This is a genomic window from Cupriavidus sp. BIS7, from assembly GCF_000292345.1.
In the GTDB taxonomy this organism is placed as follows: Bacteria; Pseudomonadota; Gammaproteobacteria; order Burkholderiales; family Burkholderiaceae; genus Cupriavidus.
Genome location: NZ_ALOU01000010.1, coordinates 172,351 through 213,797 on the forward strand (window position 1 = coordinate 172,351; position 41,447 = coordinate 213,797).

32 protein-coding genes and 3 pseudogenes are annotated in these 41,447 nt (G+C 61.0%); 11 read left to right on the forward strand and 24 right to left on the reverse strand.

Annotated features, from left to right (window positions below; all coding sequences use genetic code 11):
- Positions 1-784 precede the first annotated feature (784 nt).
- Both B552_RS0104710 and B552_RS0104715 read left to right on the forward strand, forming a co-directional pair.
- On the forward strand, positions 785-1,771 hold the full coding sequence (locus B552_RS0104710) for a DNA-binding protein (protein WP_019447859.1): 987 nt from the start codon (positions 785-787) through the stop codon (positions 1,769-1,771).
- Positions 1,768-3,267 (forward strand): tyrosine-type recombinase/integrase, encoded by a 1,500-nt coding sequence (locus B552_RS0104715; protein WP_019447860.1) that lies wholly within the window; start codon positions 1,768-1,770, stop codon positions 3,265-3,267. Before B552_RS0104710 ends, B552_RS0104715 begins: the two co-directional genes overlap by 4 nt.
- A gap of 188 nt (positions 3,268-3,455) precedes the next feature.
- Here B552_RS0104715 and katG read toward each other — a convergent pair whose 3' ends face one another.
- From katG to B552_RS0104750, 7 genes are all read right to left on the reverse strand, one after another.
- The gene (gene katG, locus B552_RS0104720) at positions 3,456-5,636 is read right to left on the reverse strand and encodes a catalase/peroxidase HPI (RefSeq protein WP_026035335.1); all 2,181 of its coding nucleotides are present in this window, start codon (positions 5,634-5,636) and stop codon (positions 3,456-3,458) included.
- 178 nt (positions 5,637-5,814) lie between these two features.
- The gene (gene grpE, locus B552_RS0104725) at positions 5,815-6,363 is read right to left on the reverse strand and encodes a nucleotide exchange factor GrpE (protein WP_019447862.1); all 549 of its coding nucleotides are present in this window, start codon (positions 6,361-6,363) and stop codon (positions 5,815-5,817) included.
- 103 nt (positions 6,364-6,466) lie between these two features.
- Positions 6,467-6,700, reverse strand: coding sequence for a BON domain-containing protein (locus B552_RS0104730; protein WP_019447863.1), 234 nt, complete (start codon positions 6,698-6,700; stop codon positions 6,467-6,469).
- A gap of 204 nt (positions 6,701-6,904) precedes the next feature.
- Positions 6,905-7,033, reverse strand: coding sequence for a hypothetical protein (locus B552_RS29345; RefSeq protein WP_019447864.1), 129 nt, complete (start codon positions 7,031-7,033; stop codon positions 6,905-6,907).
- 227 nt (positions 7,034-7,260) lie between these two features.
- Positions 7,261-7,866: a BON domain-containing protein gene (locus tag B552_RS0104740; RefSeq protein WP_019447865.1), complete on the reverse strand. Its 606-nt coding sequence runs from the start codon at positions 7,864-7,866 to the stop codon at positions 7,261-7,263.
- A 442-nt stretch (positions 7,867-8,308) separates the two neighbouring features.
- The gene (locus tag B552_RS0104745) at positions 8,309-8,830 is read right to left on the reverse strand and encodes a hypothetical protein (protein WP_026035336.1); all 522 of its coding nucleotides are present in this window, start codon (positions 8,828-8,830) and stop codon (positions 8,309-8,311) included.
- A 569-nt stretch (positions 8,831-9,399) separates the two neighbouring features.
- Entirely contained in the window at positions 9,400-9,642 is a 243-nt protein-coding gene (locus B552_RS0104750) for a DUF2188 domain-containing protein (protein WP_348599297.1), read from the reverse strand.
- 1,196 nt (positions 9,643-10,838) lie between these two features.
- Here B552_RS0104750 and B552_RS0104755 point away from each other — a divergent pair.
- Complete coding sequence (locus tag B552_RS0104755; protein WP_157160181.1) at positions 10,839-11,150, forward strand: hypothetical protein; 312 nt, start codon at positions 10,839-10,841, stop codon at positions 11,148-11,150.
- Here B552_RS0104755 and B552_RS28660 read toward each other — a convergent pair.
- The 8 genes from B552_RS28660 to B552_RS0104790 all read right to left on the reverse strand — a co-directional run bounded on the left by B552_RS28660 (position 11,101) and on the right by B552_RS0104790 (position 17,812).
- On the reverse strand, positions 11,101-11,364 hold the full coding sequence (locus B552_RS28660; protein ID WP_085958756.1) for a hypothetical protein: 264 nt from the start codon (positions 11,362-11,364) through the stop codon (positions 11,101-11,103). The genes B552_RS0104755 and B552_RS28660 overlap by 50 nt on opposite strands.
- A 97-nt stretch (positions 11,365-11,461) precedes the next feature.
- A complete protein-coding gene (gene dnaK, locus B552_RS0104760) occupies positions 11,462-13,396 on the reverse strand; it encodes a molecular chaperone DnaK (protein ID WP_019447869.1) in 1,935 nt (644 codons plus the stop codon).
- An 88-nt stretch (positions 13,397-13,484) separates the two neighbouring features.
- Positions 13,485-15,107, reverse strand: coding sequence for a chaperonin GroEL (gene groL / locus B552_RS0104765; RefSeq protein ID WP_019447870.1), 1,623 nt, complete (start codon positions 15,105-15,107; stop codon positions 13,485-13,487).
- A 41-nt stretch (positions 15,108-15,148) separates the two neighbouring features.
- Positions 15,149-15,436, reverse strand: a complete 288-nt coding sequence (locus B552_RS0104770) for a co-chaperone GroES (RefSeq protein WP_019447871.1) — start codon at positions 15,434-15,436, stop codon at positions 15,149-15,151.
- Positions 15,437-15,567: 131 nt separating this feature from the next.
- Positions 15,568-15,948, reverse strand: coding sequence for a hypothetical protein (locus B552_RS0104775; RefSeq protein ID WP_026035337.1), 381 nt, complete (start codon positions 15,946-15,948; stop codon positions 15,568-15,570).
- Between the two features lie 241 nt (positions 15,949-16,189).
- Complete coding sequence (locus B552_RS0104780) at positions 16,190-16,756, reverse strand: Hsp20/alpha crystallin family protein (protein WP_019447873.1); 567 nt, start codon at positions 16,754-16,756, stop codon at positions 16,190-16,192.
- Positions 16,757-16,948: 192 nt separating this feature from the next.
- A complete protein-coding gene (locus tag B552_RS0104785; RefSeq protein WP_026035338.1) occupies positions 16,949-17,356 on the reverse strand; it encodes an Hsp20/alpha crystallin family protein in 408 nt (135 codons plus the stop codon).
- A gap of 15 nt (positions 17,357-17,371) precedes the next feature.
- On the reverse strand, positions 17,372-17,812 hold the full coding sequence (locus B552_RS0104790; RefSeq protein ID WP_019447875.1) for an Hsp20/alpha crystallin family protein: 441 nt from the start codon (positions 17,810-17,812) through the stop codon (positions 17,372-17,374).
- 596 nt (positions 17,813-18,408) lie between these two features.
- Here B552_RS0104790 and B552_RS0104795 point away from each other — a divergent pair.
- Positions 18,409-19,179 (forward strand): DUF3626 domain-containing protein, encoded by a 771-nt coding sequence (locus tag B552_RS0104795; RefSeq protein ID WP_237718167.1) that lies wholly within the window; start codon positions 18,409-18,411, stop codon positions 19,177-19,179.
- A 1,225-nt stretch (positions 19,180-20,404) separates the two neighbouring features.
- Here B552_RS0104795 and B552_RS27160 read toward each other — a convergent pair.
- Positions 20,405-23,344 carry a Tn3 family transposase gene (locus tag B552_RS27160; protein WP_051003529.1) on the reverse strand — a complete coding sequence of 980 codons (2,940 nt, stop codon included), beginning with the start codon at positions 23,342-23,344 and terminating at the stop codon, positions 20,405-20,407.
- A gap of 211 nt (positions 23,345-23,555) precedes the next feature.
- A complete protein-coding gene (locus tag B552_RS0104810) occupies positions 23,556-23,936 on the reverse strand; it encodes an FG-GAP repeat protein (RefSeq protein WP_157160182.1) in 381 nt (126 codons plus the stop codon).
- A 586-nt stretch (positions 23,937-24,522) separates the two neighbouring features.
- Here B552_RS0104810 and B552_RS28070 point away from each other — a divergent pair.
- The gene (locus tag B552_RS28070; protein ID WP_162137611.1) at positions 24,523-24,906 is read left to right on the forward strand and encodes a hypothetical protein; all 384 of its coding nucleotides are present in this window, start codon (positions 24,523-24,525) and stop codon (positions 24,904-24,906) included.
- A gap of 518 nt (positions 24,907-25,424) precedes the next feature.
- On the opposite strand, the gene B552_RS0104820 is transcribed toward B552_RS28070, so the two are convergent.
- From B552_RS0104820 to B552_RS27170, 3 genes and pseudogenes are all read right to left on the reverse strand, one after another.
- On the reverse strand, positions 25,425-26,972 hold the full coding sequence (locus B552_RS0104820; RefSeq protein WP_019447881.1) for a PAS domain-containing methyl-accepting chemotaxis protein: 1,548 nt from the start codon (positions 26,970-26,972) through the stop codon (positions 25,425-25,427).
- A gap of 201 nt (positions 26,973-27,173) precedes the next feature.
- A pseudogene (locus B552_RS28755) lies at positions 27,174-27,344 on the reverse strand (pirin family protein); the annotation flags it as partial.
- Between the two features lie 2,359 nt (positions 27,345-29,703).
- Positions 29,704-30,377 (reverse strand): annotated as a pseudogene (locus tag B552_RS27170) (paraquat-inducible protein A).
- A 224-nt stretch (positions 30,378-30,601) separates the two neighbouring features.
- On the opposite strand from B552_RS27170, the gene B552_RS0104835 reads away from it, so the two are divergent.
- From B552_RS0104835 to B552_RS0104855, 5 genes are all read left to right on the forward strand, one after another.
- A complete protein-coding gene (locus B552_RS0104835; RefSeq protein WP_019447884.1) occupies positions 30,602-32,878 on the forward strand; it encodes a DUF3141 domain-containing protein in 2,277 nt (758 codons plus the stop codon).
- Positions 32,879-32,956: 78 nt separating this feature from the next.
- A complete protein-coding gene (locus B552_RS0104840; RefSeq protein ID WP_019447885.1) occupies positions 32,957-33,898 on the forward strand; it encodes a phosphate acetyltransferase in 942 nt (313 codons plus the stop codon).
- 11 nt (positions 33,899-33,909) lie between these two features.
- Positions 33,910-35,088 (forward strand): acetate/propionate family kinase, encoded by a 1,179-nt coding sequence (locus B552_RS0104845; RefSeq protein WP_019447886.1) that lies wholly within the window; start codon positions 33,910-33,912, stop codon positions 35,086-35,088.
- Between the two features lie 2 nt (positions 35,089-35,090).
- Positions 35,091-35,873 (forward strand): enoyl-ACP reductase FabI, encoded by a 783-nt coding sequence (gene fabI, locus B552_RS0104850; RefSeq protein WP_019447887.1) that lies wholly within the window; start codon positions 35,091-35,093, stop codon positions 35,871-35,873.
- Between the two features lie 24 nt (positions 35,874-35,897).
- Positions 35,898-36,203: a hypothetical protein gene (locus B552_RS0104855; RefSeq protein ID WP_019447888.1), complete on the forward strand. Its 306-nt coding sequence runs from the start codon at positions 35,898-35,900 to the stop codon at positions 36,201-36,203.
- A 134-nt stretch (positions 36,204-36,337) separates the two neighbouring features.
- On the opposite strand, the pseudogene B552_RS28255 reads toward B552_RS0104855, so the two are convergent.
- Positions 36,338-36,555, reverse strand: a pseudogene (locus tag B552_RS28255) (IS5/IS1182 family transposase); the annotation flags it as partial.
- A 739-nt stretch (positions 36,556-37,294) separates the two neighbouring features.
- Here B552_RS28255 and B552_RS28760 point away from each other — a divergent pair.
- Complete coding sequence (locus B552_RS28760; RefSeq protein WP_157160183.1) at positions 37,295-37,507, forward strand: hypothetical protein; 213 nt, start codon at positions 37,295-37,297, stop codon at positions 37,505-37,507.
- A gap of 733 nt (positions 37,508-38,240) precedes the next feature.
- Here B552_RS28760 and B552_RS0104860 read toward each other — a convergent pair.
- The 3 genes from B552_RS0104860 to B552_RS0104870 form a co-directional block, all read right to left on the reverse strand.
- The gene (locus tag B552_RS0104860) at positions 38,241-39,254 is read right to left on the reverse strand and encodes an IS110 family transposase (RefSeq protein ID WP_019447889.1); all 1,014 of its coding nucleotides are present in this window, start codon (positions 39,252-39,254) and stop codon (positions 38,241-38,243) included.
- A 140-nt stretch (positions 39,255-39,394) separates the two neighbouring features.
- Entirely contained in the window at positions 39,395-40,468 is a 1,074-nt protein-coding gene (locus tag B552_RS0104865; protein WP_026035341.1) for an AI-2E family transporter, read from the reverse strand.
- A 61-nt stretch (positions 40,469-40,529) separates the two neighbouring features.
- Entirely contained in the window at positions 40,530-41,264 is a 735-nt protein-coding gene (locus tag B552_RS0104870) for an MgtC/SapB family protein (RefSeq protein ID WP_019447891.1), read from the reverse strand.
- Between the last annotated feature and the right edge of the window lie 183 nt (positions 41,265-41,447).

Below are 41,447 nucleotides of genomic sequence, written 5' to 3' on the forward strand. Positions count from 1 at the left end.
GGCTGCACTCTTTAGCCGGGCGCGCTAATGCACGATGGGCTCAACTTCGGTCACTTGATGAACAAAGCGCGAACGGCGGAGAAGGCGAGCGACGTCAGACGTTTGCAGTCATTTTCGGTCGCTCGTCGGCGCCAGCCCCTGTAACCGCTGTAGACGCAAGGCATATCTAGGCTGGCGCCACATCTCGCCGGGCCACGCCTAGAAATTCTCGCCCCAGTCCTGGAATTTCACGAGATCATCTACTGGCTCCTTTCGTCGAGACGACGTTGCCTTTCTATCCTTTTCAATCTGGCTAATAGTCTCGCCTGTGAGGAAATTGGTGCTGCTAATTTCCGAGTACCTCGGCCCTAGTTCATCATCATGAATCGGCGATTGATGTGTTTCCTTGAGCCCAATACACACCAATTCGCCCTTGCGAAACGAAATTGTGCCTCGTAATTGTTCACCGCAGTTGACGACGCGTAGTATTTGTCAATGAAGGGGTCCCCTTGATTTCGCTGCAATTTACCGGGGTAGCCACCCCTAGCATCCAGGCGGGTTTCCGGGTGATGCTCCGCTGAAATTCCCGTCAAATCAGTCACTTGCTGACTGGTCCTTTTTCCTCTGTTTCCAGCGTTTCTGAGTGCCGGCGAGGTCCCGGCCGCCGGTCTGCGAGGCCTTGCGCCCCGTTTTGGTCTGATAATGCGATTTATCGTGTTTAACCTTGCGTTTTCCTCATTTTATAGATGATTCTAACGTTAGCTATGTATGGTAGAGTGAAGGTGTTTTTACCCCGGAGCCCGCCATGTCCCGCCTGGCCGCCACCCCCGAACAGATCCGCGCCACCGTGCTGGCCATGCTGGCCGAGGCCGGCGACGCCGCGCCCCCCACCGCCGCGCGCTTTCGCCGCGCGGTGTCGGTGCGCAAGCTGCGCGCGCGCCTGGGCGGGGGCGATCCGGCGACGCTCTCGCGGGCCCTGAATGCGATCGAGGCCGAGGTGGTACGCGCGGGTCTCGCGGAGCTGGCGCTGCCGGACCTCCCCGAGGAGATCGCCGAGGCGATGCGCGCGCTCTGGCAGGCCGCGGTGGCGGTGCAGCTCGACGACGTGGTGCGTCTGAAGCGCGAGGCCCGGGCGAGCGTCGAGACGGCCAACGCCGCGCACACCGACGCCGAACTGCGGGTCGAACTGCTGCGGCAGGAATTGACCGAGACCCGTGCACAGCTGGCCGCGCGCGACACCGCGCTGGCAGAGGCGCGCGCGGGCGCCGCCGCCGAGGCGGCCCGCGCGGAAGCGCTCGCCGTGCGCACCGGCGAACTCGAGACGGCGCTGGCCACCGCGCACGAGCAGGTCCGGACGAGCGAGCGGGCCCAGGCCGAGGCCATCGCCAGTGCGCAGGCGCGCTACGAGGGCCTGTCCAGACAGCTGTTGCAGGAAACCGCGCACCAGCGCGAGGCACTGGCGGCCGAGCGTAACCAGCTCGCGTCGCAGCTGAAGTTCGCCGAGCGGCGCATCGCGGGGCTGGAGCAGGAGCGCAGCCGGCTCGAGACAGAACTCGCCGGCGAGCGCGCCGCGCGCCAGACCGCCGCCGGCGAGGCGAGCGCCCTGAAGGCCGTGAATGCCAGCCAGCGCGCCCAGCTTGACGAGCTGCTGCGCGCGACGCTCGCCGCCGCGGCGCCCCCCATGCAGCCCGGACCGGCAAAATCGTCGACGAACGCGCCGGCCAAAGAGGCAGCCAAAGCGGCCAGCAAGCCCGCCACCAGGACTGCGCCCAAGCGCGGGAGCCGCGCATGAATCCGGCCGCGTGGGTCGACACGGCCACCGTGCCGCCGCGCCAGCTGCCGCCCACCGTCGAGGGGGCGCTGGCCTACCTGGCCACAGCGCTCGGCCATCCGGTCTACGCGCACTGGACGCTCGCAGGCCTCAAACGTCGCCATGGGTCGCTGGCCGACGCCAAGGCCGCGCAACCCGCGGTGATGAAGCTCCTGCTGGCGCACGACGCGGCGGTCGAGGTCTGGGAGCGCGGGCGGGTGCGTACCGTTGCCGCCGCGCAGGCGCCAAGCCCGGAAACGGTCCTGGCCCGGCTGCTGCATACGCACCGGCGCCGCTTTCAACAGTCCCCCACTCTACCTCCTGCGAGCCCGGTGTCGACGCCTGCAGTCCTGGGCCCGTGGCTCGCGACCCAGGATGCGCGCACGTTGGCGTGGCTGGCGCGCGCCGGACGCTTCGCGCAGCCCGATGCGGTCACCAACACGCTCGGCGCCCGCGGCGACGCGCAGGCGCTGGCGCTCTTCCTGCGCGACCGCGGCGGGCGCTCCACGCATACGCTGCGCGCCTACGGCACCGAACTGCGCCGCCTGATCGCCTGGTGCGACGCGCACGGGCTCGGGCCATTGTCCGACCTGACGCGCCAGCACCTGCTCGCCTACCGCCAGGCCTTGCAGCAGGGCGTGGGCAGCCCCGACGGCCGCAGTGAGGGCCCGACACCCCAGAGTCGGCCGCTGGCCGAGGCGACGCGCACCCGCGCGCTCGCGGTGGTAGCCAGCCTGTACCGCTATTGGTACGACACCGGCTATCTGCAGGCGAACCCGGCCGCGGGCCTGTCCGCCGGCAGCCGGGCCCGCGCCGGCTTCACGCCCACCCGGCTGCTGCCGCCGGCGTTGCTGGCCGCGTGCGACGCGTGGTGCGCCACGCCGATAGCCGATGAGGACGACGCGCTGGCGATCCTGCGCCGACGCGCGATCTGGGCGCTGTTCCGCTACGCCGGCGTGCGCCTCGCGGAGCTGGCGTGGTCAGCCGAGACGGGCCTGCCGCGCCTGGAGGCCGAGGCGCCGCAGCGCTGGACCCTGTACGTGCACGGCAAGGGCGACAAGCGCCGCGCCATTCCGTTGCCGTCGGCCTGTGTGATCGTGGTGCGCGCCTACCGGCTCGCGCGTGGGCTGCCCGCCGAGCCGCCCACGCACGAAGCGCTGCCGCTGATCCACGGCAACAAGGGCGAGGCGCTGCAGGCCGCCGGGTTGTATCGCGAGGTCAAAGCCATCCTGGATGCTGTGGCGAACGGCTTGCCGGACAACCACGCCACGCAGGCCTTGCTGCGCAAGGCCTCGCCGCACTGGTTGCGTCATGCCTATGCGCGCACGCTGGTGGTCGACCACCAGGTGCCGCTGCCGGCCGCACAGGCCCTGCTCGGGCACGCCTCGGTGCAGACCACGGCGGCGTATGCCCGAACCGACCTGAGTCAGTTGCGGGAGTTTGTCGAGCAGACCTTTGCCGATCCCATCCAAGCCTGAACCGTAGGCCGAACGGCAAAAAGAGCCAGGCTCGTCGGATAGCCAGCCTGTACATAATTGGAGTAAAGGCTGCGGCAAAGCGGTGTCCGTCATCATTTTCTTCAAATGACGTTTGGACGAAACGCAGCGAGCTTGAAAGCGCCGGTCTCGCGACGTGCCCCATAGTCACCGTGCCCTTGCTTCGCATGTCACCTAAGGTCGTAGCGGTCAAGGTTCATCACCTTGTTCCACGCTGCCACGAAGTCCTGGACGAATTTCTCCTGGCCATCTGTAGCGCCGTAGACCTCGGCGACTGCCCGAAGCTCGGAGTTCGAGCCAAAGACGAGGTCAACACGCGTGCCGGTCCATCTTGGCGCGCCGGTCTCGCGGTCGCGTCCTTCGAATACATCCTTTTCGTCCGACACGGGTTTCCACTCCGTGCGCATGTCGAGCAGATTCACGAAGAAATCGTTAGTCAGTGCTCCAGGACGATTCGTGAAGACACCATGCTGCGACTTGCCAAAGTTGGCGTCCAGCACGCGCATGCCGCCTACCAGCACTGTCATCTCGGGAACAGTCAGCGTCAGCAATTGGGCCTTGTCCACCAGCAATGCCTCGGCCCGGATCGGGAGCTTCCCCTTCATGTAGTTGCGGAAACCGTCGGCGATCGGTTCGAGCACCACCATGGCGTCCAGGTCCGTTTTCTCCTGCGAAGCATCCATGCGGCCGGGCGAAAACGGCACCGTCACGTTGTGGCCGCCATTCTTGGCCGCCTGCTCGACGCCAGCGCATCCGGCCAGCACGATCATGTCGGCCATCGAGACCTTCTTGCCGCCGCTCTGCGCCTTGTTGAATTCGCCCTGGATGCCTTCCAGCGTGGCCAGCACCTTCGCCAGTTCGGGCGGCTGGTTGGCGTCCCAGTCCTTCATTGGCGCCAGGCGGATGCGCGCTCCGTTGGCGCCGCCGCGCTTGTCCGATCCGCGGAAGGTCGAGGCCGATGCCCACGCGGTCGACACCAGTTGCGGGATGGTCAGCCCCGACGCCAGCACCTTGGCCTTGAGCGCGGCCACGTCCTGCGCGTCGATCAGCGGGTGGTCAACCGCCGGGATCGGGTCTTGCCAGAGCAGTTCTTCCTTCGGGACTTCAGGGCCGAGGTAGCGTACGCGCGGCCCCATGTCGCGGTGGGTCAGCTTGAACCAGGCGCGGGCAAATGCGTCGGCCAACTGCTCCGGATTCTCGTAGAAGCGGCGCGAGATCGGCTCGTAGATGGGGTCGAAGCGCAGCGAGAGGTCGGTCGTCAGCATGGAGGGTGAACGACGCTTCGACGGATCGGCCGGGTCGGGCACGGTACCGGCTCCCGCATCGCCCTTCGGCTTCCATTGATTCGCACCGGCGGGGCTCTTCGTCAGCTCCCACTCATACTCGAACAGGTGCTTGAAGTAGTCGTTGCTCCACTTGGTCGGCGTGGTGGTCCAGATCACTTCCAGCCCGCTGCCGATGGCGTCGCCACCCTTGCCGGTGCCAAAGCTGCTGCGCCAGCCGAGCCCCTGTTCCTCAAGGCCGGCAGCCTCGGGTTCCGGCCCCACATGGGACACAGGACCCGCGCCATGCGTCTTGCCGAATGCGTGGCCGCCCGCGATCAGCGCAACCGTTTCTTCGTCGTTCATCGCCATGCGGCGGAACGTCTCGCGGATGTCGATCGCCGCGGCAAGCGGGTCCGGATTGCCATTCGGGCCTTCCGGATTCACATAGATCAGGCCCATCTGGACTGCCGCCAGCGGATTCTCCAGGTCACGCTTGCCGCTGTAGCGCTTGTCCTCCAGCCACACGGATTCGTTGCCCCAATAGACGGACTCGTCCGACTCGTAGACGTCTTCTCGCCCGCCGCCAAAGCCGAATGTCTTGAATCCCATCGACTCCAGCGCCACGTTGCCGGTCAGCACGATCAGGTCGGCCCATGAAATCTTGCGGCCGTATTTCTGCTTGATCGGCCAGATCAGCCTGCGCGCCTTGTCCAGGCCAACGTTGTCCGGCCAACTGCTGGTCGGTGCGAAACGCTGCTGGCCAGCACCGGCGCCGCCACGCCCATCGCCGATGCGATAGGTGCCTGCGGCATGCCATGCCATGCGGATGAACAACGGACCGTAGTGTCCAAAGTCTGCCGGCCACCACGGCTGAGAATCAGTCATCAACGCCTGCAGATCTTTCTTCACGGCGGCCAGGTCAAGGCTGTTGAACTCCTTCGCGTAGTCGAAGGCCTCGCCCATCGGATCGGACAATGAGGAGTTCTGGCGCAGAATATGTAGGTTAAGCCGCTCTGGCCACCACTCCTGGAGCGCCCGGCCGGCGCCTGCAGGATGAAGAAACGGGCATTTTGCTTCAGTTGTCATACGTGTCTCCTTGGATCGCCAGCACCCCGCTGCCAGCCTTGGAAGGGCCGTATCCGGACGCCGGAACTGAATCTGACCCCACGTTATCCCTATCGTCCAGGCTTTTCGATCCGACCAAGGGTGGAACGCAGCTCTTGGGTATAGCCATGTCATGTCGGTCGGCTGACTGCAGACGGTCTCACTTCGGTGCCGACACGGTCACGAGTGCGGGGCGCAGCACACGATCGGCAATCAGGTAGCCGCGCTGCAACACGGCTAACACCGTATTGGCCTCCTGCTCGGAGGGCACCATGGAGATCGCCTGGTGGCGATGAGGGTCAAACCTCTCGCCCACCGGATTCAGCTCGAGGATCTCGCCCTTCTCGAAGGCGCTGCTGAGCTGGCGGGCCGTCAGTTCGACGCCTTCGCGCAGCTTGGCGATGTCGCCGGAATCATCTGCCAGCGCCGCCTGCAGGCTGTCCATCACGGGCAGCAGGTGGTCCGCAAAGGTCTCGATCGCGAACATGTGGGCCTTGACCACCTCCTCCTGGGCGCGACGGCGAATGTTCTCGCACTCGGCTGCGGCGCGCAGGAACATGTCATAGTGATCGCGTGCCTTGGCTTCGAGTGCGGCGATCTGGGCCGCCACATCGTCCACGGCGGCCGGTTCGGCTTGGGCCGGTTCCGCCTTGCTCGTATCCTCGCTGGCTGACGTCAACGGGGATGGCGTTTGCTCCTGTTCTTCCATGTCGATTCGTTTAAACAAAATCACAGCCCGCGCAAGTCGCGGCCGTTGGGAGTCAGCCGGCGAGCCAGTGCTACACGATATCAATGCCAAACGGGGCTGCCGCCTACCCGCCAACCTGGATCTCATCTTCCACGGTATTAACTCCCGTCACCGATATGGCCGCCTTGAGTGCCGCCAGGTGATCGTTATCATCCTTCACTTTGCCTCCGAGATGCACCACCCCATTGTTGGTGCTGACCTTGATGCCAGTGGAATTGAGGCCCTTCGCCGCAAACATTTCAACTCTTACCTTCATGGTAATTGCGCTGTCACTTAGCAGTCTTTTGACTGGTTCCATCACGGTCTCCAGTTCTATTGACTAACGAATTGTTGGTTGATATCGGGCCACGTGTTCGCGGCATCCCGCCCGGCAAATCGAGCGGTATACGCCCTTGGGATGTGCCCCCGAGGTAATGTACGTGGCGTACTGTCGCGTCCGGATGGCTGCACATGAACATACTAGGCGATAACAGACACTCTCTTCGCTTCGCGCGTCCAGCTTCTACTCGCCGCAGGCCCCGATGCGATTGGTGCAATGGCTGGACAGGAAGCCGCCAAACAAACTCGCCATCTGCCGTCGCATGCGTTCGAGTTCGCTGAAGAGGTCGGTTCCAAAGAAGAGATCACTCATGGTCGTTATCCTCCGTCGATGCAGCAAGGAGGCGAAGGGGCATACGCGCTCCCATCCACCTGCCGAGCCGCTGGCAAACAAACAGAAACACGCAGAGCGCAACATCGCGACTGCCTGAGCGAAAAATAAAATACTAAACGGATAGCCAAATTTCAAGGCGACAGGCAGTCTTGTCGTTGCCGTGTATCAGGACGGTCAGGAGGGAAGTGCTACGCTACCCAACTGCGCTAGGCCTGATCTTTCAACCCGGTTCGTGTTGACAACTCGCTGTGAACGGCCTTGATGCCGGGACAGGCGCGAGCTTCTGTTTCCAGAACCTCGCGAGTTGCGGCGTCATGTACTGTGCCTCGCAATGTCACGACGCCTTCATGTGCCTCGACACTCACGGTACCAGGATCAACGGTCTGTGCGAAGCGCTCTTCGATCACAGCAACAAGCTGTGTGTCGGACCGCGGTGACACCGCGCTGCTGAATGCGTCCCCAGCATGCTGCCCCAGGGCCGCCGGTCCAGGCGCGGGCAGTCCCTCATATTCCGGCGCCCGATCTCTGCGGCTTGGGCCCATGCCGTACATGCTGTAACGTTCCACCCCGTCGGGCTGTTTGCCGCCGAACCGCACGTGATAGGGGTGCGATAAAGTGTTCGCGCTCGACAGCCCGGTCTGAAGATAATCCGCCACGTCCGCGCCTCGTTCCACACCGCAATGGCTACCATACCGAAAATCCGTCAGCGGCGCACGCTCATGGATGAGGCTGGCCTCACACTGCTTTCCCGAATTTCCCTGCTCACGGCGCTGGACCTCGGTGGACGACGACAGCAATGGATTTCGGAACATGGTGTCCTCTCCTTAGAGCGATGAGCAGCTGCAAACCACCCACTGTGTACGAAGCAGGAAGCTCGCCAGTACTCGATTCCTAGCGCGCTCCGTTGCAGAGGAGGATCATTTTCAACTGAGTGACGAGACGTATTCTTCCTTCGCCATGTGAGTAGACCAAGCATGGACGCGGGAACGGCATCCAAGCGCAAACGCGCGGTCGCCGCTCGTTGCGACCTGCCCGACGGAGCCACCCTGCGGCGTGCTCACCCGACGCGACCCCTCAGGCTGAACTGGAATCGATAGCGGGGTCGAACGGCCGTCCATCGCCGAAGTGCGAAACTTCGACCTCCGGCACCGAGATTCCAGGCCTGCGCTCGGTTTGATGGGACGGCTGACCAGCAATCCGCAGCTTTGGCAGCAGTTGCCGCGATATCAGTCGCCCATATCGCAGCGCCCCACGTCATCCCTTGATCTCCTTCCGGCTAACGCCAGCGTCCTTTCTCTCGATCTGCCGGTAGGCATCGGCGGCCACCAGGCCAAATACGATATGCGCTAGAAAGCTCAGACTTCCGCGAGCCTCGGCAAACCATGGGAAGAACCGTGTCATGCCATAGAAGTCGATCAAGTACACGACGGCGCCGAACACGGCACCGGCCAGCGATGCCATGCCGAAGCTCGAATCGAAGCTGAATGGCGCAATGATCACTGCCATGATCAGCCCAAACACAATGGCCAGCACGAAGTGAACTACCAGTGCCGTCAAAATGACACCAACGCCAGGCACGGACTGCGACAGGACGTCGCGACCCATGACAATAGCGGCGACCATCCGGGTGGGTTCCCATGGGTTTTCACCCATCAGCCACAGCGCGACCAGTTCGACGACCAGAAAGACCACTCCGGCTGCGAATCCCGCGATTGCCGCGGCACGCCAGTCCGGCATTCGCCGGGCGAAGTGGTGAGAATGCATATGGAGTTCCATAGCGCCCTCCTTTCCTTCAGATGCAGCCTAACTGGCTGCTTCCATTCAACATTTTAGGAAATGGGCCAACCGACGCAAATTGGTTCGACCATGTTCACGGTGCGAAAGAAGTTTGCGAAAGGATCTACCTTGCTCCGCAGAGGCGCGGCGACTGCGCAGGCACTTACGCGAAAACGGTCGGGGTCGCTGCAACTACATGCCCATGCCGGACAAGTCGAACGGTCTCATTCTGAACGCGCATTTCTCGTGCCGGTCGCGTGCGATCCCAGAGTGATCTAGTTGATGCAACAGCCAAATGATTGCTGTCGATCCCTTTTTCTCGGGGGCAATCAAGGGGGGCTTTTTCGCATGCGCCAGATATGATCTTTGTTTGTGAAGGTAATCAGTTCTAGACTGCAGGTGAATCGATTCCGACTCCCCGGGATTGATTCCACGTGAACGCCGCCGGGGCACACTGATCCTCGGCGGCTTTTTTTGGGTACTCGGGGCGAGCATGTCGAGAGTAAAAAGATGCCGCGGCGTCATGGTCGCGGCGAATGGGGGAACGCGAAAGCCTTCGGTACTTTCGTTTATCCCCTCTGCCTTATGGGTGCCCTCTGCTCACTTATCTGACCGTCGGGCTCATGAACCAGAAGTTGCACCATCGTTTGCTGTGCTAACTGGGTGGCGATGGCAATAGCTGCCTCGCGTGATTCATATAAGGTACGGGCCCCTGTACCTTCGATCGCAATGGCCCACTCACCGCCGTGAGGGACAACGTGGATATCACCGGACATCGCGGTTCTCCATTGGTGCAATCGGCTATTCCTCATGTGGCAGCCCCACGTCGGGAAGATCTATCGGAGCGCTTGCATCCGCTTCGCGCTCGCAGATCCTCAGGGAGGCGCTCTCTTCAATTACCTTGTGGACGCCTGCAGAGATCGCGGCTCCACGAGATTCATAAACAACTCGTTCGCCATCTGATTCGACGGCCCAATGATTGTCGTTGGTGAATAGCACAAGCTGTCGACATGCACATTCCTTCTTGGTGGCATGTCTCAGTTGTATGTGGGATTTGCCGGGGGCGATGTAGGACGCCCTCCCATTCTGTGGGGCTTATGCGAATCTCGGACTGCTTCGTGTGAGCCAGCCCGGGGTATGGGCGCGTTGGCACTACGCTCCCTCTATGCTGTTCCGCGGCCGCAGATCAGCCGTGTATTTACTTTGCCACCCTGATGCGAGCTCTACAAGTCCAACGCAGGCGGCCTTGAGAAGACGCATGGCCTTCTTTGGTCGTGACTCGTGTTGTCGTCATTTGCTGCCTTCTCTCAAATCGGCTACGTGGGCCACTAGCTGAAGTACGCTGGCTTGTCCTACGATTGAACTCGACCACACTGCTGACGAGTGCCCATCACCGTATGGATGAGTCTACAGACCTATCGTGGGACACCCTCGTCAATGGGGCATTGATCCTCAGGTGGAGCGTACTTCGCGCAAAACGTGGTGGCGCGTTCCTCCATGTAGCCCACTATGGCGAGACGTAGGTGCCGGAGGAGACAGACAATGAGCTGTACGCCGATCTACTGTGCGTGCAACTCCAAAGATGTGACCAATCCGCAGGTACTGAGGCTGCGTCGCGAAGCTGCCGACGTAATGGCGAATACCTCAAAGGCGATTCAGGAAAGCCGCCAGGTCCTCGACCGCGTTTATGGCCGGCGTGGGAAGAGTACTAGGTCGGATCCCTCCGTCCGTTGCTGACACCTCGCCCAAGGACCGAGTCAATCGGCGGCGCCAAGATTGAAGCGAAAGGGGACGCACTTCGGATTACTTTACTTCTGCGATTGCCGAGGGCGGGCGCGCTGGCTGTTCTCGCAACACGCGAATACGCGGACGCAAAGCACATTCACCAACGCGATGCATCTGCAGTGACCGTATGGTGCTGAATAGGCGCGTCTGCGACGCGCCAACGCGCATCGGCCTCCTCGATACGCCATGCATGCTGAACCAGGGCGAAGAGGATCATAGAGCCATGAACACGCTAACCTACACGCTGATCACCTACCGCCCCGATAGCGCGCATCAGAGCGCACACGACATCCTCGTCAGCCGGGACTGGCAAGAGGTCGTGCGCTACACCGCCACTCTGCTCGATCAGAACGCCAAGCGCGAGACTGAACCGCCTTCGAGTTTTTATCTGCTGGTGGACGGTCAGTTTGCCGGCGTATCTACGCAGGAAAGGCTGATAAAGGCCGCGACCAACTGCCCACAACCAACGGGGTATGACAATCCCGCTATCGAGGAGGATGGCCTGACGAATCGAAATCAGGAAGCTCGTCGTTAAGTACTTCGAATACCTCTTCCGCCTTTCCTTCCAAGATGGATTCAAAGCTGCGAGAGGGATCGTCCGGCCGCAACCCACGGTAGGCACGTTGCACGTCCTCGATGGTCGGTTCGATCTCGAGAATACGTGCGATCACCTCGTCGTCAGTTGGGCCGAGAATCTCGCGAATCTGGCTGGCGCTCGCACACCGCGAAACGGTCTTGAAAGTGCGCATGACATTGCCTCCAATTATGTGCGCCTGGGGCAAGGCAGGGTCAATCCTGGCCTATGGCACCCAGAGGTTCTGTACGAGTGAGGCGTCGGCTGGTTGATCACTTGGAGTTTGCATCTTTGAACTCGACATCCGTCACATCGTCTTGTTTCTTCTCGCTACCAGTATCCTGTGCACTCGTCGAGTGCTCCGAACCGGTGCCACCTTCGGCTTGCACGTTCGCGTAGATTCTTTCGCCGAGTGCTAGCGAGGCCGCGTTCAGGGCCTGCGCCTTGGCATCCATTTCTGCCTTGTCCGAGGTCTTCAGCGCGGCCTCGAGATCCTTGATAGCCGACTCGATCTTCGCCTTCTCGCCGGCATCCAGCTTCTCGCCGTATTCGGCCAGCGCCTTACGCGTGCTATGCACCAAGGCGTCACCGCTATTGCGCGCATCGACCAACTCTCTTTGCCGCCGGTCTTCGTCAGCGTGGGCCTCGGCGTCCTGCACCATGCGCTGGATCTCGCCTTCAGAGAGTCCGGAGTTGGCCTTGATGGTGATCCGGTTCTCTTTGCCGGTGGCCTTGTCCTTTGCCGAGACGTGCAGAATGCCGTTGGCGTCGATATCAAACGTCACCTCGATCTGCGGCACGCCTCGCGGCGCCGGTGCAATGCCCTCCAGGCTGAACTCACCCAGCATCTTGTTGCCCGAAACAATCTCGCGCTCGCCCTGGTAGACCTTGATGGTCACCGCCGGCTGATTGTCGTCGGCCGTGGAGAAGATCTGGGAGAACTTGGTGGGGATGGTGGTGTTCTTGGTGATCATCTTGCTCATTACGCCGCCCAGGGTTTCGATGCCCAGCGACAGCGGGGTAACGTCAAGCAGCAAGACGTCCTTGCGCTCACCGGCGAGCACCGCACCCTGGATCGCCGCACCCACCGCCACCGCCTCGTCGGGGTTGACGTCCTTGCGCGGCTCATGGCCGAAGAATGCTTTGACCCTGTCCTGCACCCTGGGCATGCGGGTCATGCCACCCACCAGTATCACGTCGTCGATCTTTTCTACTGACACACCGGCGTCCTTGATGGCGACGCGGCACGGCTCCATCGTGCGCTCGATCAGGTCTTCGACCAGGGCTTCGAGCTTGGCACGGGTGAGTTTCAGGTTCAAGTGTCGCGGTCCGCTGGCGTCGGCGGTGATATACGGCAGGCTGATTTCGGTCTGCAGGCTCGACGAGAGCTCGATCTTGGCCTTCTCCGCGGCTTCCTTGAGACGTTGCAACGCCAGCACGTCGCGCGACAAGTCGACCCCCTGGTCCTTCTTGAACTCGGTGATGATGTAGTCGATGACGCGCTGGTCGAAGTCTTCCCCGCCAAGGAAGGTATCGCCGTTCGTCGACAGCACTTCGAACTGCTTCTCGCCTTGCAGGTCGGCGATCTCGATGATGGAGATGTCAAAGGTGCCACCGCCGAGGTCGAACACGGCAATCTTTCGGTCGCGGCTTTCCTTCTTGTCCAGGCCGAACGCGAGCGCCGCCGCAGTCGGCTCGTTGATGATCCGCTTGACATCCAGCCCGGCGATACGCCCGGCGTCCTTCGTCGCCTGGCGCTGGCTGTCGTTGAAGTAGGCGGGCACCGTGATGACAGCTTCGGTGACAGCTTCGCCAAGATAGTCTTCGGCGGTCTTCTTCATCTTGCGTAGCACCTCAGCCGAGACTTGTGGCGGAGCGAGCTTTTGGCCTTGTGCTTCGACCCATGCATCGCCGTTACCGGCCTTCAAGATCGTGAAGGGCATCAGGCCAATGTCCTTCTGCACTTCCTTTTCCTCGTAGCGGCGGCCAATCAGCCGCTTGACGGCAAACAGTGTGTTCTTGGGATTCGTGACGGCCTGCCGCTTGGCGGGCGCACCGACGAGGATTTCGCCGTCGTTCACATAGGCGACGATCGACGGGGTCGTGCGCGAGCCTTCGGAGTTCTCGATCACTTTGACCTGGTTGCCTTCCATCAGCGCCACACACGAGTTCGTGGTGCCGAGGTCAATCCCGATGATCTTGCTCATGATGTCAAAGCGCCTGGCGCTGTCCTGGTTGGAAACTCCCTGAAACGCGAAAACCGTCTGCGACTGGCTGCTCGCCTTGTGTGCCCCGTCAATACTCCAGCTCCGGTGACACCGCAGCGGCTTTGCCGTGGTCTTTCGGCATCTCTGCCACGGTCGCGTCCGTGGTCAGAATCAGCCCGGCGACCGATGCCGCATTCTGCAGTGCGGTGCGGGTCACCTTGGTCGGGTCAATCACACCCATCTCAAACAAGTCGCCGTATTCGCCGCTGGCCGCATTCCAGCCGAAGTTGCCATCATGTTCGAGCACCCGACTCAGCACTACCGACGCTTCCTCGCCGGCGTTGGCGGCGATCTGCCGCAGCGGCTCCTCCAGGGCACGCAGCACGATTCGGATGCCGGCTTCCTGGTCGGCGTTGGCGCCGTAAAGCGGCGCAAGCTGGGCGCGGGCGCGCAGCAACGCGACGCCGCCGCCCGCCACGATGCCTTCCTCCACGGCAGCCCGCGTGGCGTGGAGGGCGTCCTCGACGCGCGCCTTCCTCTCCTTCATCTCGACCTCGGTGGCGGCGCCAACCCGGATCACCGCCACGCCACCGGCCAGCTTGGCGACCCGCTCCTGCAACTTCTCCTTGTCGTAGTCGCTGGTGGTCTCGTTGATCTGCCGCCGGATGGCCTTGATGCGGGCGTCGACTGCCGCGTGATCGCCCGCGCCGCCGACGAGGGTCGTGTTCTCCTTCTCAATTTCGACGCGCCTGGCTTGCCCCAGATCCTCCAGCACAACGTTCTTGAGCTGCTTGCCCGTCTGTTCCTCAATCAGCGTGCCGCCTGTCAGGATGGCAATGTCCTCCAGCATGGCCTTGCGCCGGTCGCCGAAGCCCGGTGCCTTCACCGCGGCGGCCTTGAAAGTGCCGCGCAGAGAGTTGACGACCAGGGTCGCAAGGGCCTCGCCTTCCACGTCTTCGGCCACGACGAGCAACGGCTTGCCGGTCTTGGCCACGGCCTCGAGCACCGGCAGCAGATCGTGAATCGCCGATATCTTCTTGTCATGCACCAGGATATACGGCTCCTCAAGCATGACGGATTGTTTCTCGGGCTGGTTGATGAAGTACGAGGCCAGATAACCGCGATCGAACTGCATGCCTTCGACCACCTCCAGCTCGCTCTCCAGAGACTTTCCGTCTTCGATCGTGATGGCCCCGTCCTTGCCGACTTTGGCCATCGCGTCAGCGATGATCTTGCCAATCGCCTCATCGGCATTGGCGGAGATCGCTCCGATCTGGCTGATCTCCTTGCTTGTGGTGCAGGGCCGGCTCAGCTTGCGCAACGCCTCGACGACCGCGCCCACGGCCAGGTCCATGCCGCGCTTCAGATCGATCGGGTTCAGACCTGCCACCACATCCTTCATGCCCTCTTGAACCATCGCCTGGGCCAGCACGGTGGCAGTCGTGGTGCCGTCTCCAGCCACGTCGGAAGTCTTGGCCGCGACCTCTTTGACCAACTGGGCCCCCATGTTCTCGAACTTATCGCGCAGCTCGATTTCCTTGGCGACCGACACGCCGTCCTTGGTGATTAGCGGGGCCCCGAACGATCGCTCGAGGACCACGTTGCGCCCCTTGGGACCGAGCGTGACCTTGACCGCGTTGGCCAGCAGGTTGACACCCGCCACGATCCGGCGGCGCGCGGACTCCTGAAACTGGATCTCCTTGGCTGCCATGATGAAACTCCTCGCAAGTCGCTAGCCTTCTGTTCCTTTCTCTATTCGACAACGCACAGAATGTCTTCGTCACGCATGACCAGCACCTCCTCGCCTTCGAGCTTGACGGTGGTGCCCGCATACTTGCCAAACAGAACGCGCTCGCCGATCTTGACGCTCGGGGCGCTGACACGACCATCGCCCAGTCGCTTGCCGGGCCCAATGGCGAGGATTTCGCCCTGGTCGGGCTTTTCGGCGGCGGCATCGGGGATGACGATACCGCTGGCCGTTTTGTGTTCTGCGTCCAGGCGTTTGACGATGATGCGATCATGTAGTGGACGGATGTTCATAACCTTGCTCCTTATCCCATCACTGCGTTCATGAGCGGGTTGGACTAACGAGCCCAGGCGCCCTGCATGAAAGTCTCTACGCAGCGCCCGGCAGCACAAGCGTCATTGGCCCCGAACATGATCCCGGTGCTTCACTGAATGGGCGGCACGGTGCCGAGTTTCTCTGCCAGCATCCGCTCGTACACGCCAAAGTGTGTATCCACCTCCGTTTGACTGACGACGACAACATCAATCTCGATCTGCTTGGGAGGCAGGCCAAACATCGTAGCCAGCGCCAGTTCTAGGTGGGTAGCGGCCTCCTTGTCCTTTTCGAACGTCGTACCGATGCTGATGACGTAAGCATTGCCTTGCTCTGTGACGTCCACCAACCGAGCCCGCGCGCTGAGGTTGTTCTCAATCGCGAGGGTGGCCAACTCCGCCACTCGCCGTGTCCGCTCGGTCGGAAAGCCCCGCGTGCAAAGGAGCCGCACCCGATGCCTGCCTAGTGTCACCCACTCTGAATTGAACTCCATCGAAGCCTCCATCTCGGAAGTGTTTGCGGCCAACATAGCGGTCAGCCCGGCGATTTCAAGAACTCAGTGTTGCACCTGAAATCGCATCTGGTTTGCGTGCCAGCAACGCGCGCTCCCCAAGCGTCGCAAATGCCAGAAAGGGCCTCGGGGGCGCGACGTTGCATTACAAGCGTGAGCATCCCGGCTCAGCGTAGCAGGCTTGTACGAGTCCACGCTCCTCACACAGCTCGCAATCCTGCGCTCACTTCACCTCGATTTTCCGCACCGCTGAGTGCGAAGAACCACTCTTGGGTAGGCGCAGCGTCAACACGCCTCGCTCGAATCTCGCATCGACGTGATCGAGGTCAACGCCGTCCGGCAGCGGGATACTGCGCATAAATGCACCGTACGCCCGCTCCAGGCGGTAGCAGCCGTTTTCCTCGCTCCGCGTGTCCTGCTTTTTCTCACCCCGCAACACCAGGGCGCCATCTTCGATGGTGGTCTGCAGATCCTCGCGATCCATGCCGGGCAACTCCGCCGTAATCCTCAGCGCCGAGCCATCATCGACCACATCGATGCGCGGTTGGAAGCGCGACGAGCTGAAGTCGCCGAACCATCGATCCAGCCCCCCGAAGCCCGAGAGGGGCTCATGCAGGAGCTCGCCCATCGCGCGCCAGGGATCGCTTGAAAACAGCCGCGAAACATCGGGCCAGTCCGGTGTCCAGTGCCTTGGCGCGGGAACGTTCGACGACTCCCCCGTCGGTTGCCTGTCCTCGGTCGATTTGCGTAGGAACTTGAAGGGGTTCCATTTACCCAGATCTGTTTTCATCTTGTCCTCCTAACGACGACTTGATGCCAACGACCTTCGGTTAGCCGGAAAGCCCGACCCAGCGTCCGAGACACCGCAAAGCTCGCCGTCACGAGCGCGTCCGTCAGTCGCCGGCCCATTCCGGAGGGCATGGTGGCGCCCGACTGACCGCCACCATGCATTTCCAGGGCGCGCCCCATACGGGGCGACTCGTTAGCCAGTCGTCACGGCAATGCGACGTGGCCTGGCTTCATCGCGACGCGGGATCGTGAGCTTCAGCACGCCATCCGTCAATTGCGCGTCAATCTTCGACGTATCGAACTCCGGGCTCAATGCGAACGCTCTGGCAAAGTGCGGCTCGCGGACTTCCGCGTGCTGCACACGCAGGTTCGCCGGCATCGGCACCACGGCTTGCGCCTCGATTTGGAGGTTGCCATCATGGACGTTCACGTTGAGATTGTCTTTGGTGACGCCAGGAAGGTCGGCCCAGAGGGTGACACCGTTGCTGTCCTCGAAGATATCGACCGCTGGCAGCAGCGTGATTCTCGCCGCGGGCCTGTCTTCCTCGCGCTGTGCCACTGCGCCCTGGTCGCGCTCAACCATTTGGGTAGTTTCGCTCATGGCTCTCTCCTCAGGTTACTGGACGGTGATCGCGCGAGGCTTCGACGATTCTCGCTTGCCGACACTGATCGACAGGCAGCCATTGACGTAGCGCGCCTGGACCTTGTCGGGGTCGGCATTCTGCGGCAATTCGACGACCCGCCGGAAGGCGCCGACGAAGCGCTCCTGCGCATATGGCCGTACCTCTGGGTCATCCACCGACTGAGCCGCGTCGCGCTCGCCGCTGATCGTCAGCAAGCCCTTATCGATCGACACCTCGAGCTTGTCTTGCTTGATCCCAGGTGCGAACGCGACGATTTCGATCGAATCGTCCGTGGTGCCGATGTTGAGGGCCGGGAACGCTCCGAAGCGGCTGGAGCGGATACTGGACGGAAAGCCGCCGAACACGCTCGCCATCTGCCGCTGCAGCCGGTCGAACTCACTGAACAGGTCGGTTCCGAAAAAGAGATCACTCATGGTCGTATCCTCCTTCGCAGCAAGGAGGCGAACGGGCATACGCGCTCCCACCCGCCTGCCAAGCCGCCGGCAAACAAACAGAAACACGCAGCGCGCAACATCGCGACTGCCTGAGCGAAATTAAAATAGGCAATCTGTTGTTGGTTTTCAAGGGGCATTCGTGCGCGATCGCGGAGTTGCTGGTCGTCCCTATCGCTAATATGCAAGGCGTTGACGCTATTCGGCGAGCAGGACTCGACTCGGCGGGCAAGGGTGCTTCAAAATGCACTCGTTGTGCATTTTGAAGCACCCTGCGTTTACTCAGAATGGACCACCTTGATGCGCGATGACAGAATTCAGGCCTCGACTTGGACGAGCGCTCTGGCTAACCGGCGTGGCCGCGCTGGATTGTTTCGTGCTTGTCTGAAACAAAACCTTGGCTGGATCGTTTCGGTGGGCGTTGCGTGCTGGGCGAGCGAAATCAAGTCTCCGTTAGACCGATGCTTTCAGTTGTTGGAGATGCAATGTCGAGTTGGTCGCCACACTCCGAATCACCACAGAAACGAGCCATTGCTCACGTCGCCGCGCGTAGCTCGGGGTTGCCTCTGGCTCCGGATATGTCGGTGACACTCAATTTCCATCCTGATCGGAGTTATGGAGGGGTGCCCATTCTTCATGCGCTGACCGTGGAGCGCGTATATCGATCTCAATTTGAAACGGGCACCAGCAACGGAGGACTGACAGCCTACGTAGGTGGCGATCGTTGGGCTTGGGAGAGCCGGATTTTTGGTGGCGCCTACGATCAGATGCCGCCGGAAGAGCGGCCGAAGTATGGGGCATTAAACTACAAGAGGCGGGCGATAGGAGGAGCGTCTCGCTTTGGTTCAGCACACTTTCGGCTTCGGTCCGAGGCGTTGGAACGATGTACGTTCTGCTATCCAGATAGCGTCTTCGAACCCACGCACTTTGGCGTCTCGGCAAAAATGGGGCTTGTTGCACGGGCGCTAAACGATGCCAATGACCCACTGGACGATTACATCGAGGCGCATATACATGGCCCTATTCGGTTGTCCGAGGATGTGGAAGCGCTGGTCCTTGACCCTTGCTATCAGGGCACAGAGATTGAAGTGCAGGCGCACCGGCTCCCGTGCGCCATCGAATGGCACCCGGGGTTCCGGCTGCCCGTCGAAACATTGAGGCAGTATCCCGAGTATCGAGGCAAGAAGTATGTTGACTTGGGCCTAAAGATTGCACGCGACGGTTGCCTCGACCCCGCTTGCATTGGTAAGGCTGCCTGTACCGGAGCGTATGACCCGCAGGATCTTAAAAAGGTTTGGCACTACCTTGCTCGGTATGGCGAACCATCCTTGTCGCCTGACGCAGCCTGAGTAAGCCTGAGTAACGCAGAACCAGCGGCAGAGCATTTCCACAAAGAGCGGGCGACTCGCCCTATCCGCATGAATCCCAGCACAGCACTGCCACCGTGCGCGGTTTGTTTGAGCCTCCCGGAATTTCGCCCCCGTCCACCACCATACCGATGGGGTCTTCCACGCACCCGGGTATCCCCCGATTGAGGGGTGCGCCGCACGGCGCGACGCTATTGCCCACCAACGCGAGCAACTCGCGCCTTGGTGCATCGCCAGATTCGCTGCGTTCGAAAAACCCGTCAGAACAAGGGGCGACGTTATGGCCAGGCGAGACAACGACATTCTCCAGGAGGGCGGTAACCCCACTGGCTGGAGCACGGAGGAATACGGGCTGCAGGCAGTTCGACTCTGCCGGGACGATGCGACATGCCAACTTGAGCATTTGGTCCACGCATGCGTCACGTGGCGCAGCAAGTCCTACTTCTTTGTGAGCGGCATCGACGGCCATGGCCAGGCTCGCCTAGCCGGAGTCTTCCGGATCTATCAGCGTGGCGAGCTCAAGCCGGCCTTGCCGATCGATTACCCGCCGCCGATTCTGGAGAGCTTCCCGGAGGACTGCCACGGGCCCCTGGAATCACAGCGGTCCACGAGAGAGGTTTCTGACATTCTGCTTACTGCGCTCGAGCCCGGGCTCGCGTTGGGGCGGCGCGAAATCGTGGGCCAGGGCTTGCTGAGCACCAGTGAGTACACCCGGGCCGTCAAGACTCTATCGAGGACCGGCCGAATCCGACGCAGCGCCGACACCGTCGGGAAGTCAACCGCAGACGCGCAGTACGTCCGAAAGCGAAGCGGCCCACCAGCGGCCGACGCAACTTCGTGTCCACCAAGCTCAACACATGCACCAATCAGCTTCGAGGGATTGCTCGACGCCTGGCAGATTCGGCTGCCGTCAGCGCCAATAGGCGAGCGCAGTGTCCTGCGACAGCGGATTACACAGGAGGGACCATCTGTGCGCGCTTTGCCTTCGACCCGACGTTAAGCCGACCGGCGGAATGGTGTCAGGCAGAGACTATCGGGTAGTTGCTGATTGAGGCTTCATACCGGGTGACGAAGCGGCAGCTCTGACACTTGCGGGGTGCTGATGGCCTGCATTTCAACATTCAGTCCTGTTCGAATCCGAGCCACTGCAATGGGCGCGTGAGCGGCACAATGAAGCTCCGGCATACTGACGGTGGGTGTTCGGTGGCTAGCCGGCTTGGTTGCGCTGGGGCGCCTGCTCCCGCAAATACGACGCACTTGGCAGGAGCCGGTGGGCGTAGCGGGCAATGGGAAATTCGAAAGTGCCCCGAAGGTTGATGCCGTCGAGATAGGTGGGGCCGATCTGACGCAGGTCTTCGGCACGCATCGGTTCGCCACCGACCGCCTCAATGGCATCCAGCGCCTTTTGCATGTGCATCGTGTTCCACGCCATCAGGGCATTGGCCAGCAACGACAGGGACGAGGAAACTGCTGCGAGCGAGGCATCGTGTCGCGTCAGTTCGGCCGGGATCTTGCCGTGATGGATGGCCCGCTGGACCACGTGGACGGCTTCGCCGCGGTTCAGCGCATGCTGCATTTCATGGCGGAAGACGGGGATGGTGAAGTAGTCGACCAGGAAGATCGTGCGAAACAGCCGTCCAAGATGGACACCGGCTTCATAGACAGGTTGCCCGCGTGCGGCTGCGCTGAATCGTGTCAGCGCCTGGACGGCCGTGCACTGGCCGCTTTGGACCGAAGCGGCAATGCGGACCAGTTCATCCCAGGACCGCTCAATGAGGTTCAGCCGGACATCGTCGTCGATGACAGCAACGAGTTCTGCCGGCACGTCATGAAGCCTGGGGACGTGGAGATGCCGGTCACGCAGGTGCGCAAGCCGCGGACACAGGTCAAATCCCAGCAGACGGGACTGGCTCATCGCGAAATCGGTGTACCCGTGCGTATCGACAGCCAGTTGCGCCACGTCTTCGCCGCCGTTCTGCCGGATCACCCCCTCGATGGCCGCACCGGCCTGCCGTTCATTGAGCAGGATCGGCTGATCATGGAAGATCCCCCACCTATCGCGGACGTGGGTGTACATGCCAACCGATGGCGTGCGGCGACGCGGATCGGCCCGTGCCCGCCACACTGTGCGCGACGTCTCCAGCGACATCATGTCCGACGAAGCCAGATCGGCGCGCCCCCAGTGCTGGGCGATCGGATGCTGATGCATGAAAGTCAGCACGGTATCGGCGGCTTCCCGCAGTTTTCGCTCATCCGCGATGCGGTGCATCATCTGCCGGATCGCACTGGGCGACAACTCCGGCACCATGCGTGCCAGATCCGCCGCCGACATCGAGGTGCCGTGCGCCAGCACCGCTGCGTAGACCAGCAGCAACTCCGTGCGCGAATAGGGTTCCCGGCCCAACAGGAGCCAACTGAAGTGCGTGCTGCTATCGATTTCCAGCAGGATCTCGGGCAGCTGCCCGCCAGGGTGCCGTTCGAACAAGGCACGCCGCAGGGCCTCCGCCGAGGCAACAGGGGCCTTTGCCACCAGAGGGTCGATATGAATCGCGTCGTCGATCTTGACTTCACCGCGCACGACGGCATCCCGCAACCGAGCCAGGCCTGCGTCCAATTGCGCGATCACGGGCTCCAGAAAGACCTTGGCGTCCTGTGGCAGCTTCAGGTGGCCATAGAAGTGATTGCGCTTGGCCTGCCATTCCTCTTTCGCGATCAGCAACGTCGCCCGGCTGCGGAAAGCAAAGCTGTGCTCGAGGAAGACCGAGCCGTTGCGCAACGCCACCCGCAAGCCGAACAGGGTGCCCCATTCGAGGGCTGCCAGAGCCTTTTGGCGATCCTGACCTTCCAGCGCAGCCTGCCAGGCTCGCCCGAGACCGATGCTGGTGCGATCGGGGAGCCAGTCGGCGTTGCGGGAATAGAGATTCTGCAAGACTGCGAGCGCCTCGATCACCGGGTGTGCCGACTGCGATGTGAAGGGCAACCGCACCAGTTTGGCGAGCAACGCACGGGCCTGCCGATGCCTGGACAGGAGCTGGGCACGGATCAGCCCGGCACGGCTAGGACGCTGCTGTGTCAGCGCGGCGTCAGCCAAGGCAGCCAACTGCTGGCAAAGCGCCTCCCGGGTCAGGGACGCATCTTCGGCCAACGCTTTGACGGCGGTCGCGAACTCGCGCATCCGCGTGCCGGGGTCGGGGCGGCCCGCGTCGATCAGGCGCCCCGTATCATTGACGGACTTGCGAATCCAATGTCGCAGCATCGACGCCAGTTGATCAGTTGCCGTGCACAGGGCGTAGCGGAGAAAGCAAGCAGCCTCCAACTGACGCGATGGCTGCGAGATGCGCTTGCTGACCGAGGCCGGCCGATTGGCACAACGTCTGGCATAGTGGCGCACCACCGCCTCGTTGCACACCGATGGCCACCGGTGGTGAATCCCCAGCTTGTACAGGCGTTCGATCTTGTCGAACAACTCCCCCATCTGATGGGTCGAGGTCCGTAGCGGCACGGCCCAGAGCCATTGCTGCAGGCTGGGGCGGTCGCCTTCCGGCCGCGCCAGCAACGTGCCCCACCTGTCCAGCGTCGCTTCGCCATAGGCGCGCACCAGTTCATCGTTCAGAGCTGTCTCGAAGTCGATGACAGCCTGACTGATCAATCGCTTCAGAGCGCGGTCATGAGGAATCAGGACGCGATGTTCGTACAGCCAGCGCTTCAGCTCGTGCAGCAACTCGGTGCGGCTGGGCTGTCCCGCCAACCGCTCCTTGAGCCAGCGTGTCAGGTAGCGGCGCTGATGCTCGGCGACCGGACTGAACCCGAGCGCCTCGTACGCCAACATCTGATGGTCCACCAGCGTATCAATGCGCCCGTCATAGAGCGCAGTCAGCGTGCCCATGTCCGGCGGTGTCACCCCGATCTGCGCACCGACATGGGCCCAGAGGAATCGGGGCACCTGCTTGCAGGCATCCAGGGTACGTCCCGTCATGCGGATGAAGCCGATATGGACAGCGACGGCAAGGCGGTACAGATGACTGCGGCGGGACTCGATCAGCGCCCGTTCCTTCGGAGAGTAAGAGAAGAACGTGGCGAGTTCGAACTCGCTGAGCTCGCGCGGCATCTGCCGCATCCCGAGATAGGCCAACCGCCAATGATCCATCGCGCTCCCCAAGCGTGAGACGGACTGCGGAGGTTAACGGCAATGCGATGGCGGCGCAACGTGCGGAGCACAAAAGTGCAGCATCAAGCAACTCGGTCTGCGCAAAAAATGGTAGACAGCAAGTTGTTGATTGTTTGGGAATTTTGCCCGGGCACCTCCCGGAAACCCGCATTGGTGCTAGGGGTGGCTACCCCGGTAAATTGCACGGAAATCAAGGGGACCCCATGAAGAGCGACCGCCGCCTGATGTCGACCTCCACTGTCGTGAAGGCGGTTATATTCTTCGACTTTCCCCAAGGAACTGGCGTCCCATCCCCTTGGCCTCGAAGCACGCCGACAAGCGCAAAACCCATGCCATCTTGAACTACGTAAGCAATATCTGGAATTCCATCCCCGTTCAGGTCGCCGGCGGCAATACTCGCCACCTTCTTGTCCGGGTAGAGTTTTGCAATCACCAATTTTGCATCAGTTTTAAGAGGGACCTTTGTCACCGGCTCCGCGCAAAGCTGTTTCGACAAAAGAATGAAGAGAGCGGCTATGCCTTTGCCCATATCGATTCTGAACCGTTTTGATTTGCTCGTTATAGTAGTCATTGAATGATTGAAGACGGGCGCATGCCGCATCGATCAGACGCTCTTGTGCCGAAAACTAGCGTCTACCCGAAATGCCCTGACTCCCTGTCACTGCCCAGAGCTCTCAGTGGGTACCGCAAATATGATCCGCGTCAGTTTCGATAAAAGACTTGGAAATCGCAACCCTGGCCATGCTTGATTGTCTCAAAGCAGTCACACCACCTCGTCGCCGCGATTGTCTCTAACGGGTTGGAAGTCGCCTCTGGCAGAAAGAAGCCCGTACGCGGATAGGCCGAAGGCAGAGATCGGTAGAATAGAGATGTGGCGCGGTGACGGTAGGTCGCCGCATCGTCCTTATAGGTTGCTTCCGGCTGGAGCGGTTGCCGGGTGGGGCTTTCACCCACTGGAAAAGCGCCGCCTTAGCACGGCGCACGCCATAACCGGTCGTTCGACATACCGGCGTGAATCGTCCACAATCGGTTGAAACATCAAGGAAAAGGAAAGGCCGCGTGAGCGGTTCAAGCACACAGCGCCCGTATGTATGCCACTTGAAACTGTTCACTTCGACAGCGTGTCCGGCCTGGTTCGTACGTCGCAGAATCGCCGCTTGGCCACACTCTTCAACTTCACCGTGGCCGGGCACACAGAATATTCCGTCGTCGTGCCTGGCAGACCGCGCATTGAAGCAGGCATGACAATCACGGCATACCTTAAAGAGGCCGGCAATTGGCAGACGCTAGTCGGCTGGCGCGATCACGCGAATGGCGAAATTGTCTGCGACAGCGCCACCGAGGAGATCATCATCAGTGCTGTCTTGCCACTAATGATGGCGACCTTTGCAGTCTCTGGATGGCCGCAGCCGCAGGCTATGGTGGGCGTAGTTATCATGGCGGCGTATCTGGCCTGGGCGATCGGGCGGATCCGCACGCTGCGACGCGCACGTGCCGCGCTGGCGGTGTTGCCGCTCCCTGGGTCCGAGCGTGCACCGTGAACGGCAACGAACCGATATGTCACAAGAAACCGATCTTGCCCGCTGGCGTTTATATAAGCGTGCCGTTGTGGCCTATTCGGGTGGCGTCGCGATGGTGCTTCTCGCTCTCGCTATATCAATTCGCCACGGAGCTGGTTGGAGACCGGTTTTGGCCGGAGTGCCGCTCTACGTAACGGTGTTCGGTGGTATCACGTACCAGTTCATAAAGGAGCCGCGCGCTAAACGGGAAGCGCTAGCGGTAGCTCACTCAGACCGTCGTGTGTCCGCTTTTCACGATCGTGAATAGCTTCTCAAGGTCGGTAGTTGCCTCTGGCGCCAGGGCTCCCGTGCGCGAATAGACCGAAGGCGAAGACCGGCCATCAACGGTCTCTCCCGATCTGTCGGCGAACGTCTGGTCGTGTGACGGGAGAGCTGTCCTTCGGCACCGATAGCGCTGGGCAACTGGTTGATTGCTCCAGTCGCTCTCTTCATCTTGGATGTAGCTGCGGTATTCAGAAGTGGCGGTCGAGAGGCTCGCGTTAGCTCCGGTATACGGCGACCGCTTCGCTCAACTTGTGCGTTCGGACTTCAAGGCTGTCGGCGGCTTCCGCAGATTCATGAGCCAGCCCGGCATTCTGCTGCGTCATCCGGTCGAGCTGCGTCACGGCAACGTTGACCTGCCCGATCCCCTCCGACTGCTCCCTGGTCGCCAAACTGATCTCGTTGATGAGGTCGTTTACCCTTGTGACCTGGCTCAAGATGTTGCACATTGAGTCTCGGGCCTTGCTCACAAGCCCACTGCCGACGGCGGTTTTGTCAACGCTGTCGTTGATCAGGACCGTGATTTCTTTGGCTGCCGCGGAGCTGCGCTGCGCAAGCGTTCGCACTTCTCCGGCCACGACCGCGAAGCCACGCCCCTGTTCCCCGGCCCGTGCTGCCTCGACCGCTGCATTCAGGGCGAGGATGTTCGTCTGGAACGCGATGCCTTCGATGACGCTGATGATCGCGCCGATTTTTCTGCTGGCATCAGTTATCTCGTCCATGGTTTCAACGACCTTGCCGACTGCCGTATCACCTTCCGATACCGCCTCTCTTGTCAAACCCGCGAGCTTGCTCGCCTGCAGCGCGGTATCGGCGTTATTCCTGACAGTGGCAGTCATCTGTTCCATCGAAGCCGCCGTCTGCTCGAGACTCGCCGCAGATTGCACACTGCGATCATTCAGATCACTGTTGCCCGCCGCGATGTCGTGGCTGGACTGCTTGAGTCCGCCAAGCTGTTCGCTCACATCGTCGACGAGTGACCGCAGGTTGAGGCCAGACTGATTAATTGCGCGCAGGATCATCCCGATTTCGTCGACGCGGTTCAGGTGTATGTTTTCGCTGGGTTGGCCCGCTGCCACGGAGAGGGCCTGTTTGAGCACGGCCTGAAGCGGGCGGGAAATCTGCGCTTCGAGCCAGAACGACGTGAGCAGAGAGAGTGCCGCGCCCGTTGCGGCGAAGCCGCAGAGCATCGCGTCATGCAGCCCGAACAGGAAGCCCAACAGCACTGCCAGCGCGAATGACACAAGTAGCGCCGAGCGGATGCGCCACCGAACCGGCATGGTCTGCACCAACGAGGTCCACGCGAGCAATCCAGTACGTACAATCAGGCCCTGGTGAAATTTCTTCTGGCCTACCTGACCCTCGCGGAAGTCACGATAGAGGCGCTCAGTGGCTTCGATCTCGTAGCGCTCTGGCTTTGTCCGAACTGACAGGTAGCCTGTCAATTGACCATTGCGAATGATCGGGGCGGCGTTCGCCCGCACCCAATAGTGGTCACCGTTCTTGCGCCGGTTTTTTACCAGAGCGGTCCACGAAAGGCCCGCTTTGAGGGTCGACCACATGTCCGCAAATGCTTGCGGGGGCATGTCCGGATGCCGCACGAGATTGTGTGGGTGCCCGAGGATCTCGTCGATTTCAAATCCGCTGACTTGGATAAACGCCGCATTGGCGTAGGTGATGTGGCTTTGCGTGTCGGTGGTCGACATGAGCGTGGCGTCACGCGGAAAGTCATACTCTCGCTGTGTTACGGGTAGATTGGTTCGCATTGAGAAATTTAGGTCGAAAGCGTTTGCGCTCCCGACGGAACGCAATCCGCGAGCCTACGGGGTACGATGCTTTAACGACGAAATACGCGAAATAATTATGGTTATTCGTGCCACCATAATTAGCTCGCACTGATCCAAAAATTAGAGCGCACTGATCTAATAATTGCCTTATACAATTCGCATTTAAACCCCACCCGTGCATTCGAACGAATGCGGCGTCTTCCCGAATTCGGCCGGTACTTTCTCGTGAACCATGCCGCTCCCAGCAGTCGCCCAGTGCAGGCCACCGGGCCGAATCAAGTTGCGGGTGCCAATAGGATCGCGGTTGTGCCTCGCCGCGGAGGCAGTGGTCCAACAAGTCAGGAATGTCGAGTTTCCAGGATGACGACTCGGGCCTCGGTCGCGAGCCGACCCGTATGAGGATGGCCGCTCAACACCTCAAAGCAGCCGTAGAGATGAGCTCGGGTCAAGGTCCGGAGAGGGTCGGAAGTGGCCTCTGGCCCAAGGAAGCCCGTACACGGATAGGCCGAGGGCAGAGATCGGCCATAAGCTGCCCACTGCGATCGCGATCATGCAGCCGTTCGAGTGACTGGTCCGCTCAAGCACCGGACGTCCTCTCCATATAATGCTTCCCGCGGCTTGCCCCGCCTTCCCTGAACGCTTGGTTCCGGCCAAGAGGCTTAGCTGCTTCTACGGGGTAGGTGACGCCATGAATTCCATGCTGACATCCTTAGTCTCGCCAATTCCATGCTGTTCGGCCAGCTCCCGCCATGTACGCTTGGCTTCACCATCGAAGCATGGCGAGCCCAATAGCAAATAGCGTCGCCCGCTGGCAGTTACACCGACTCCAGTACAACTGTCGAAAGATTGAATCGCGCTACTCACCCTGTTCTCATTGTTTTCCACGCAGTACCCCACGAAGTACCGTTGGCCGGAGCTTGTTTCACGTACCCGCCAGCGCTTGAGTGTGATTAGCGGTTGTACATCGACAGCCGCGACCGTGTTCTTCGACATGTGTCCGATATGTGAAACTGCAATTTGCTAGCGCCAACTGAGACTGAGAACGGTCAGGTGCCACGGTGGCCGAAGCTTCGCCATCTCGCGCATGCCTAGCACTGCCCCTCCTTGGCCTTGCCGGGCCGGCAGAACGACTCATTGCCGTACTGGTCGACACGACAGTTGCCTATCTTCGCCAGCTCAGTATGACAGCCCGGGGCACCTTCCGACTCGTCATCTGGGTACGGCGCAACAACGCAACCGCAGGCCCATCGATGCACCTGGAGAATGTCCACTGAAAAAAACCACGCTATCGTGCGTGTGGCCGAGCGAGTCCAGCATCCCGAATGGGATTAACGCCCGCTTAAGGACCCCGGCGCAGCCAGCCCGCGAAGAAATTCTTAATTGAGTTATTTATGCGCCCGCTGAAAAGCGTCCAAATACACGGGAAAAAGAGGCCAGGCGAGAACGACGTCTTGCCCGGCCAGAGTAGTCGCCGGAGCGGGATCACAGCGAACGAAGATCATCGGACGCCGGCACCGAAACTTTAGCCGCGTTATATAAAAAAGCCACCGGGCAAGCCGGCGGCATCCTAATGTCTGAAAGGAGTCGGCCCAGAGAACCGCCTCGGTCAAATTGTAGGAACATCATGTCCACATAGCCAAGAACCAAGGCCGGCACGGTGCAACCTGCGCCATGACCCACTAGTCGCGAAGACGAATTGCACAACCATCCAGCAATCCGAGATCTCAAGGAGATGGTGATGAAATCAGTCCGGAGACTTTGTGTTACCCGTGCCACTGCCCTGGTCGCAGTGACAGGTACCATCACGTCAATGGAATGACGTGCAACGCAAGCAATAGTCGAGTGCGGAATCAAAGTCCTTCTTCTTTTGCTCCAATCGCAGGCCAGTCGGTGTACGTCGGTAGACGTGAAACCATTGAGCATCGGACTGCGATGCGATCATCTCCCGGGAGGCGATGGAACGCATGGCATAAATGTGCAACCTCCCCACAATGGCAGTAAAACCTTTCAATGGCATAGCAAACTCCCCTTGGAAGCCGACGCCGCCCGGCGCCGGCTTGCGCCGACTGCATCAGTCGGCATGTTTAGCGTGCAGGCGTGGACTGGTGCCCATCTGTGCCATGCTTTCGCGCAACCGCAGAAATCCGGGAGGGTCGCGTGGCACAGCGCCCGGTTGAAACGGGTGGCTCCATCCTCTCCAGCACACCGATGCAAACACCGTTGCGCACGCCGCAGACCGTGCGCGAACGATCACGAAGCCAGCCACGCGCCCAACGCACGTAGGCTGTCCTCATTCAGTTCGCCCGCTGCGGCGGCAAGCTCCTGTTCGGCCTGGCGCTGTTTGGCGGCTGTCTCGCGCTCTCGCGAGTCAATACCGCCGCCGGCGCAGATCGGGATGACCGGCAATGACGGTGCGCACCGGACGCACTTCCTCGTGCTGAGACCGTTCGGCCGGGGAACAGGCGGTAGGGCCGCGATCAGTGTGAGGGCTGGGGTTTTAGGGTTTAGGGTCAATTCGGCCTTCCTTTCAGATCCGCTGCGGGGCGGCCGTTGTAAAACTCCGGCCGCCATTGCCAATCTGCCAAATGTGCGTTGGTCCCCGTACCGCCCGCCTTTCCTGAGGGGCGGTCCAGTGACTCAGAACTACGTCATTGGTATCGACCGAGAAACTATATCTAATAATAATCTTCGTGTCATCATGACGTGTGATTTATTCTGTAGAAGAGCGCGATTCGCACTGATCCCCCGATGGCGTTAGCAAGGCAGCGAGGAACGGAGGCTCAGGTCGGAATGTGCGCGGATCGAAGGACAGGATGGTGGCAAGCACGACAACAAGGGCGCCGAACGTCCACAGGGCGGCGCCGGGCAGCACCTGCGCGATGGTGGACAGCTTCACCACCGTGACCAGCACGCCGATCATGAACACTTCGATCATGCCCCACGGCCGCGTCTGGCGAATGCCGCGCACGATGCAATCGAAACCGGGTGGTCTGCGGTGTTGCGCCATCGGCACGAGCAGGTAGCACATCATGAGTAGCTCCGCCAGCGGAAGCAGGATCGTCGTGGCGAAGACGAGCACCGCCACCAGCGCCATGTCATCCGCATACAGTGCCTGTACAGCGCCCCATAGCGTGGTCTCCATGCGCGATCCCTTGAGTTCCATGACGACGATCGGGTACGTGTTCGAGATCAGAAACAGGATCAGGGCGGTCACCACGAGCGGCAGCAGGCGACGATAGGCACGCGAACTGTCGCGATAGAGCGCGCCACCGCAGCGTAGGCAGCGGCACGTTCGCCCGGTTTCAGTGCCACACGTGTATGGAGTGCGTCGCAATGCTCGTATGCGACCAGCCGTTGTAGATCTTTCGGCGGAACTGGCGGCAAGAAATGGTTTCGTGCACGCCGTGTCTAGGGATGGTTGTCGGCCTCGTTACACGAGAAAAGCAGTCTTGCGCATCAACCTCTTCCACGATCTCAAGAATCCCTACAAACTGACTTGTGTGTCATCATGACGCCTAGTATAGTAATACCCGAATCGTAATCCTTCCGCGAACTCAGCCACAAGACGCGAGGCACCGGCGCGGACTCTTTGAGGAGGCTAATGCGGTATGCATCAGTTGAGCCTGACATCCGATCCGCAGAGTGATCCCACTACGGCTTTGCCCTACGCATTTCCGCCGGGAAAAAACGCGGGCGCCGAATACGCAATCGATGCGTGGCAGCGCAGTGTGCTGTTCGCCGACGTGATGCGAGAGCGCGGCAACCAATACGAGGCGCACTTGCATGAGCGCACACCCAATGTGCTCGATTTCGCCGCCGAGTTGATCCTGGATGGGCGCACCTTGCCGCGTCCGGTCAGCTACGGCCTCGTGCGCATCATTTCGCCTGACGATCTGCAACCCGACCGCAATGCGACTGAAACGCACGACGTGGGTCATCTTCGGCCGTTCGTCGTGTTCGACCCCCGCGCGGGACACGGGCCGGGCATTGGCGGCTTCAAACGCGACAGTGAAATCGGCGCCGCGTTGCGAGCGGGACATCCGTGCTATTTCGTCGGCTTCCTTCCCGACCCCGTACCCGGTCAGACAGTCGAAGATGTCATGCATGCCGAAGCGGCGTTCCTTGAGAAAGTCATCGAGCTGCATCCAGATAGCCCTGGAAAGCCCGCCGTAGTCGGCAATTGCCAGGCGGGCTGGCAGGTACTGATGACAGCCGCGATGCGACCTGACCTGTTCGGGCCGATCATCGTCGCGGGCGCGCCCGTTTCATATTGGGCAGGCTGGCGCGGCAAGAATCCGATGCGCTATTCCGGAGGTTTGCTCGGCGGTTCATGGCTGACCGCGCTAACGGGCGATCTCGGCAACGGCCGTTTCGACGGCGCGTGGCTCGTGCAGAACTTCGAGAACCTCAACCCGGCCAACACACTCTGGCAAAAGTACAACAACCTGTATGCGAATATCGATACGGAAGCGCCACGGTATTTAGGCTTCGAAAAATACTGGGGCGGCCACGTGTTCCTCAACGCCGCAGAGATGCAATACATCGTCGACAACCTGTTCGTCGGCAATCGGCTCGCGAGCGGCGATATCGTTATGTCGGATGGCGTGCGTCTCAACCTGCGCAACATCCGCTCGCCGATTGTCGTGTTCTGCTCGTACGGTGACAACATCACTCCGCCACCCCAGGCGCTTGGCTGGATTACTGACCTGTATCGCGACGACGAAGACCTCCTCGGGAACGACCAGACCATCGTCTACGCAACACATGACAACATCGGCCATCTCGGCATCTTCGTGTCGAGCAGTACGGGCCGAAAGGAGCATCGTGAATTCGTGTGCAACATCGATCTCATCGACATGTTGCCGCCCGGCCTGTATGAAGCGCACATGGGGGCGAAGACCGAAGCGACGCCGCATGCTGACCTCGTCGAAGGCGATCACGTGTTGTCGATCTCGCCGCGCAGCATCGATGATGTGCGGGCTATCGTGCAGCCAAACGCGGAAAGCGATCGTCGTTTCGCAACAGCAGCCTATGTGTCCAATTTCAATCTCAGCCTCTATCGCAGCTGTGTACAACCGTGGCTACGCATGTGCGTAACGCCGTGGAGCGCAGATCTCGCGAGCAAATTTCATCCACTGCGGATTCCCTACGAGTCTTGGTCGGACCGCCACCCGTTCGCATCGAGCGTCGCCCAGGCTGCGCAACACGTGAGAGAGTCGCGCAAAGCCGCCCCTGCCGATAATCCGTTTTGGCAGATGCAAAGCGCAGCATCGGACTCGATCGAGGCGTCGCTGAATTGCTATCGCGACATACGTGATGCGGCGGTTGAACAGCTGTTCGAAGCCATCTATGGCGCCCCCTGGCTGCAGGCTCTCGCCGGGCTTCCCCCACAACGCGACGACGGCCGATCCGACGTATCCGAGGAATCCGGCGATGCCGACGATCGTCACGCAGCGATCGCCGCAGAAAACGAACGGCTTCGCCATAGCATGACAAGGGGTGGCCTCATCGAAGCGAGTGCGCGCGCGCTGCTCTTTGTGCGTCGTACGCACCGCGAAGCTGATGAACGCGGCTTCAATCTCGCGCGCGCTATGCTCGGCACGCTGTCCGATCGCGGCATCCTTTCATTCAAAGAGGTTGTTCGCGAGCAAGCCAAGCTGCTGCGCCTTGACGCCGATTCCGCAATCGATGCAATACCCGACATGCTGTCCGGCGCGCCGCCCGCGGAGGTCCGTAACGCCGCACGCGACATCGAAAAGCTCAGCACCACGCTGCCGCTCGACGAACACGAACGCGCCGATCTGGAGCGCGTTCTGACCATCTTTGAGTCGGCAGCGAAGACGAAATCGGCGCCGCGTGGCAACGCCCGCCAGCAGGTCAAGTAACGGCGCGTGTCATCACGCGTGGCCCGGGGTTGATCGCTGTCTGGCCCCGGGAAGATTTGCCAATAGAGGGCACACGACATGGAACACAAACGCGAAAAATATGAGCGGCTGATCGCTTTCGCGACAACGCTACCGCCATTGCCAACCGCCGTTGCGCACCCATGCGATCACGACTCCCTGTCTTCAGTGATCGAAGCCGCGCGCCTCCATCTGATTGCGCCGATACTGGTGGCGCCGCGCGCCAAACTCGAGGCGGCTGCGCGGGAAGGCAACCTTGGCCTCGGCGATCTGCCCATCGTCGACGTGCCACACAGTCACGCAGCGGCAGAAGTCGCCGTACAACTCGTGCATGAAGGCAAGGCGCAAGCACTGATGAAAGGTTCTCTGCACACGGACGAACTGATGGCAGCGGTCGTCGCGCGAGGCACCGGGCTGCGCACCGAACGGCGCGTCAGCCATTGCTTCGTGATGGACGTGCCCGGCCAGGCCGACGCGTTGATCATCACCGACGCAGCTGTGAACATCTCGCCGACACTCGATGAAAAACGTGACATCGTGCAGAACGCCATCGACCTCGCCCAGGCATTGCAATTTCCGTCCGCGCGGGTGGCGATCCTGTCGGCGATGGAAACTGTTAACTCCAAGGTGCCGTCGACACTCGACGCCGCCGCATTGTGCAAAATGGCCGACCGCCAGCAGATCACTGGTGGGATACTCGACGGCCCGCTCGCCCTCGATAATGCGATCAGCGAAGAGGCCGCGAAGACAAAAGGTATTTCATCGCCAGTGGCCGGGCATGCCAACGTGCTCGTCGTACCGAACCTCGAAGCCGGCAATCTGCTCGCCAAGAGCCTGTCATTTCTCGCCGGTGCAGATGCCGCCGGCATCGTGCTTGGCGCGAGGGTTCCCATCATTCTCACCAGCCGTGCCGACTCGGTGATCACACGGCTTGCGTCGTGCGCGGTCGCTTCGCTCGTCGCACTTTCGCGGCGCGCGAAGCCCTCGGCCGCCATCGCCTAGAGGGTTCACGCATGGACGTCATTCTGGTCATCAATGCGGGGTCATCCAGCATCAAGTTTCATGCGTTCGCGGCGAGCGACGGCGCGCTTGACCCAATCGCCAGCGGCAAGCTCGAGGAGATCTACACCAACGCACGCTTTCAGGTCAAACGGCAAAGCGGCGAGATCATCGACAACAAGCGCTGGCCGGAGGGCGAACGTCTCGGCCATGACAAGGCGATCGCATTCCTGCTGGAATGGCTACGTGGACACGCAGGCGACGCCAGGCTGCTAGCCGTCGGCCATCGCGTCGTGCACGGTGGCGAACGCTATTCGGCGCCCGTACGTGTCGACGCGAAGGTGATGGCCGAGCTGGAGGCGCTCATTCCCCTCGCGCCGCTGCATCAGCCGCATAACCTCGCGGCGATTCGGTCGATCCAGGCGAGCAACCCGTTGGTACCGCAAATCGCGTGCTTCGACACAGCGTTCCACCATACCCAGCCCGACGTGGCGACCCGCTTCGCACTGCCACCCGAGATCACCCGGCGCGGAGTTCGGCGCTACGGGTTTCATGGTCTCTCCTATGAGTACGTCGCAAGTGTCTTGCCGCAATACGACGAGCGCGCCGCGTATGGCAGGACAGTGGTGCTGCATCTCGGCAATGGCGCGAGTATGACGGCGCTGGATCACGGCAAGAGTGTCGCCAGTACGATGGGCTTCACCGCCGTCGAAGGGCTCGTCATGGGCACGCGCTCGGGAAGCCTCGATCCGGGCGTGGTGCTGTGGATGATGGAAGAGGCCAAAATGGATGCCCGCGAGATCGAAACACTGCTTTACAAGCGCTCTGGGTTGCTTGGCGTCTCCGGCATTTCGAGCGACATGCGCACGCTGCTCACGAGCGATGCGCCCGCTGCGGCCGTTGCCGTCGACCTCTTCTGCTATCGGATCTCACGCGAAATCGGTTCGCTCACGGCCGCGCTCGGCGGCCTCGATGCGATCGTCTTCACGGCGGGTATCGGCGAATATGCGGCCCCCGTGCGCGAGCGCGTGTGTCGTGCGGCTGCATGGCTTGGCGTCTCGCTCGACCCGCAGGCGAATGCGAAGCACGGACCGCGCATTAGCGATCCGCAAAGCGCTGTCGATGTCTGGGTCATCCCGACCAACGAAGAACTGATGATTGCCCGGCACGTACTGCATCGGCTGGAGGAGTAAGCATGGACAAGCTTTCCGCGCAGCCGTTCGCGGGCCGCAAGGTTTTAATCGTCGGCATCGCAAACGAGCATTCGATCGCTTATGGATGTGCACGGGCATTCCGCGAACTTGGTGCAGAAATCGCCGTCACGTATCTGAACGAAAAGGCAAAGACTTACGTTGAACCGCTCGCACGAGAATTGGGGGCTTCGATTGTCTTGACGCTCGATGTATCGAAACCTGGGGAGTTCGAGGCCGTCTTCGATTCGATTCGCGACACTTGGGGACGGCTCGACGTCGCCATTCATTCAATCGCGTTCGCGCCGAAGAACGATCTGCAAGGCGGTCTCTTGAACAGTTCGGCGGAAGGCTTCGCGCAAGCCATGGACATTTCGTGTCACTCGTTCATCCGTATGGCGCGTCTCGCCGCACCTTTGATGGATGAAGGCGGCTCCCTGTTTGCTATGAGCTACCTCGGTGCGACTCGCGTCGTACCAAATTACGACCTGATGGGCCCAGTGAAGGCGGCGCTCGAAGCCACCTGCCGATATCTTGCGCACGAACTCGGCCCGAAGCGCATCCGCGTCCATCCGATCTCACCTGGGCCGTTGAAGACGCGGGCTGCGTCTGGCCTGAGGGACTTCGATCTCCTGCTGAGCGAAGCGGCTGCGAAAGCACCCATCGGCGAACTGGTCGACATCATGGACGTCGGCTACACCTGCGCGTTTCTGGCGACACCCTACGCGCGGCGGATGACGGCCAACACTATCTTCGTCGATGGTGGCGTCAGCATCATGAACGACTAACCTATTCATTGAGCGGGCGCCATCATGAAGCTACTGATTATCGGACTGCCTCCGAGAGCTACGATCAAGGATCTGCGCACCCTCGTATTTCGCTATTCGCAAGCGACCTGCCGCGACATCCAGTTGATCGGCGAGAGCGACGACCACCCGGCCGCGCTGGTGGACATCGAGGGCGCGACCTGGATGACGATGAACAACATACGCCAACGCCTGCATGGAATGTACTGGCACCGCTGCCGCCTCGGCGCGCACATCCTTTCGTTCTGGGATGTGCGCAACGCGGCTGAGGCGAAATGTCAGACGCGGACTACTCTGCCCGGTAAGGGCTAACGATGTTTGCGAAATCGCAACGGCACCCGACGGCGGCGACTGCTGGAGAACCACTGCCCATAGTCGGCTTGTGGCGGAGCTTCGGACATTCCGATCGAAAATAGGTGATCGGCTCCCATTGTTAAGAGACTGTTTCAAAAAGACGGCTCAGCGCGCCTGAAGATGTTCCAGCAGGCAGAGAGCGGCCGCGTTTGAGGAAGGCGTCATAAATGTGAGCCCGACGTTCGAAGCGAATGCGAAGACGACGGAAGTAGTGAAGCCACGCATGAGCACGTTCGACAACGCAGCGGAATTTACCCAGATCACTGCCATGTTCTGTCCGGCGCTTGGTGACCACCGGTTTGATGCCGCGGTGAGGACCTACCCCATGTCAGTGGTTCTGGTCACTCACCCTGCGCGTAATCAGGCTGCTGGGAAGGAACCCTGCTCGCAGCTTGGATGTCTCTGCACTTTCCGCATCAAAGGCTATGGAGTGCAACACACAAAATGCTGGGTGGGGCCTCAGCATTCTCTCGATCAACAGGACCGCTCATGTTTTCAGTGTCATCGACCCAACTACGGATATTCGCAGTGGCGTTCCTATTGCTGGAGGCTCCAGCAATAGGCGCTACCGCTCCGCAGACAAGCAGTCAATCGCAGAATTTGAGTACCAAGCATGGCTTCAGTGACGGCAACAGCGCCGGGACGGAGCTGAAAACTGGGCCTCTTTCGCAGTTGTGCGCCGCCGACACGCAGCCAAATATGACTCACCAGGGGCTGCCATCAAATGGCTCGGATTCCTACCCCTACATCCTCGCGCCATACATTCAGGTGCCGGCCGTTGCGCCGCCCCCCCGGCCCACGACGCTTCCTCGACCCGCGCCACATCCATAGCAAGTCGGGTGACAGCGTCCAAACCAGTTCCCATGCCCGTATCCATTCTGAAGCAGATCTCCTCTTTTCGCTTCTGGGATGTATGCCCTTAAGAATCGACTAGTCGAGAGGTGGCATGCTTCGCGTCACCGCCAAAATCAACCCTTGCCGAGCTCTTCCTCGTGGTGGCTGCACATCGAGCGGTGTGCCGTCCTTTTGTAAATGCCAGAATAGCAGTCATGACATCAGCACAAAATCGGCCGCCTGATCGCGCTGACGATTTTCAAATTCGCCGAGCTCAAGCCCTTTGCTCGGGATCTCCTGCCTTGCAGGCAGGCCTGGAAGAATTTCTGAGTACTGCGCCAAGCCACGCTCAGATGGCCGATTACCTGAAGCAACTGAAGGCGGGTATCGCCGCCAGCTTGGCTGCCACGATAGTCGGCAGATTCTGAGCCTGGCGGTTATCAGTTTGCACGGTTCTCGACCAGGACCCTTCGTCGGATGGCACTCCTTCCGTTACCACTCGCCCGTTCCTGTCACCCCACTTAAGCGCGGCAGTCGAACGCGGTGGATCGCACAGGCTGTTCTATGTCATTAGCGTATCCAGCGTCACCTGGGCCGGAGCTATTGCTCCGACATCGCCCGACGACTTTGTCTGGTAGCGGAACTCGGCGACCGCGCGAGTCGCTGTCAATCGGCGATCCAGTCGCTTCCGTGACCCGTCAATTCCTTGCTGGACAAGGCTTTGCGGGTTGCGAAGAAATGTGTCACCGAACAATTGAGGTCAAGCAGCGCCCCGCGAACTCGGGCCGTGAGGCCGCAGCGATTTGCCGTGCCCGTTTCGCCTCATCGCCATGCAGATAAATTGAGATAGTCGAGACCAAGGCGAGCCGCAGGTTATTGCACTGGCATATATCCGTACATGGACTCCCGCCTATGAGCAAGATGGGGTTGCATTTTGAGGTGGTCGACTGCGTCCGTACATTCGGCTTCCGATGTGTCCACTATCGACACGAGCCATCATGGAAATTTGCGCGCTTGCTTCCTTATCGGCCTCTTGGCTTCGGAATGCAGCCGTCGGATATATCAGGATCTGCAAGCGCCGGTCCGACCGGTTCGCCATGCTTGCCACTTCTTGCGCAATCGCTAAGGAAGTGAAACGTTGTTAACAAGCCATTGTGGAGCCTATGCCACCTGGAATACTTCGTTGCGCGTCAAGATTGCCCACGCGATGCGCGCCGTCTTGTTCGCGAGGGCGATCGCTGCGATGCTCGCTTGACGACGTTGCATCAAGGTCTTGATCCATCGGCTGTGTCGATCGTCACGACGATTGACGACATGCATCACGGCACGGGCGCCCTGAACGAGCAGGGTTCGTAGATAGGTATCACCTCGTTTCGTGATGCCGCTTAGCTTTGTCTTGCCGCCGCTGGATCGTTGCCGCGGCGTCAGCCCTAGCCATGCCGCGAACTGCCGACCGTTCCTGAATTGCAATGGGTCTCCCACGCTGCTAACGAGCGCGGTCGCGATGACAGGGCCGATGCCTGGGACAGTCGCCAGCCTTTGACAGACCTCACTACGCTTGAACAATTCGGCAATCTCGTTGCCGAGCTCATCGATCCACTTCTGCAGAGCATCCACTTGTTCAAGGTACATCGCACCGAGTCTCCTGAGCACCGGCGTGACCCTGACATTCGAGTTGCCAAGAAGCTCAACGATGCCCTTTCGCAGTTGGTAGAGACCAACCGGAAAGACAAAGCCTTCCTCGGCAAACATGCTTCGAATCTGATTCGATTTCGCAGTACGGTCGTGGACAAGGCGCTCGCGCATTCGGTGCACTGACTGCAGCGACTGCTGCTCTGCGCTCTTGATTGAAACGAAGTGAATGTCCTTCCTCGCCACTGCGGCGCAGATTGCCGCGACATCATTTGCATCATTCTTGCCGCCGACCAGAAATGGCTTCACATACTGCGTTGGTAGCAGACGAACGGTATGCCCCAACGAAGTCAACTCACGTGCCCAGTAATGCGAGCCGTGACAGGCCTCAATCCCGATTAGGCAGGGTTCTAGCCTGGCGAAGTAGGTCAAGACCTCATTCCGGCGAAGTTTCCGCTGCACAACTACATTCCCATGGCGATCAATGCCGTGGATCTGGAAGACGTTCTTCGCGATATCCAAGCCAATGGTCAGAGCGGGCATTGTTGTTCTCCCAAGAGTTGACGCTGTCAGTGTGGGCCCCGGAGGGGGCGGGAGTCCATACCATCAGCCCTGCGCCCGCCCTTTCGCACCACTAGCGTAGCGTCAGCGCCCTCAATAGTGGTCACCGTTCTTCCGACGGTTCAACTCTCATAGAGCGCACTCGCCAGATATCGGCGACGCAATTCGCGCAGCGCCGTCGCAAGGATCGCACTGACTGGCAACGCAAGCAGCACGCCGCAAAACCCGAACAGCTGGCCGAATGCAAGCAAGGCGAAGATTACCGCGAGCGGGTGCAGGCCGATGCGTTCGCCGACGAAACGCGGCGTCAGGAAGAAGCTCTCGAGGATCTGGCCGGTGCCGTAGATGATCGCCACTGCCGCGAAGCCGTACGAGGTACCGAACTGCAGCAGCGCGGCGAGCAGCGCGAGGACCAGCCCGGTCGCGAAGCCGACGTAGGGAATCAACACCGCCAAGCCGGTCAGGATGCCGAGCGGCAGCGCAATCTGGAAGCCCGCGATCGACAGCGCAATGGGATAGAACGCGGCAAGCACCGCCATGACGAGCAACTGGCCGCGCAGGTATTGCGACAGCATACGGTCCATCTCCGTAACGAACTCGCGCGTCTTGCCAAGCCAGCGCCGGGGTACTAGGCTCTCCATGCGGCGGAACATCTGGTGCCGGTCATAGAGCAGATAGAACAGCACCAGCGGCACCAGCACGACGTTGCCGATCACGGTTGTCATCATGTCGCCGCTGGTGCGCACGTACTGCCATGCGGTGAGGGTCAGCGTCCTCTCGCTGCCTTCGAGGTTCGCCACTAAGTCGCGCACATTGCCAAAATGGAGCGATTGGTTGAGGCCGAGCAACGCCAGCTTCGGTTGCAGCCAGGCGTCCAGCCCGGCGATAAAGACGGGAATCCGGCTGGTAAGCTGCGGGCCTTCCGCTTGCACCACCGCAACCGCCAATAGCACCAGCAGCGCGGCCAACATCGCAAAGACGAGAATCATCAAGAGCGCCGCGAGGCCGCGCGGCGTGCGATGGCGCACCAGCCACTCGACGCCCGGCTGCAACATGTACGCGATGAGCGCTCCGAGCAGGAAAGGCGTGAGGACGGGCCGCAAGCGCCAAAGCAAGATGCCGAAGCCCAGTGTGACGGCGCCCCAAAACAGGGCCTGACGGCGCAATGGCGTTGGGAGTCGTACGTTCGTAGACATATCGGGGTTCCGGTCGAGCCCTGGCGGTGGGCGCCAAAGCACGTTCATTTTGGTCACACTGTCAACTGCGCACAGGTACGATGCTGAACCGCGAGACGCCCTCGGTTGCAGCCATCTCCGCCGCCAGTGCTGCCGGTGATAGCGCGCGCGCCTTGTCCGGCGCAACCAAGCTGACTCGCCAAACGGCCTGGTGGTCGGCGTACGTGATGGTCAGGCTGTCGTGCAGCACGCGATAGCCGCGAGACCTTGCCCTGTCGATCAGCAAGTCGAAGTCAGGCGCTTCACCGGGTTGGAACGTCAGCGATACATCAAGCGTCATGCGCCCCGGAAGCTTGGACTCCAGTCGGTGCAACAGCGACATCGAGCACACACACAACACGGCAAGTAGCATGGCAGCAGCATAGAAACCAACGCCGAGCAACACGCCTATGGCCGAAGCGGCCCAGATGGACGCTGCAGTCGTGAGACCGCGGATGCTCATGCCGTCCTTCATGATGACCCCGGCGCCAAGGAACCCGACGCCGGTGACCACGCCCTGGATGGTATGGGTCGGGTCTACCTGGACGCTCGCTGTGGCGCCGCCGTACCAGAGCGACGCGTGACCAACGAACACCGTCAGCGCCGTTGACGCCATGCACACGAGGCCATAGGTGCGCATGCCAGCGGCACGACCGTTGTATGAGCGTTCATAACCGACCAGCATGCCGAGCAGCAACGCGCCGATCAGGTTCAACCCGATGAACGCGTTGGCGGCAAGAAAGGGGCCGCTCCAATAGTGCTGCAGCTCTCCGAGCATAGGATTTTGTGATCAGGCTGCGAGCCAGGCATTCAGGGAACGCAGCGTTTCCTCACTCAGTTCTCCCGCGGCGGCGGCGAGCCGCAGACGGCCAAGAAGGTAATCCAGGCGTGCCTGAACCAGGTCGAGCTCAGCGGCGAATACGCGCTGCTGCGCGTCGAGTACGTCGGGTTCTGTACGGGT

Bases quoted from the DNA above. Each gene is read 5' to 3' on its own strand.
- B552_RS0104740 (WP_019447865.1), bottom strand. From the start codon at position 7,866: ATGTTCCGAAATCCATTGCTGTCGTCGTCCACCGAGGTCCAGCGCCGT.
- B552_RS27160 (WP_051003529.1), bottom strand. From the start codon at position 23,344: ATGGATCATTGGCGGTTGGCCTATCTCGGGATGCGGCAGATGCCGCGC.
- B552_RS0104790 (WP_019447875.1), bottom strand. From the start codon at position 17,812: ATGAGTGATCTCTTTTTCGGAACCGACCTGTTCAGTGAGTTCGACCGG.
- B552_RS0104810 (WP_157160182.1), bottom strand. From the start codon at position 23,936: ATGACTACTATAACGAGCAAATCAAAACGGTTCAGAATCGATATGGGC.
- B552_RS0104715 (WP_019447860.1), top strand. From the start codon at position 1,768: ATGAATCCGGCCGCGTGGGTCGACACGGCCACCGTGCCGCCGCGCCAG.
- B552_RS0104750 (WP_348599297.1), bottom strand. From the start codon at position 9,642: ATGAGGAATAGCCGATTGCACCAATGGAGAACCGCGATGTCCGGTGAT.
- B552_RS0104745 (WP_026035336.1), bottom strand. From the start codon at position 8,830: ATGGAACTCCATATGCATTCTCACCACTTCGCCCGGCGAATGCCGGAC.
- B552_RS0104840 (WP_019447885.1), top strand. From the start codon at position 32,957: ATGGAACACAAACGCGAAAAATATGAGCGGCTGATCGCTTTCGCGACA.
- B552_RS0104780 (WP_019447873.1), bottom strand. From the start codon at position 16,756: ATGAAAACAGATCTGGGTAAATGGAACCCCTTCAAGTTCCTACGCAAA.
- B552_RS0104865 (WP_026035341.1), bottom strand. From the start codon at position 40,468: ATGTCTACGAACGTACGACTCCCAACGCCATTGCGCCGTCAGGCCCTG.
- groL (WP_019447870.1), bottom strand. From the start codon at position 15,107: ATGGCAGCCAAGGAGATCCAGTTTCAGGAGTCCGCGCGCCGCCGGATC.
- katG (WP_026035335.1), bottom strand. From the start codon at position 5,636: ATGACAACTGAAGCAAAATGCCCGTTTCTTCATCCTGCAGGCGCCGGC.
- B552_RS28660 (WP_085958756.1), bottom strand. From the start codon at position 11,364: ATGCGCACTTTCAAGACCGTTTCGCGGTGTGCGAGCGCCAGCCAGATT.
- B552_RS0104710 (WP_019447859.1), top strand. From the start codon at position 785: ATGTCCCGCCTGGCCGCCACCCCCGAACAGATCCGCGCCACCGTGCTG.
- B552_RS0104860 (WP_019447889.1), bottom strand. From the start codon at position 39,254: ATGCCCGCTCTGACCATTGGCTTGGATATCGCGAAGAACGTCTTCCAG.
- B552_RS28760 (WP_157160183.1), top strand. From the start codon at position 37,295: ATGACATCAGCACAAAATCGGCCGCCTGATCGCGCTGACGATTTTCAA.
- dnaK (WP_019447869.1), bottom strand. From the start codon at position 13,396: ATGAGCAAGATCATCGGGATTGACCTCGGCACCACGAACTCGTGTGTG.
- B552_RS0104775 (WP_026035337.1), bottom strand. From the start codon at position 15,948: ATGGAGTTCAATTCAGAGTGGGTGACACTAGGCAGGCATCGGGTGCGG.
- B552_RS0104855 (WP_019447888.1), top strand. From the start codon at position 35,898: ATGAAGCTACTGATTATCGGACTGCCTCCGAGAGCTACGATCAAGGAT.
- B552_RS29345 (WP_019447864.1), bottom strand. From the start codon at position 7,033: ATGAGTGATCTCTTCTTTGGAACCGACCTCTTCAGCGAACTCGAACGC.
- B552_RS0104870 (WP_019447891.1), bottom strand. From the start codon at position 41,264: ATGCTCGGAGAGCTGCAGCACTATTGGAGCGGCCCCTTTCTTGCCGCC.
- B552_RS0104835 (WP_019447884.1), top strand. From the start codon at position 30,602: ATGCATCAGTTGAGCCTGACATCCGATCCGCAGAGTGATCCCACTACG.
- B552_RS0104755 (WP_157160181.1), top strand. From the start codon at position 10,839: ATGAACACGCTAACCTACACGCTGATCACCTACCGCCCCGATAGCGCG.
- B552_RS0104730 (WP_019447863.1), bottom strand. From the start codon at position 6,700: ATGGAACCAGTCAAAAGACTGCTAAGTGACAGCGCAATTACCATGAAG.
- B552_RS0104820 (WP_019447881.1), bottom strand. From the start codon at position 26,972: ATGCGAACCAATCTACCCGTAACACAGCGAGAGTATGACTTTCCGCGT.
- B552_RS0104770 (WP_019447871.1), bottom strand. From the start codon at position 15,436: ATGAACATCCGTCCACTACATGATCGCATCATCGTCAAACGCCTGGAC.
- grpE (WP_019447862.1), bottom strand. From the start codon at position 6,363: ATGGAAGAACAGGAGCAAACGCCATCCCCGTTGACGTCAGCCAGCGAG.
- fabI (WP_019447887.1), top strand. From the start codon at position 35,091: ATGGACAAGCTTTCCGCGCAGCCGTTCGCGGGCCGCAAGGTTTTAATC.
- B552_RS0104785 (WP_026035338.1), bottom strand. From the start codon at position 17,356: ATGAGCGAAACTACCCAAATGGTTGAGCGCGACCAGGGCGCAGTGGCA.
- B552_RS0104845 (WP_019447886.1), top strand. From the start codon at position 33,910: ATGGACGTCATTCTGGTCATCAATGCGGGGTCATCCAGCATCAAGTTT.
- B552_RS0104795 (WP_237718167.1), top strand. From the start codon at position 18,409: ATGTCGGTGACACTCAATTTCCATCCTGATCGGAGTTATGGAGGGGTG.